45 protein-coding genes (1 of these 45 running past the window's edge) are annotated in these 57,671 nt (G+C 72.5%); 23 read left to right on the forward strand and 22 right to left on the reverse strand.

The window, feature by feature from the left end:
* Positions 1-144 precede the first annotated feature (144 nt).
* Together ACFV4F_RS07310 and ACFV4F_RS07315 are read right to left on the reverse strand one after the other, a co-directional pair.
* Positions 145-2,157 carry an alpha-L-fucosidase gene (locus ACFV4F_RS07310; RefSeq protein ID WP_380500737.1) on the reverse strand — a complete coding sequence of 671 codons (2,013 nt, stop codon included), beginning with the start codon at positions 2,155-2,157 and terminating at the stop codon, positions 145-147.
* Between the two features lie 399 nt (positions 2,158-2,556).
* Positions 2,557-3,147, reverse strand: a complete 591-nt coding sequence (locus ACFV4F_RS07315) for a TetR/AcrR family transcriptional regulator (RefSeq protein ID WP_380449040.1) — start codon at positions 3,145-3,147, stop codon at positions 2,557-2,559.
* 148 nt (positions 3,148-3,295) lie between these two features.
* Between ACFV4F_RS07315 and ACFV4F_RS07320 the strand changes: the two genes are divergently transcribed.
* Positions 3,296-3,832 carry an NAD(P)H-dependent oxidoreductase gene (locus tag ACFV4F_RS07320; protein ID WP_380500738.1) on the forward strand — a complete coding sequence of 179 codons (537 nt, stop codon included), beginning with the start codon at positions 3,296-3,298 and terminating at the stop codon, positions 3,830-3,832.
* A 54-nt stretch (positions 3,833-3,886) separates the two neighbouring features.
* Here the strand turns inward: ACFV4F_RS07320 and ACFV4F_RS07325 are convergent, their stop codons facing one another.
* The 9 genes from ACFV4F_RS07325 to ACFV4F_RS07365 all read right to left on the reverse strand — a co-directional run bounded on the left by ACFV4F_RS07325 (position 3,887) and on the right by ACFV4F_RS07365 (position 11,856).
* Positions 3,887-4,597, reverse strand: coding sequence for a FadR/GntR family transcriptional regulator (locus tag ACFV4F_RS07325; protein WP_380449036.1), 711 nt, complete (start codon positions 4,595-4,597; stop codon positions 3,887-3,889).
* A 96-nt stretch (positions 4,598-4,693) separates the two neighbouring features.
* The gene (locus tag ACFV4F_RS07330) at positions 4,694-5,005 is read right to left on the reverse strand and encodes an L-rhamnose mutarotase (protein WP_380446208.1); all 312 of its coding nucleotides are present in this window, start codon (positions 5,003-5,005) and stop codon (positions 4,694-4,696) included.
* Positions 5,002-5,682, reverse strand: coding sequence for a lactate utilization protein C (locus tag ACFV4F_RS07335; protein WP_380500739.1), 681 nt, complete (start codon positions 5,680-5,682; stop codon positions 5,002-5,004). The genes ACFV4F_RS07330 and ACFV4F_RS07335 overlap by 4 nt, the downstream gene beginning before the upstream one ends.
* A complete protein-coding gene (locus ACFV4F_RS07340) occupies positions 5,679-7,163 on the reverse strand; it encodes a lactate utilization protein B (RefSeq protein ID WP_380500740.1) in 1,485 nt (494 codons plus the stop codon). The genes ACFV4F_RS07335 and ACFV4F_RS07340 overlap by 4 nt, the downstream gene beginning before the upstream one ends.
* A complete protein-coding gene (locus ACFV4F_RS07345) occupies positions 7,160-7,900 on the reverse strand; it encodes a (Fe-S)-binding protein (protein ID WP_380500741.1) in 741 nt (246 codons plus the stop codon). The genes ACFV4F_RS07340 and ACFV4F_RS07345 overlap by 4 nt, the downstream gene beginning before the upstream one ends.
* The gene (locus tag ACFV4F_RS07350) at positions 7,900-8,898 is read right to left on the reverse strand and encodes an aldo/keto reductase (RefSeq protein ID WP_380500742.1); all 999 of its coding nucleotides are present in this window, start codon (positions 8,896-8,898) and stop codon (positions 7,900-7,902) included. Before ACFV4F_RS07350 ends, ACFV4F_RS07345 begins: the two co-directional genes overlap by 1 nt.
* The gene (locus tag ACFV4F_RS07355) at positions 8,895-9,659 is read right to left on the reverse strand and encodes an SDR family NAD(P)-dependent oxidoreductase (protein ID WP_380500743.1); all 765 of its coding nucleotides are present in this window, start codon (positions 9,657-9,659) and stop codon (positions 8,895-8,897) included. Before ACFV4F_RS07355 ends, ACFV4F_RS07350 begins: the two co-directional genes overlap by 4 nt.
* Positions 9,656-10,993 (reverse strand): L-fuconate dehydratase, encoded by a 1,338-nt coding sequence (locus ACFV4F_RS07360; protein ID WP_380446214.1) that lies wholly within the window; start codon positions 10,991-10,993, stop codon positions 9,656-9,658. The genes ACFV4F_RS07355 and ACFV4F_RS07360 overlap by 4 nt, the downstream gene beginning before the upstream one ends.
* An 11-nt stretch (positions 10,994-11,004) precedes the next feature.
* On the reverse strand, positions 11,005-11,856 hold the full coding sequence (locus ACFV4F_RS07365) for a fumarylacetoacetate hydrolase family protein (RefSeq protein WP_380500744.1): 852 nt from the start codon (positions 11,854-11,856) through the stop codon (positions 11,005-11,007).
* A gap of 346 nt (positions 11,857-12,202) precedes the next feature.
* Between ACFV4F_RS07365 and ACFV4F_RS07370 the strand changes: the two genes are divergently transcribed.
* From ACFV4F_RS07370 to ACFV4F_RS07380, 3 genes are all read left to right on the forward strand, one after another.
* Positions 12,203-13,255 (forward strand): sugar ABC transporter substrate-binding protein, encoded by a 1,053-nt coding sequence (locus ACFV4F_RS07370; protein WP_380500745.1) that lies wholly within the window; start codon positions 12,203-12,205, stop codon positions 13,253-13,255.
* 83 nt (positions 13,256-13,338) lie between these two features.
* Positions 13,339-14,898, forward strand: coding sequence for a sugar ABC transporter ATP-binding protein (locus ACFV4F_RS07375; protein ID WP_380446217.1), 1,560 nt, complete (start codon positions 13,339-13,341; stop codon positions 14,896-14,898).
* Positions 14,882-15,913, forward strand: coding sequence for an ABC transporter permease (locus tag ACFV4F_RS07380; RefSeq protein WP_380497091.1), 1,032 nt, complete (start codon positions 14,882-14,884; stop codon positions 15,911-15,913). The genes ACFV4F_RS07375 and ACFV4F_RS07380 overlap by 17 nt, the downstream gene beginning before the upstream one ends.
* Before the next feature lie 75 nt (positions 15,914-15,988).
* Here the strand turns inward: ACFV4F_RS07380 and ACFV4F_RS07385 are convergent, their stop codons facing one another.
* The 3 genes from ACFV4F_RS07385 to ACFV4F_RS07395 all read right to left on the reverse strand — a co-directional run bounded on the left by ACFV4F_RS07385 (position 15,989) and on the right by ACFV4F_RS07395 (position 20,786).
* Entirely contained in the window at positions 15,989-18,436 is a 2,448-nt protein-coding gene (locus ACFV4F_RS07385; RefSeq protein WP_380500746.1) for a SpoIIE family protein phosphatase, read from the reverse strand.
* Positions 18,437-18,548: 112 nt separating this feature from the next.
* The gene (locus ACFV4F_RS07390; protein ID WP_380500747.1) at positions 18,549-19,469 is read right to left on the reverse strand and encodes an NADP-dependent oxidoreductase; all 921 of its coding nucleotides are present in this window, start codon (positions 19,467-19,469) and stop codon (positions 18,549-18,551) included.
* A gap of 246 nt (positions 19,470-19,715) precedes the next feature.
* Positions 19,716-20,786, reverse strand: coding sequence for a LacI family DNA-binding transcriptional regulator (locus ACFV4F_RS07395; RefSeq protein WP_380500748.1), 1,071 nt, complete (start codon positions 20,784-20,786; stop codon positions 19,716-19,718).
* A gap of 193 nt (positions 20,787-20,979) precedes the next feature.
* On the opposite strand from ACFV4F_RS07395, the gene ACFV4F_RS07400 reads away from it, so the two are divergent.
* From ACFV4F_RS07400 to ACFV4F_RS07415, 4 genes are read left to right on the forward strand one after another with little or no spacing between them, the layout of a single operon-like run.
* Positions 20,980-22,272: an ABC transporter substrate-binding protein gene (locus ACFV4F_RS07400; RefSeq protein WP_380500749.1), complete on the forward strand. Its 1,293-nt coding sequence runs from the start codon at positions 20,980-20,982 to the stop codon at positions 22,270-22,272.
* The gene (locus tag ACFV4F_RS07405) at positions 22,269-23,165 is read left to right on the forward strand and encodes a carbohydrate ABC transporter permease (protein ID WP_380500750.1); all 897 of its coding nucleotides are present in this window, start codon (positions 22,269-22,271) and stop codon (positions 23,163-23,165) included. Before ACFV4F_RS07400 ends, ACFV4F_RS07405 begins: the two co-directional genes overlap by 4 nt.
* Positions 23,165-23,983, forward strand: a complete 819-nt coding sequence (locus ACFV4F_RS07410; protein WP_380500751.1) for a carbohydrate ABC transporter permease — start codon at positions 23,165-23,167, stop codon at positions 23,981-23,983. The genes ACFV4F_RS07405 and ACFV4F_RS07410 overlap by 1 nt, the downstream gene beginning before the upstream one ends.
* On the forward strand, positions 23,980-26,361 hold the full coding sequence (locus ACFV4F_RS07415) for a beta-glucosidase (RefSeq protein WP_380500752.1): 2,382 nt from the start codon (positions 23,980-23,982) through the stop codon (positions 26,359-26,361). The genes ACFV4F_RS07410 and ACFV4F_RS07415 overlap by 4 nt, the downstream gene beginning before the upstream one ends.
* Before the next feature lie 102 nt (positions 26,362-26,463).
* Here the strand turns inward: ACFV4F_RS07415 and ACFV4F_RS07420 are convergent, their stop codons facing one another.
* Positions 26,464-28,122, reverse strand: a complete 1,659-nt coding sequence (locus ACFV4F_RS07420; protein WP_380500753.1) for an allantoin permease — start codon at positions 28,120-28,122, stop codon at positions 26,464-26,466.
* A gap of 272 nt (positions 28,123-28,394) precedes the next feature.
* Between ACFV4F_RS07420 and ACFV4F_RS07425 the strand changes: the two genes are divergently transcribed.
* From ACFV4F_RS07425 to ACFV4F_RS07470, 10 genes are all read left to right on the forward strand, one after another.
* Positions 28,395-30,275 carry an ABC transporter ATP-binding protein gene (locus ACFV4F_RS07425; RefSeq protein ID WP_380500754.1) on the forward strand — a complete coding sequence of 627 codons (1,881 nt, stop codon included), beginning with the start codon at positions 28,395-28,397 and terminating at the stop codon, positions 30,273-30,275.
* Entirely contained in the window at positions 30,272-32,101 is a 1,830-nt protein-coding gene (locus ACFV4F_RS07430; RefSeq protein WP_380500755.1) for an ATP-binding cassette domain-containing protein, read from the forward strand. The genes ACFV4F_RS07425 and ACFV4F_RS07430 overlap by 4 nt, the downstream gene beginning before the upstream one ends.
* Before the next feature lie 180 nt (positions 32,102-32,281).
* Positions 32,282-33,013, forward strand: a complete 732-nt coding sequence (locus ACFV4F_RS07435) for a FadR/GntR family transcriptional regulator (protein ID WP_380500756.1) — start codon at positions 32,282-32,284, stop codon at positions 33,011-33,013.
* A gap of 34 nt (positions 33,014-33,047) precedes the next feature.
* On the forward strand, positions 33,048-33,926 hold the full coding sequence (locus ACFV4F_RS07440) for an amidohydrolase family protein (RefSeq protein WP_380500757.1): 879 nt from the start codon (positions 33,048-33,050) through the stop codon (positions 33,924-33,926).
* A complete protein-coding gene (gene larA / locus ACFV4F_RS07445; RefSeq protein ID WP_380500758.1) occupies positions 33,923-35,212 on the forward strand; it encodes a nickel-dependent lactate racemase in 1,290 nt (429 codons plus the stop codon). The genes ACFV4F_RS07440 and larA overlap by 4 nt, the downstream gene beginning before the upstream one ends.
* Positions 35,209-36,333: a glycerate kinase gene (locus tag ACFV4F_RS07450; protein ID WP_380500759.1), complete on the forward strand. Its 1,125-nt coding sequence runs from the start codon at positions 35,209-35,211 to the stop codon at positions 36,331-36,333. Before larA ends, ACFV4F_RS07450 begins: the two co-directional genes overlap by 4 nt.
* Before the next feature lie 29 nt (positions 36,334-36,362).
* Positions 36,363-37,043, forward strand: a complete 681-nt coding sequence (gene larB / locus ACFV4F_RS07455) for a nickel pincer cofactor biosynthesis protein LarB (RefSeq protein ID WP_380500760.1) — start codon at positions 36,363-36,365, stop codon at positions 37,041-37,043.
* Positions 37,040-38,266 (forward strand): nickel pincer cofactor biosynthesis protein LarC, encoded by a 1,227-nt coding sequence (gene larC, locus ACFV4F_RS07460; RefSeq protein WP_380500761.1) that lies wholly within the window; start codon positions 37,040-37,042, stop codon positions 38,264-38,266. The genes larB and larC overlap by 4 nt, the downstream gene beginning before the upstream one ends.
* Positions 38,263-39,126 (forward strand): ATP-dependent sacrificial sulfur transferase LarE, encoded by an 864-nt coding sequence (larE, locus tag ACFV4F_RS07465; protein WP_380500762.1) that lies wholly within the window; start codon positions 38,263-38,265, stop codon positions 39,124-39,126. Before larC ends, larE begins: the two co-directional genes overlap by 4 nt.
* Position 39,127: 1 nt before the next feature.
* Positions 39,128-41,752, forward strand: a complete 2,625-nt coding sequence (locus tag ACFV4F_RS07470; protein WP_380500763.1) for a glycoside hydrolase N-terminal domain-containing protein — start codon at positions 39,128-39,130, stop codon at positions 41,750-41,752.
* Here the strand turns inward: ACFV4F_RS07470 and ACFV4F_RS07475 are convergent.
* The 6 genes from ACFV4F_RS07475 to ACFV4F_RS07500 form a co-directional block, all read right to left on the reverse strand.
* Positions 41,749-42,234: a universal stress protein gene (locus ACFV4F_RS07475; RefSeq protein ID WP_380500764.1), complete on the reverse strand. Its 486-nt coding sequence runs from the start codon at positions 42,232-42,234 to the stop codon at positions 41,749-41,751. The two genes, ACFV4F_RS07470 and ACFV4F_RS07475, sit on opposite strands and share 4 nt — an antisense overlap.
* Positions 42,235-42,398: 164 nt before the next feature.
* The gene (locus ACFV4F_RS07480; RefSeq protein ID WP_380500765.1) at positions 42,399-44,324 is read right to left on the reverse strand and encodes a zinc ribbon domain-containing protein; all 1,926 of its coding nucleotides are present in this window, start codon (positions 44,322-44,324) and stop codon (positions 42,399-42,401) included.
* Positions 44,321-44,566 (reverse strand): hypothetical protein, encoded by a 246-nt coding sequence (locus ACFV4F_RS07485; RefSeq protein WP_380500766.1) that lies wholly within the window; start codon positions 44,564-44,566, stop codon positions 44,321-44,323. Before ACFV4F_RS07485 ends, ACFV4F_RS07480 begins: the two co-directional genes overlap by 4 nt.
* A gap of 136 nt (positions 44,567-44,702) precedes the next feature.
* Entirely contained in the window at positions 44,703-45,968 is a 1,266-nt protein-coding gene (locus ACFV4F_RS07490) for an SLC13 family permease (RefSeq protein ID WP_380500820.1), read from the reverse strand.
* A gap of 129 nt (positions 45,969-46,097) precedes the next feature.
* Positions 46,098-46,751 carry a hypothetical protein gene (locus ACFV4F_RS07495; RefSeq protein WP_380500767.1) on the reverse strand — a complete coding sequence of 218 codons (654 nt, stop codon included), beginning with the start codon at positions 46,749-46,751 and terminating at the stop codon, positions 46,098-46,100.
* Positions 46,752-46,831: 80 nt separating this feature from the next.
* Positions 46,832-47,800: an alpha/beta hydrolase family esterase gene (locus tag ACFV4F_RS07500; protein ID WP_380500768.1), complete on the reverse strand. Its 969-nt coding sequence runs from the start codon at positions 47,798-47,800 to the stop codon at positions 46,832-46,834.
* 468 nt (positions 47,801-48,268) lie between these two features.
* Between ACFV4F_RS07500 and ACFV4F_RS07505 the strand changes: the two genes are divergently transcribed.
* From ACFV4F_RS07505 to ACFV4F_RS07515, 3 genes are all read left to right on the forward strand, one after another.
* Positions 48,269-49,756 (forward strand): RICIN domain-containing protein, encoded by a 1,488-nt coding sequence (locus ACFV4F_RS07505; RefSeq protein WP_380500769.1) that lies wholly within the window; start codon positions 48,269-48,271, stop codon positions 49,754-49,756.
* Between the two features lie 90 nt (positions 49,757-49,846).
* Positions 49,847-52,192: an alpha-L-fucosidase gene (locus tag ACFV4F_RS07510; protein ID WP_380500770.1), complete on the forward strand. Its 2,346-nt coding sequence runs from the start codon at positions 49,847-49,849 to the stop codon at positions 52,190-52,192.
* Positions 52,193-52,324: 132 nt separating this feature from the next.
* Positions 52,325-54,268, forward strand: a complete 1,944-nt coding sequence (locus ACFV4F_RS07515) for a LamG-like jellyroll fold domain-containing protein (protein ID WP_380500771.1) — start codon at positions 52,325-52,327, stop codon at positions 54,266-54,268.
* Between the two features lie 40 nt (positions 54,269-54,308).
* On the opposite strand, the gene ACFV4F_RS07520 is transcribed toward ACFV4F_RS07515, so the two are convergent.
* Positions 54,309-55,199, reverse strand: a complete 891-nt coding sequence (locus tag ACFV4F_RS07520) for a LysR substrate-binding domain-containing protein (protein WP_380500772.1) — start codon at positions 55,197-55,199, stop codon at positions 54,309-54,311.
* A gap of 125 nt (positions 55,200-55,324) precedes the next feature.
* Between ACFV4F_RS07520 and ACFV4F_RS07525 the strand changes: the two genes are divergently transcribed.
* Complete coding sequence (locus ACFV4F_RS07525) at positions 55,325-56,395, forward strand: bile acid:sodium symporter family protein (RefSeq protein WP_380500773.1); 1,071 nt, start codon at positions 55,325-55,327, stop codon at positions 56,393-56,395.
* A gap of 1,256 nt (positions 56,396-57,651) precedes the next feature.
* Positions 57,652-57,671, forward strand: the start of a protein-coding gene (locus ACFV4F_RS07530; RefSeq protein ID WP_380500774.1) for a hypothetical protein. It continues 499 nt past the right edge of the window; the window shows 20 of its 519 coding nt (coding positions 1-20); it begins with the start codon at positions 57,652-57,654; its stop codon lies off the right edge, out of view.

Genomic DNA, 57,671 nt, shown 5'->3' on the forward strand with positions numbered 1-57,671 from the left:
GAGGGCAGCCGAGTCCTCCACCCGGGGGCCCTGCGGAGCGAGTCCCCCGTAATCGAGGGCGGGCGCCGCCCCACACAACCCTGGTCTGGGGCCGCGGCGCCCCCCCCCCCCCCCACACACGCGTTGGTCAAGCGGGGGAGGATCCTACAGGGACGGGTCCAGGAAGGCGCGGTCGTAGACCTCCAGCGAGCGGATCGACGCCCACGTGTTAGCGTTCACACCACCGGTGACGGTCACCCGGACGTAGCGGGTCCGGGCCGTGAACGTCGCGGTCTGCACCTGCACGGCGGAGGAGTTCCCGGTCAGGTCGGCGAGCGTCGACCAGGTGGACCCGTCGGCGGAACCGTCGATCCGGAACTGGTAGGCGTGCCCCGGCAGTTCCCAGGCGATCCGCGCGCCCGTGACCGGCCGCACCGAGCCGAGGTCGGCCTGCAGCCAGTGGCCGGTGTTCCCGTCGGCCGCGCACCAGCGGCTGGAGGTGTCCCCGTCGAACGCGTTGGCCGGAACGTTCCCGTGCGAGGTCTCCGAACCGTCGGCCGTGGCCGGGCAGCCGCGGGCGATGTCCGTCGGCACCACCGGGCGGTCGAGCACGATCGCCACGATCGTGTCGTCGGGGTAGCGGGTGCGGTCGATGCCCGTGATGGTGACGGCGTTCCCGCTCGCCGCGCCGAAGGACAGCGCGCTCTTGGAGACCACGTCGTAGACCGAGGTGACGTTCGCATCGCCCAGGGACGGCGTCGTGAAGCTGCTGCCGCCGTTGTACCCGGCCAGCAGGTGTGCGTAGACGGTCCGGTCGGCGAACGTGAAGCCGTACTGGCCGTCCACCGGGTTCCACGGGCCGCCGCGGGTGTTGTACACGGCCTCCCGGTTGGCGTTCATGAAGCCGCCGAGTTGGCGGATCACCGCGGCCTGCGTACTCGGGACCGTACCGGTCGCGTCCGGGCCGACGTTGACGAGCACGGACATGTCGCGGACGAAGGAGTTGACGAACAGGCCCAGCGCTTGGGAGAAGGGCATGGCGGAGTTGCCGCTGTACCCCCAGCTCCCGCCGACGCTGAACGTCTTCTGGACCAGGCGGCCGTACCGGATCGGACCGCTCGGCACGCCGGAGCCCTCGTCGAGGTCGTAGTCGCCCACCCATCCCGAGCGGGAGTTGGACACGGCGTTCGGCTGGTGCCGGCGCAGCACGCCGGTGAGGCCCAGCGGCCTGCCGGTGCCCGTCTCGGTGTCGCCGTACGCGGCGTCCACCTGCCAGCCGTTGCCGCCGTCCCGGTACTGACCGGGCTCCCAGAAGAACGACCCCGACGCGTCGGTGCCCTGCTGCGCCAGCCAGCCGCCGTCCCACCAGATGTCGTCGATCGCGCCGTAGTCGGTGACCAGCTCCTTCACGGACTGGTACACCTCGTTCTTCATGATCCGGGCGTTCTCGTGGTAGTCGAAACCCGCCGGGTCGGAGCCCTCGTAGTTCCACGGGTAGACGCTGTTCGGCAGTACGCAGTCGGAGGTGAGCGCGGGGCTCGGCGGCTTCGAGCCGCTCACGTCGTAGTAGCCGGGGTAGCGCCAGTCGATCGGCGAGTAGTAGAGCCCGACCCGCAGGCCCGCCGCGCGCACGGCGTTCACGTAGCCCTTGACGAAGTCCGTGCCGGCCGGGAAGGGGGCGGAGCCGGTGGTCCAGGCATTGGGGTGGCCGCTGGGCCACAGCGCGAACCCCTCGTGGTGACGGGTGGTCAGGACGACTTCGGCGGCGCCGAGGTCCTTGGCCAGCTGCGCCCAGGCGGCGGGGTCGTAGGACTGGGACTGGCTGGCGAACGAGCCGGCCCACTGCGCCCGGTAGGAGGTCGGCGCGGTCTTCGAGTAGAACATGTTCCACTCACCCTGGGCCGCTGCCGAGTAGACGCCCCAGTGGATGAACATGGACACCTTGTTGTCGCGCATCCACTGGATCTTGCTGTCCGGCTGCTGCCAGGCCCCTTGGTCGAGCTTCGGGACGCGCAGCGGGACGAGGGGCAGTGCGGCGCCTCCGGTCGCGGCGTCCGCGGTCACGGCGTCCCCGGTCGCGGCGGCCTGGGCCCGGCTGCCGACGGGTCCGATGACCGTGGCGGCGGTGGCAACTGCCAGGCCGGTGAGCATGCTTCTCCGGCTGATGGATCGTGGCATGGATGCTCCATATGTCCTGGAATGCTCGCAAAGGGAGTGGCCTGGCGAGTCAGGTACATGTATGGCGGCGCACGGAGTGGCGTGTCAAGACATCTGACGGCGATATGTCGGATGAATCAAGGCCGCTCCGCGTTCATGCCGGGAGCGGGTGAACGTTCTCAAGAAGGCGGGCAGTCTGCTCTGAATTGGGGAGAATCAGCAGGTCAACGTGATGATATGTGCCCCTGGCCGACTGGGCTTGCGGCACTGTTCCGCTTCTCCGTCGGCTCGGCCTTGCAGATGGGGTGGCCCGGAGGATGCTTAGTCATCGGATCAATCCGGTGCGGGCGGGTCGTAAGGGCCCACCCTCCCCGCCGGCGGCCTCAAGGGCGAGTGGTCACCCGCCGGCCCGGCACGTTCTCAGGCGGCGCCGTCCGGGGCGGGGCAGGCGCTGTGCACCAGGCGCCGGGCCAGGTCGGTGGTGCGGCGGGCGGGACCGTCGGGGCCGAGGACGGTGGCGGTGGCGTAGGCGCCGTTGAGGACCAGCAGGAGCTCGTCGGCGAGCTGCTCGGGGTCGGCGGCGCGGGCGTCGGCGGCCAGGTCGCGCAGCCAGTCGCGGAGCTGCACTTTGTGGGCCTTGGCGACCTGGTTGGCGGGGTGCTCGGGATCGGGGAACTCGGTGTTGGTGTTGAGCATCGGGCAGCCCCGGAAGCCGTCCCGCCCGGTGTGGCCGGTGACCGCGGCGAAGACCGCGACCAGCTTCTCGCGTGGCTCGGCCACTTGGTCGGCGGCCTCGCGCAGGCCGGCCAGCCAGCGCTCCGCCCGGTCCTCCACGTAAGCGGTGGCGAGGGCGTCCTTGGTGGGGAACTGGCGGTAGACGGTCGCGTTGCCGACGCCGCTCTCCTTGACCACCAGGTCCATGCCGACCGCGCGGATGCCGCGCTGGTAGTAGAGGTCGCCCGCCACGTCCAGGACGTGCCGCCGGTTCTCCTGTGCCGTCCTGCGGGCCATGGCTTCCTCCTGGGGGCTGGTGCTGGTGCTGCGATCCGATCCGGCCGTCCTCAGTCGCAACTTTGACAGACGGATCGTTCCGTCACAACATGGGTGACGGAACGATCCGTCACATTGACCGCCGCACCCACCGAGGGAGCACCAGGACATGAACCTCTCCGCCACGCCGCGCACCCTGGTCGTCGTCGCGCACCCCGACCCGGGCTCCTCCCGGATCACGGTCGGCCTGGCCGACGCGGTCCGGGACCTGGACCACGTCACCGTGCACGACCTGTCCGCCGCCTACCCCGACGGGCGGATCGACGTCGAGCGCGAACAGGCGCTGCTGCGCGCGCACGACCGGATCGTCTGGCAGTTCCCCTGGCACTGGTACTCGGTGCCGGCCGTGCTCAAGACCTGGATCGACCAGGTGCTGGCGTACGGGTTCGCCTACGGCACCGGCGGCACCGCGCTGCACGGCAAGACCCTCCGGCTGGTCACCTCCACCGGCGCACCCGAGGACGCCTACGCGCCCGAGGGCCGAAACCGCTTCACCATGGCGCAGCTGATGGCCCCGCTGGACGCCACGGCCCACCTGACGGGCATGCGGCTCGCCGAGCCCCTCGTGCTGTTCGGCGCCCGCCTGGTCTCCGACGTGGAACTCAAGGCCCACGCCGAGCAGTACCGCACCCTGCTCGCCGCCTGAGAACGTGCCGGGCGGGCGGGTGACCGCTCGTTCCTTCCGGCGCCGCCGGGCCGGTCACACCTCCTGGTCGGCCCAGAGGTGCGACTCCGCCTTGCCGAGGGTGTCGCGGAGCCACTGTTCGACCCCGGCGACGTGTGCGGTCGCCCAGGCGTGGGCGACCTCGGGCATGCGGCGGGCGATGGCGTCGAGGATGGCGCGGTGCTGCTGGCGGGTGCGGGCCACCGCGTCCTCCTCCGTCAGCCCGCGCCAGATCCGTGCGCGCGTGGTGGGGCCGGACAGGCCGTCGATCAGCGAGCAGAGCACGGTGTTGCCCGACCCGGCCGCGATCAGGTGGTGGAACTCCAGGTCGTTGGCGATGAGTTCGTCGAGCGACGCGTCCTCGGGCAGGCCCTCCAGCATGTCGCGCAGGGCGGCGATGTCCTCGTCGGACATGACCCGGGCGGCCATCGCGGTGGCGGCCGGCTCCAGGATGCGGCGGACCTCCAGGAACTCCAGGACCGTGTTGTCCTGGTGGAAGTCGACGACGAAGCCCAGCGCGTCCAGCAGGACTTCGGGCTCCAGGCTGGTCACGTACGTGCCGTCGCCCTGGCGCACGTCGAGCACCCGGATAAGCGAGAGGGCCTTGACCGCCTCCCGCAGGGAGTTGCGGGAGAGGCCGAGCCGGTCCGCGAGGTCCGCCTCCTTCGGCAGGCGCTCACCGGGGCGGAGCTCACCGCTCACGATCATGGCCTTGATCTTCTCGATCGCCTCGTCGGTGACTGGCACGACTACGCCCTCCTGGTCATCTGATCTTCGCAGCATACGGGTTCCGTCCGGGGCGGCCGCGGGGCCCGGAAGCACCGCGGCCGCCCCGGACGGTCGTCACAGCTCCCACACGACGGGGAGCCCGGCCGCGCCGCCCGCCTCGGAGTAGTCGTGGACGACGTCGAGGAGCTCGGCCATCCGCGCCTGCCAGGCGATGTTGACCGGGAGGTGCTCCAGCTCGGCGAGCAGCCGGGCGTAGTCCTCGCACTCCAGCAGGTGGAACAGCTCGGACCCGCTGCGCCAGATGGTCCAGGAGGTCACGCCGGCGGCCCTGATGGCGTCGGTGAGTTCGGCCGGTACCTCGCGGTGCGCGGCCTCGTACTCCTCGATCCGGTCCTCGCGGACGCGGGTGTGCAGGGCGATCCTCATGGCTGCTCCGAGTGCTCGGGGTGGGGCGGGCCGGTGGTGCCGGCGGGGTCGACGATGATCACGTCCAGGGTCCGGGGCCCGTGCACGCCCTCGACCCGGGTGAGTTCGATGTCGCTGGTCGCGGAGGGGCCGGAGACGAAGGTCAACGGCAGGCGCGGGTCCAGGCGCGCCAGCGCCGCGGGGACGTCGTCGACGATCTGCTCGGCGCGGACGACGCACAGGTGGTAGTCGGGGACGAGGGTGAGCGCGCGCCTGCCCTGGCCCGGCCCGGTGTCCAGGACGATGGTGCCGGTGACGGCGATCCCGACGGCCGCGAGGGTGACGGCGCCGTCCAGGGCGTCCAGGGCGGGGACGTCGAGGGGCTCCCGGTGCCATTCCCGGTTCCCGGGCGGCAGGAGCTCGTCGGGGAAGCCGTCGGGCACCGCCAGGCGCGTGGCTCCGCGCGCGGTGAGGGCGGCGGCGATGGCCCCCGGCAGGCCGGCCGGGTCGGTCCGGGTGACGGTGGCGCGGTAGTCGGCGACCCGCTCGGCGAACAGCGCCGTGAGGTCCTCGCCGGGGGCGGTGTGGCCGTGCCGGTAGTCACGGGGGACGGGGACGTCGTCCGGGCCTTCGTCGGCGGGGACGTCCGCGAGGGCGGCGCGGATCCGGGTGAGGACGGCCTCGCGGGTGCTCGTCACTTTCCCTCCCGGTTCTTGCGCCACCAGGCGCGGAACGACTCAGCGGGCGGCGCGGGGGTGTCGCGGTCGGCGGACCAGGCGCCCAGGGGGCCGGGGCCGGGCAGCTTGCCGATCCGTCCGTTCCGGGCGAGGGCCCGGCCGCCGAGCGAGGCCGCCTTCTGGGCGGCGGTCAGCAGCGCGGGGGAGTCGAGGACGGTGGCGGCCGCCTTCATCGCGAGTGCCTCCGCGCCGGGCAGGCGCCCGTTGCTCCGCTTGGCCCGGACCGCCGAGGCCCGCAGGTGGACCAGGAGCTTCGGAATGTCGATCTTCACCGGGCAGGCGTCGTAGCACGCCCCGCACAGGGTGGAGGCGAACGGCAGGCTGGCAGCGCTGCTTTGAGTGTCACTGCCGACGCCGACCAGCTGCGGGGTGAGGACGGCGCCGATCGGCCCCGGGTAGACCGAGCCGTAGGCGTGTCCGCCGGTGCGCTCGAAGACCGGGCAGACGTTGAGGCAGGCCGAGCAGCGGATGCAGGCCAGGGCCTGGCGGCCGACGGTGTCGGCGAGGGTGTCGGTGCGGCCGTTGTCGAGCAGCACGAGGTGGAACGCCGACGGGCCGTCGGACTCCGTGGTGCCGGACCAGGTGGAGGTGTACGGGTTCATCCGCTCGCCGGTGGAGGAGCGGGGCAGTAGCTGGAGGAACACCTCCAGGTCGGCCCAGGTGGGCACGACCTTCTCGATGCCCATGACGGTGATCAGGGTCTCGGGCAGGGTCAGGCACATCCGGCCGTTGCCCTCGGACTCGACCACGACGACGGTGCCGGTGTCGGCGACGGCGAAGTTGGCGCCGGAGACGGCGACCTTCGCACGGAGGAACTTCTCCCGCAGGTGCCGGCGGGCGGCCTCGGCGAGCTCGGCGGGCTCGTCGGTGAGCCCCTCGGGGGCCGGTTGCCCCCACTCGCCCATCCGCTCGGTGAACAGGTCGCGGACCTCGGTGCGGTTGCGGTGGATCGCCGGGACCAGGATGTGGGAGGGGCGGTCGTCGCCGAGCTGGACGATCAGTTCGGCGAGGTCCGTCTCGTAGGCGGTGATGCCGGCCTCGGCGAGCGCCTCGTTGAGCCCGATCTCCTGGGTGGCCATCGACTTGACCTTCACGACCTCGCGCTCGCCGGTGGCGCGCACCAGCTCGGTGACGATGCGGTTGGCGTCGGCGGCGTCGGCGGCCCAGTGCACCGTCCCGCCCGCCGCGGTGACCGACTCCTCCAGCCGGACGAGGTGGTGGTCGAGGTGGCGCAGGGTCCGCGTCTTGACGGCGTCGGCGGCGTCGCGCAGCGCCTCCCAGTCGTCCAGCTCCGAGGCGACGGCGAGCCGCTTGTCGCGGATGACGGTCGTCGCCCGCTTCAGGTTGGCCCGCAGCCGGGTGTTGCCGAGGGCCTCGCGGGCGGCGTCGGGGAAGGACGGCGAGCCCAGCCAGACCACTCCGCGGTCGCCGGGGGCGGTCACGTTCTCACTCCTTCGGTGGCGGCGAGGATCTCGGCCAGGTGCATGGTCCGCACCGCCGCGCCCTGCCGGGACAGGCCGCCGCCGATGTGCATCAGACAGGAGTTGTCGGCCGTGCACAGGACTTCGGCGCCCGTCCCGAGGACGTCCTCGACCTTGTCGGCGAGCATCGCGGCGGAGGTCGCGGAGTTCTTGACGGCGAAGGTGCCGCCGAAGCCGCAGCACGATTCGGCGGTCGGGAGCTCGACCAGGTCGAGGTCCTCGACCGCCCGCAGCAGCCGCTGTGGGCGGTCGCCGAGGCGCAGTCCGCGCAGCGAGTGGCAGGTGGGGTGGTAGGTGACACGGTGCGGGAAGCGGGCGCCGACGTCGGTGACGCCGAGGACGTCGGTCAGGAACTCGGTGAACTCGTGTACCCGGGGCGCCAGTTCGGCGACCTGCCGGCGCAGCCCCGGGGTTCCGTACTCCTCGGCGAGGACGGGGTGGTGGTCCCGGACCAGGCCGGCGCAGGAGGCGGACGGGGTGACGACGGCGTCGTACGCGCCGAAGGTGCGCGCGAACCGGGTCACCAGCGGCGCGCCCTCCGCCGGGTAGCCGGTGTTGACGTGCATCTGCCCGCAGCAGGTCTGTTCCATGGGGAACTCGACGGTGTGGCCGAGCCGTTCGAGGACGCTCACGACGGCCCGGCCGGTGCCGGGGAACATCGTGTCGTTGAAACACGTGATGAAGAGCGCGACGCGCATCAGCCGGTGCCCTCCGGGGTCGGTACGTCCGCGGGAAGCAGCCCGCGGTCCTTGAGTTCGGTCCAGAGCGCGGCGGGCACCGGGTGGCGCAGCATCGCGGCGGAGTCCCGGACCTCGGCAGCGCTGCGGGTGCCGACCAGGACGCCCGCCACGGCGGGGTGTCCGAACGGGAAGCGCAGTGCCGCTGCGCGCAGCGGCACGCCGTGCCGCTCGCAGACGGCCTTGAGGTCGAGCGCCCGGGTGAGGAGTTCCTCGGGCGCGGCGGCGTAGTCGAAGGTGGCGCCGGGGCGCGGGTCGGCGAGCAGGCCGGAGTTGAAGACGCCGCCGATGACGACGCCGACGCCGCGTTCGGCGGCGAGCGGCAGCAACTCGGTGAGCCCGCGCTGGTCGAGGAGGCTGTAGCGGCCGGCCAGGAGGACGGCGTCGAGGTCGGTCTCGCGGATGAAGCGGGCGAGGAGCTCGGCCTGGTTCATCCCGACCCCGATGGCGCCGACCATGCCCTCGTCGCGCAGCCGGGCCAGTTCGGGGTAGGCCTCGCCGAGCGCCTGCTCCGCGTGGTCGTCCGGGTCGTGGAGGTAGACGACGTCGATCCGGTCCAGGCCGAGCCGCTCCAGGCTGTCCTCGATCGACCGGCGGACGCCCACGGCGCTGAAGTCCCAGATCCGGCGGTGGGTGGCGGGGACGGCGAAGCCGTTGGCGAGGTCGTCGCCGGCCGGCTCCGGGGCCGGCCGCAGCAGGCGGCCGACCTTGGTGGACAGCGTGTACTCGTGCCGGGGGAACCCGGCCAGGGCCCGACCGAGCCGACGCTCGGACAGGCCCAGGCCGTAGTGCGGGGCGGTGTCGAAGTAGCGGACACCGGACTCCCAGGCGGCGGCGACGGCCGCTTCGGCGTCGGCGTCGGACACCGGTGTGAACAGGTTGCCGATACCCGCGGCGCCGAAGGCGAGTTCGCCCACCTCCACGGCGCTGCGGCCCAGCGGCCGGGTGCGCGGGGTCACGGCCGCGGCTCCGGCCGCAGGCGCAGGCCCGCCATGCCGCCGTCGACCTGCAGGGCCGTGCCGGTGACGCTGCCGGCGGCCGGGGAGGCCAGGTAGGCGACGGCGGCGGCGACCTCCTCGGCGGTGACCAGGCGGCCGTGCGGCTGGCGGCTGTCGAGTGCCGCGCGCTCGGCGGCCGGGTCGTCCGCGGAGTTCAGCAGCCGTCCGACCCACGGGGTGTCCACGGTGCCGGGGTTGACGCAGTTGACCCGGATGCCCTCGCGGACGTGGTCGGCGGCCATGGCCAGGGTGAGCGAGAGCACGGCGCCCTTGCTGGCCGAGTAGAGCGCGCGCTGGGGCAGGCCGGCGGTGGCGGCGATGGAGCAGGTGTTCACCACCGCGGCCCGGGTCGAGCGGCGCAGGTGCGGAAGGGCGGCCCGGGTGGTGCGCACGACGCCGAGCAGGTTGACATCGAGGACGCGGTGCCACTGCTCGTCGAGGTTGTCCTCCACGGTTCCGATCGCGCCGATGCCCGCGTTGTTGACCAGGATGTCGATCCCGCCGAGGGCCTCGGCCGCCGCCCGGACGCCGTCGCGCACGGAGGCGTCGTCGCTGACGTCGGCGGTGAAGCCCAGCAGCGGCTCCTTCACCCCCGACGGGTCGAGGTCGAGGACGGCCACGCGGGCGCCGCGCTCCGCGAGCAGGGACGCGGTGGCGAGGCCGATCCCGGAGGCGCCGCCGGTGACGAGCGCCGTCAGTCCGTCGAGTTCTGCGGTCGTCATGCGCTTGCCCCCTCCGTCTGCGTCAGTTCGGCGGCCCAGAACGTACCGCGCGGGTAGTGGTAGGTGTCCAGTGCGGACTGGTGCATGGCGGCGGAGAACCCGGGCGCGGTGGGCGCGCGGTAGTGGCCGTCGGTGATCACCACGGGGTCGAGGAAGTGCTCGTGGAGGTGGTCGACGAACTCGATGACGCGGTCCTCGGTGGTGCCGGTGAGCGCCACGTAGTCGAACATGGACAGGTGCTGGACGAGCTCGCACAGGCCCACGCCGCCGGCGTGCGGGCACACCGGGACGCCGAACTTCGCGGCCAGCAGGAGGATCGCGAGGTTCTCGTTGACGCCGCCGACCCGCGCGGAGTCCAGCTGGAGGACGTCGATCGCGTCGGCCTGGAGCAGCTGCTTGAACACGATGCGGTTCTGCACGTGCTCGCCGGTGGCGACCTTGACCGGGTGGACGCCGCGGCGGACGCTGGCGTGGCCGAGGACGTCGTCGGGGCTGGTGGGCTCCTCGATCCAGTACGGGTCGAACTCGGCGAGGGCGTTGGTCCACTCGATGGCCTCGCCGACGTTCCAGCGCTGGTTGGCGTCGATGGCCATCCGGATGTCGGGTCCGACGGCGGCGCGGGCGGCGCGGCAGCGGCGGATGTCGTCGGCGAGGTCGGCGCCGACCTTGAGCTTGATCTGGGTGAAGCCGTCGGCGATGGCCGCCTTGGCGAGGCGGGTGAGCTTCTCGTCGGAGTAGCCGAGCCAGCCGGGGGAGGTGGTGTAGGCGGGGTAGCCGCGCTCGAGGAGCCGGGCGGCGCGTTCGGCGGCGCCCTCCTTGCCCTTGGTCAGCAGCTCCAGGGCCTCGTCGGGGGTGATGGCGTCGGCGATGTAGCGGAAGTCGACCTGGGAGACGAGCCAGGCGGGGTCGGCGTCGGCGAGCAGCTGCCACAGCGGCTTGCCCTCCGCCTTGGCGGCGAGGTCCCAGACGGCGTTGACGACGGCGCCGATGGCCATGTGCATCACGCCCTTCTCGGGGCCGAGCCAGCGCAGCTGGCTGTCGCCGATCAGGTCGTGGTAGAGCGAGCCGGGGTCGGCGCAGAGCTCGGCGACCGGGCGCCCGAGGACGTGCGGGCGGAGCGCGTCGATGGCAGCCACCTGGACGTCGTTGCCGCGTCCGATGGTGAAGGTGAAGCCGTGGCCCTCGGGGCCGCCGTCGGAGGTCCGCAGGACGACATAGGCGGCGGAGTAGTCGGGGTCGGGGTTCATCGCGTCGGACCCGTCCAGCTCCCGCGAGGTGGGGAAGCGGATGTCGTAGGTGTCGACGGCGGTGATCCGCGCAGTGGTTGCGGACAAGGGGGTGCCTTTCACGCGTTGATGAACGTCTGGCGCTGGGTGCCGAGGCCGTCGATGGACAGCTCGACGGTGTCGCCCGCGCGCAGGTAGGGGGTGCCGGGCAGGCCGAGGGCCACGCCGGCGGGGGTGCCGGTGTTGATGACGTCGCCGGGGTTGAGCACCATGTACTGGCTGAGGTACCAGACCAGGTAGGCGACGTCGAAGATCATGTTCTTGGTGCTGCCGTCCTGGCGCTGCTCGCCGTTGACGCTCAGCCGCAGCGCGAGGTCCTGCGGGTCGCCGGCCTCGTCCGGGGTGACCAGCCAGGGGCCGAGCGGGTTGAAGGTCTCGCAGGACTTGCCGATGTCCCACTGGGCGGAGAACTCCAGCTGGAACTCCCGCTCGGAGACGTCGTTGCTGATCGCGTAGCCCGCGATGCACTGCGCCGCCTCGCCCGGGTCGGCGAGGTAGCGGGCCCGGCGGCCGATGACGACGGCGAGCTCGACCTCCCAGTCGGTCTTCACCGAGCCGCGCGGGATCAGGACCTCGTCGAAGGGTCCGACGACCGTGGACGGGTCCTTCATGAAGACCACCGGCCGCTCGGGGACGGCGGCGCCGGTCTCCTCGGCGTGGTCGCGGTAGTTGAGGCCGATGCAGACCACCTTGCCGGGGCGGGCGACGGGGGCCGCGATCCGCAGGTCGGACGCGTCCACGACGGGCAGCGAACCCTCGGCCAGTGCGGCGCGGACCCGGCCGATCCCGCCCGAGGCGAGGAAGGCCCCGTCGATGTCCCCGGTCAGGCCCGCGAGGGCGTAGACCGTTCCGTCCTCGTCGCGGACGGCCGGCGTCTCCGCTCCCGGCTCGCCGACTCGCAGCAGCTTCATGGTGGCTCCCATCAACACATCGGATGTATCCGTGGTGTCACGACCATACGAGGCTGCCTCGGGCATCGCAAGGATTCCTCCGATGTTTGCTCGCGGGCTGCCCGGACTCGCCCTCAACTGTGCAGGTGAAACCGCGTAATTGGGCCCTGGTTGAGGTGCGGGAGGGGGTGCGGATCACGGTTGGGAATCATCCGAGGTTTCCTCTTGTCAGTCGGATTTCCGGCTCGTAAAGTCCTCGTCACCAGCAGCCATCCGATGACTGCCGCCGGATGCCCGGACGCCTCGCGATCCGCCCCCACCCGCGCCGCGGCGGCGCCGGCCTTCCCAGCCAAGGAGACCCAGCACCATGAAGCCTCGCTCCTCCAGAATCGCGGCTACGGCCGCCGCCGTGGCCCTCCTGGCGGGGTTCGCCACGGCCTGCAACCGCGGCAGCGACTCGACCTCCTCCGCCTCCGGCGGCGGCAAGCCCGCGATCGGCATCGACCTGCCCCGCGCGGACTCCGACTTCTGGAACTCCTACGCGCAGTACATCAAGCAGGGCGCCTCCTCCCAGGGCCTGAACACCCTGCCGGTGAGCAACTCGCAGAACGACGTGACCAAGCTGGTCGCCAACGTCCAGGTCTTCCAGAACACCGGGGCCAAGGCCGTCGTCATGGCCCCGCAGGACACCGGGGCGATCGCCTCCACCCTGGACCAGCTCTCCGCCAAGAAGATCCCGGTCGTCAGCATCGACACCCGGCCCGACAAGGGCAACGTCTACATGGTCGTGCGCGCCGACAACAAGGCCTACGGCACCAAGGCCTGTGAATTCCTCGGCAAGCAGCTCGGCGGCAAGGGCAAGGTCGCCGAACTCCAGGGCGCGCTCAGCTCCATCAACGGCCGCGACCGCTCCGAGGCCTTCGCCGCCTGCATGAAGGAGAAGTTCCCCGACATCCAGGTGATCGAGCTCGCCACCGACTGGAAGGGCGACGTCGCCTCCGCGAAGCTCCAGTCCACGCTCGCCGCCAACGCCGACCTCGGCGGGATCTACATGCAGGCCGGCGGCGTCTTCCTGCAGCCGACCCTCGCCCTGCTCCAGCAGAAGGACCTGCTCAAGCCGGCGGGCCAGCCGGGCCACATCGCCATCGTCTCCAACGACGGCATCCCGCAGGAGTTCGACGCCATCCGCAAGGGCGACATCGACGCCACCGTCTCCCAGCCCGCCGACCTGTACGCCAAGTACGCGCTCTTCTACGCGCAGGCGGGTGCCGAGGGCAAGACCTTCCAGCCCGGCGCGACCGACCACGACTCCACCATCATCCAGCTGCCCAACGGCCTGGAGGACCAGCTCCCCGCGCCCCTGGTCACCAAGGACAACGTCGACGACAAGGCCCTGTGGGGCAACAACGTCAGCAAGTGACCAAGCCCCCGCGGGCAGGCGGAGCACGGCACCCAGGCCGATGGCCCGCCCGCCCGCGGGACCCACGGAGAGGACACCCCGCCATGGCGGATCCCAGCCCCGTCCGGGGCCCCGTCGTCGAGGCCGACGGGATCAGCAAGCGCTTCGGCGCCACCGTCGCCCTCAGCGACGCCCGCATCTCGGTCGCCCCCGGTGAATCGCACGCCCTGGTCGGGCGCAACGGCGCGGGCAAATCCACCCTCGTCTCGATCCTCACCGGGCTGCAGAACCCCGACACCGGCACCCTGCGGTACAACGGCGAACCCGCCCCCGCCCCGGGCGACACCGACGCCTGGCGCTCGCGCGTCGCCTGCGTCTACCAGCGCTCCACGATCATCCCCGCGCTGACCGTCGCGGAGAACCTCTTCTTGGACCGGCAGAGCACCGGCGCGCTGCGCCCGATCAGCTGGAAGCGACTGCGGCACCGGGCGAGCGAGTTGCTCGCCGAGTACGGCGTGGACGTCGACCCGACGGCCCGCGCCGAGGACCTCACCGTCGAGCAGCGCCAGTTCGTCGAGATCGCCCGCGCACTGTCCTTCGGCGCCCGGTTCATCATCCTGGACGAGCCCACCGCCAAGCTCGACGCCCGCGGCATCGAGAAGCTCTTCGCCAAACTGCGCGGACTCCAGGAGCAGGGCGTCGCGTTCCTGTTCATCTCGCACCACCTGCAAGAGGTCTACGAGCTCTGCAGCACCGTCACGGTCTACCGCGACGCCCGGCACATCGTCACCGCCCCGGTCGCCGGCCTCGACCAGCACGCCCTGGTGGAAGCGATGACCGGCGAGTCCTCCCGCGGCGTGGAGCCCAGCTGGTCGGTGACCGGCCGAGCGCTCCCGGACGACGCGCCGCCGCTGCTCGGCGTCACGGGCCTGAGCCTGGCCGGCCACTACGGGGACGTCGACCTGACCGCCCGGCCCGGCGAGGTGGTCGGCCTGGCCGGCGCCGCCGCCAGCGGCAACGTCCAGCTCGGCGAGACCCTCGCGGGACTGCACCGGCCGGTCGCCGGGACCGTCACCGTCGCCGGACGACCGGTGCGCACCGGAAAGGTCCCCGCCGCGCTCGCCGCCGGCATCGGGTTCGTCCCCGAGGACCGGCACATCCAGGGACTGATCCCGCAGCGCAGCGTCGCCGAGAACGCGACCCTCACCGTCACCGACCAGCTCGGCCCGTACGGCACCGTCCTGCCCTCGCGCACGCGCGGCTTCGCCCAGCGCATGATCGGCGACCTCGACATCAAGACCCCCGGCCCCGGCACCCCGGTGTCCGCGCTGTCCGGAGGCAACCAGCAGAAGGTCGTCATCGCCCGCGCGCTGGCCACCGAGCCGCACGTCCTGGTCGCCATCCGCCCGACCAACGGCGTCGACATCAAGTCCAAGGAATCCCTGCTCGGCACCATCCGCCAGGTCGCCGACGACGGGAGGACCGCCCTGATCGTCTCCGACGAACTCGACGACCTGCGCGTCTGCGACCGCGTCCTGGCCATGTTCCAGGGGCGCGTGGTAGCCGAGTTCGAATCCGGCTGGAGCGACGAAGAACTGGTCGCGGCCATGGAGGGCATGTCCGGCCCGACCGACACGAAGGAAAGCAATGTCTCCCACCACTGAGCTCCCCGAGCTCCCCGGCGCGGCGGCCGACGTCCCCGCGGGCCGCCGCCTCGACCTCGCCCGCTACCGCGATCTGTCGCTCGTCCCGGTCCTGTTCGTGCTGGGCGTCATCGGCTTCATCGTGTCGCCGGCGTTCCTCACCTCCGACAACCTCCTCGGCGTCGGCCAGCAGGCCACCGAACTGAGCCTGCTGGTCCTCGCCGAGGCGCTCATCCTGATCGCCGGGCGGATGGACCTCTCCCTGGAATCCACCATCGGCGTCGCCCCGGTGATCGCCGTCTGGCTCGTCCTGCCCGATCACGGCGCCCGCTTCAACGGCCTCGGGCTCTTCCCCACCTGGACCGCCATCCCCCTGTGCCTGCTGGTCGGCGCCCTCATCGGCGCGATCAACGGCTTCCTCATCCTGAAGCTGCGCCTCAACGGCTTCATCGTCACCCTCGGCGCGCTCACGCTGCTCCGCGGCCTCCAAGTCGCCATCTCCCAGGGCCAGTCCATCGTCAACGTGCCGGACTCCTTCCGCTACCTCGGCAGCGCGAGCTGGCTCGGCGTCCCGGCCGCGATCTGGATCTGCGCCCTGCTCTTCCTGATCGGCGGCAGCGCCCTCGCCTGGCTGCGGCACGGCCGTGCGCTGTACGCGATCGGCGGAAACGCCGAGGCCGCCCGGGCCGCGGGCATCCGCGTCGACCGGATCACCTGGGCCGTGCTGATCCTCGGCGGCCTGCTCGCCGCCTTCGCCGGCGTCCTCTACACCGGCCACTACGGCTCGATCTCCGCCGATCAGGGCAACGGCTGGATCTTCCAGGTCTTCGCCGCCACCGTCATAGGGGGCGTCAGCCTCAACGGCGGCCGCGGCACGCTCTTCGGCGCCCTCACCGGTGTCCTGACGCTCCAGCTCGTGGTCAACGTCATGACCCTGGCCGGTGTCCCGCCCCTGTGGAACCAGTTCCTCAACGGCGCGATCATCATCATCGCGCTGATCATCTCCCGCTACGCCTCCGGCGAGAAGCAGGAGTAGTCCGAGGGCCGTCACCCGACCGTGCCGGACCGTCCCGTCCGGCACGGCCGCGTCGTGGGCCGGCGGCGTCCGGGATCACGTCGGGCCGAGGCTCTGGGCGCACCAGATGGTCTTGCCGCTGGTGCTGTGCCGGGTGCCCCAGCCCTGGGTGAGCTGGGCGACGAGCATCAGGCCCCGGCCGCCCTCGTCGAAGGTGCGCGCCCGGCGCAGGTGCGGGGAGGTGTCACTGCCGTCGGAGACCTCGCAGATCAGCGAGGTGTTCCGGATCAGCCGCAGCCTGATGGGCGGTTGGCCGTACTTGATCGCGTTGGTGACGAGCTCGCTGACGACCAGTTCGGTGACGAACGCCGTCTCCTCCAGGCCCCAGACGGCCAGTTGGTCGGCGGCCAGCCGCCTGGCGTGCGCGACCTGCGCGAAGTCGGACTCGATGTCCCAGTCGGCGACGTGGTCGGGGTCCAGCGCGCGGGTGCGGGCGAGCAGCAGGGCCGCGTCGTCGGTGCGGTGCTCTGCCAGCATGGCCTTCATCGCCGTGTCGCAGAGCGCCTCCAGCGACGCGGCCGGCTCGCTGAGGACCCGGAGCAGATCGGCGGTCCCCTGCTCGGCGCCGCGCTCGCGGCTCTCCACCAGGCCGTCGGTGTAGAGGGCGAGCAGACTGCCTTCGGGCAGCTCGATCTCGATCGCCTCGAACGGCAGCCCGCCGACGCCGAGCGGGGGCCCCGGCTGCGCTTCGACGGCGGTGCCGGTGCCGTCCGGCGAGACGACCAGGGGCAGCGGATGGCCCGCGCTCGCCATCGCGCAGCGGCGGGAGACCGGGTCGTACACGGCGTACAGGCAGGTGGCGCCGGTCTCGCCGGTCGGCTCGTAGCCGCCGTCGGGGCGGGGGTCGTCGGGGAGGTGGAGGACCAGGTCGTCCAGGTGGGTGAGCAGCTCGTCGGGCGGCAGGTCCACGTCGGCCAGGGTGCGGACCGCCGTGCGCAGCCTTCCCATGCTGGCCGAGGCGTGCACGCCGTGGCCGACGACGTCGCCGACGACCAGGGCGACCCGGGCGCCGGACAGCGCGATGACGTCGAACCAGTCACCGCCCACGCCGGCGCCGGCTCCCGCGGGCAGGTAGCCGGAGGCCACGTCGATCGCTCCGTGGTACGGCAGCCGCTGGGGCAGCAGGCTGCGTTGCAGGGTCAGCGCGAGGGCGTGCTCGCGCGTGTACCGGCGGGCGTTGTCGATGGCGACGGCGGCCTTGGCGGCCAGTTCCTCGGCCAGGATCAGGTCGTCGGCGGTGAAGGCCTCGGGCCGGTCGCGGCGGGCGAAGGCGACGACGCCGAGCACGGCGCCGCGTGCCAGCAGCGGCACGGTGATCTTGCCGGTCAGCCCCTTCGCGGCGATGGACCGGTCGATCAGCGGGGTGCCCGGCGGCCAGTGGGCGGGATCGGCGGCGAGACCGGGGCCGAAGGCCCATTCGCCGCCCTGGTTGGGTTCGGCGGCGAGCTGCACCACGGACCTGCCGGCGGACATGCAGCGGGCGGCGACGGAACCGGGGGCGTAGCTGACCCGCGCGGACGGTCCGGGCGGCAGGTCGGGGTCCTCCTTCGCGCTGTGCCGGGCGGCGCGGCCGAGCGTGATGGTGCCGCCCGCGGCGACCGCGGCGGAGGCGGGCGGTTCCTCCCCGCGCAGCACCTCGTCGAAGAGGTCGACGGTGACGAGGTCGGCGAAGCCCGGCACCGGGGTCTCGGCCAGTTCCCGGGCGGTGCTGGTCACGTCCAGGGTCCGGCCGATGCCCCGGGTGGCCTCGTTGAGGATGAGTAGGCGCTGGCGGGCCCAGTACTCGGCGCTCATGTCGAAGCCCCAGTTGGCGACCGCGCGCACCGTGCCCCCGGCGTCCCGGACGGGCCAGATGCTGGTGGCCCAGGCGTTCGCGTAGGCGCTGCCCAGCGGTTTGAAGATCGTGATGAGCCGCGCGGGCACGCCCGTCCTGGCCACCTCGGAGAGCTTGTCGGTGTACGGGACGCCCTGCAGCTCGGGGAACAGCTCGCGGTACTCCTCACCGCGGATCTGCTCCTCCGTGTGCGCGATCACCCGGCACGCGGCGGCGTTCACCCACAGGAACCGCAGGTCGGGGTCGTAGACGCCGAGGGCGAAGGGGCACTGTTCGAAGGCCCGGTCGGCGATCACGGGGCGGCGCGCCCAGCGCTGCACGGTGACCACGCGGCCCACCGCCAGGCCGTCGGCGCCGCGCAGGGGGTGGGCCGTCACCACGGCGTCCACCGTGGAGCCGTCCCGGTGGCGTACGGCCATCAATCCCGTCGGGTCCGGGCCGTCACTCCCGGGGCTGTCATTCCCGGTGCTGCCATTCCCAGGGAAGCCCGGCGGGGGATCGACCAGGAAGTCCGCCACCGGGCGGCCGACGGTCTCCTCGGCCGTCCAGCCGAGTAGCAGGAGTGCGCCCTCGCTCCAGCCGCTCACCACGCCGTCCGGGTCGACCACGACAACGGCGGTGGGTGCGTCCTTCTCGCCAGTCGTCTCCACGCGCGCCTCCGTCCGGGCAGCCGTGCACGCCGGAAGGGGAATTCCGGCGCCAGGCTCCAGCCTAGGGCCGGCCCCCGCCACGCGCTCTCCCACCGGCAGGGACGGGGAGCGGTCACGGCACGACGACCAGCTTCCCGCGGGTGCGGCCGGTGCGGCTGGCGTCGAAGGCCTCACCCGTCCGGTCCAACGGGAAGGTCCGGGCGACCTCCACCGTCAGGGCGCCGCGGTCGACGGCCGCGGCCAGTTCGGCGAGCTTCGCGCCGTCCGGGCGGACCCAGATCCAGTGGCCGCCGTGCTGCGACACCCCCGGGTCGGCGATGGAGACGTGCCGCCCGCCGTCGGCGAGCACGGCGAGGGTCGTCTCCAGCTGGCCGCCGACGAAGTCCGCGACGGCCGAGACACCGCCGGGCGCCAGCGCGCGCACCCGCTCGGTCAGGCCGTCCCCGTACGTCACCGGTTCGGCGCCGAGCCCGCGGAGATACTCGTGGTTGCGCTCCGAGGCGGTGCCGATCACCCGGGCCCCGCGGTCGCGGCCGAGCTGCACCGCGAGGCTGCCCACGCCGCCGGCCGCGCCGTGCACCAGGAGCACGTCTCCGGGCCCGACCGCGAGCCCTTCCAGGCAGCGCAGCGCGGTGAGTCCGGCCAACGGGAGCCCGGCCGCCTGCGCCCAGTCGAGCCCGGCCGGCTTGCGCGCCACCGCGGGCGCGGCGACCGCGACGTACTCCGCGAAGGTGCCGGCCTGGACCACGTCCTTGCGGGCGTAGGCCATCACCTCGTCCCCGGGCGCGAACTCGGGTGTGTCGGGGCCGGTCCGGGTTACCACGCCGGCCACGTCCCAGCCGGGGACGACGGGGAAGACGGTGTCCATCATGCCGTCCAGGCCGCCCGCCATGACCTTCCAGTCGACCGGGTTGACGGAGGCCGCCCGGACCTCGATCAGGACCTGGCCGGGACCGACCTTGGGGTCGGGCACCTCGCCGTACCGCAGCCGCGAGTTGTCCGGGGCGTACGAGTCGTAGGTCACCGCGCGCATGAACGGACCTCCAGGGAACCGGTGTTGCAGCCGGGCGGGCAGGGCGCTGTGGGCCACGCTATGCCGGGGGCGGGCGGTCGGCATCCGGGGCGGGTGCCGAGCGCCGCCGAGGCCGACACGGGTGGCGTGCCGCTGCCGACTGCGGCCCGCCGTGGTTGCCGCCCCCCTGGGTGTGGTCGCCCGGACCGGAAAGGTTGCCGTCGTGGTCGATATCCTTTCGGAGGAGGTCGCCGTCGAAACTTTCCGTCAGCCCTCCGATCCTCGGCGTGGTCCGTCGGACCCGTCCGACGGACCGTCAACCGTTCGCGGCGGGGCGGTGCTGCTGCGCTCGACCAGGCTGGTGGCGAGGTCCACCCGCAGCGTGCCGGGCTGTACCCCGCGGGCCAGGTCGATGACCAGGCGTGTCGCCACCTCGGCCATCTCGGTCAGCGGCTGGCGCACGGTGGTCAGCGGCGGGCCCACCCAGCGGGCCAGCGGCAGGTCGTCGAAGCCGACCACGCTGAGGTCCTCCGGGATGCGCAGTCCCAGCTCGCGGGCGGCCTCGTACAGGCCGAGCGCCTGCAGGTCGTTGCCGGCGAACACGGCGGTCGGCCGGTCCGGCAGGCCGAGCAGCTCCAGGCCGAGCCGGCGGCCGGACTCGTGGTGGAAGTCGCCCTCGCGGACGAGCTCCGCGTCGTACGGGATGCCCGCCATGTCGAGCGCCGCCCGGTAGCCGTCGGCCCGGGCCCGGCTGCACATCATCCGGGCGGGGCCGCCGATCAGCCCGATCCGGCGGTGGCCGAGGTCGAGCAGGTGCCGGGTGGCGGCCAGGCCGCCGTCCCAGTTGGTGGTGCCGACGGCGGGCACCTGCTGGCCCGGGTCGCCGGCCGGGTCCATGACCACGAACGGGATGTCCCGGCGGGCCAGTTGCTCCCGCAGCGCGCGGTCCAGGTCGGACAGCACCAGCACCACGCCGGTCGGGCGGCGGGCGAGCACCGCGTCCACCCACGACTGGCCGGGACCGTGCCGCTCGGCGGCCTCGGAGAGCACGATGCTCAGGCCCTCCTCGCGCACCGCGTTCTCGACGCCGCGGATCACCTCCACCGCCCAGGCGCTCTCCAGCTCGTGGAAGACCAGCTCCAGCAGCGGGGCCGCCTGGCGGTTGCCGCGTCGCCGCCGGTAGCCGTGCCGCTGCAGCAGCTCCTCCACCCGCTCCCGGGTGGCCGGGGCGACATCGGCGCGCCCGTTCAGGACTTTCGAAACTGTCGGCGCGGAGACCCCGGCCTCCTGCGCGATCTCGGCGAGCGTGGCCGCTCTGGTCACGAGTTCCTCCTGCACTGCCCCTGCCGGGCGAACTCCGTTGTCGGTGGCGGTACGGCCCGGCCGCGGCCGTGTCGTACCGCACGGATGCTAGCCCGCCGACCGGCCGATGCCGATCCCGTCGGCGCTCTTGACTGTCGGTCAGGTCGGTCCTAGGTTTCCCACAGCATTTCGGCAACTCACTCGAAACATTCGAACCAGAGGGCAGGATATGCGATCGAGAATCGCCGCGATCACCGCGGCCACCGCACTCGTGCTGGGCACGTCCGCCGCCTGCGGTTCGGGCGGCACCTCCTCCGACGCCGGCGCCGGGACGATCCACGTGCTGGTCTACGGCGACGCCGCCAACAAGGTCGAGAAGCAGATCGTCGACACGTTCAACAAGACCTCCGGGGTCAAGGCGGTGCTCGACACCGTCCCCGGCGCGGACTACCAGCAGAAGCTCCAGACCGTCATCACCACCCCGCGGGCCCCGGACGTCTTCTTCAACTGGGGCGGCGGCTCCATCCAGCCGTTCGTCAAGGCCGGCCTGTTGCTCCCGCTGGACGACTTCATCGCCAAGGACCCGGGCCTGAAGGACAACTTCCTGCCCTCGGTGTTCAACTCGGCGGTGGTGGACGGCAAACCGTACGGCGTGCCGATGCGCGGCACCCAGCCGGTGCTGCTGTTCCACAACAAGAAGGTGCTCGCGGACGCCGGGCTCACGCCGCCGAAGACGTGGGACGACCTCGTCGCCGCCGCCAGGACCCTGAAGGCCAGGGGCATCACCCCGATCGCGCTCGGCGGCGGCGACCAGTGGCCCACCCTGATGTGGTTCGAGTACCTCTACGACCGGATCGCCGGCCCCGGCCTGTTCCAGCGGGCGCTGGGCGGCGACCGGGAGGCCTGGGCGAGCGAGGACAGCCGCAAGGCGCTGGCCACCCTCAAGCAGTTGGTCGACGCGGGAGCCTTCGGGAGCAACTCCGACTCCGTGAAGTTCACCGACGGCGGCTCCCCGGCCCTGGTCGCCAAGGGCAAGGCCGCCTTCGAGCTGATGGGCTCCTGGTACTACTCCACGCAGCAGGACGCCAACCCGGACTTCGCGAAGTCCGGCCTCGGCTACACCGGCTTCCCGGCCGTGAGCGGCGGCAAGGGCGACCAGGCCGACGTCGTCGGCAACACCAACAACTTCTACTCCGTACTGAAGAAGACCAAGCACCCGGAGGCCGCCGCGGCCTTCCTCAAGCTCATGTACTCCGACGAGTTCGTGAAGGCGCAACTGGCCATCGGCAACCTGCCGACCACCACCGGCACCGCCGGCTTCCTCGACCTCTCGGCCAGCCCCGCCTACTCCAAGGACCAGTACGAGCTGGTCAAGGCCGCCCCCTCGTTCCAGCTCTCCTGGGACCAGGCCTACCCGCCGAGCGCCATGACCCCGATGCACACCGCCGTCCAGCAGTTCTTCGACGGCAGGACCGACGCCGACGGCTTCATCAAGGCCATGCAGGCCTTGCCGGCCTCATGACGCGCGGTGCCGGCGCCGGCCCGGGGACGACCCGCCCGGGGCTCGTCTGGGCGGTGCCCGCGGCCGTGTTCTTCCTGTTGTTCGCGCTCACACCGATGGTGCTCGTCGCCGTGCTCTCCTTCACCAGCTGGGACGGCATCGGCGAGCCGCACTTCAACGGCCTGGACAACTGGCGCACCCTGCTCCACGACCCCGTGATGCTCCAGTCCGTCTGGACCACCCTGCTGCTCACCGCCCTCGGCGTGGTCACCCAGACACCGGTCAGCCTCCTTCTCGGCGTCTGGGCCGCCGGGCACCAGCGCAACCGGGCCGTGCTCTCGGCGGTCTACTTCGTGCCGCTGCTGCTCTCGGCGACCGCCGTCTCGGTGGTGTGGCGGGCCGTCCTCGACCCCAACTTCGGCGTGCCCGCCCAGCTCACGTGGCTGTTCGGCGACGGCAACCTGCTCGGCAGCAGGAGCGGCGCGATCGGGGTGCTGACCTTCGTCGGCGTGTGGCAGTTCACCCCGCTGCACGCGCTGATCTACCAGGGCGGCGCCCGGGCCGTCCCGCAGGTGCTCTACCAGGCCGCGGCCGTCGACGGGGCCGGCACCGTACGGCAGTTCTTCCACATCACCCTGCCGCAGCTGCGCAACACCGTCATCACCTCGGTGATCCTGATGGTGGTCGGCGGCCTGACCACCTTCGACACGGTGCTGATCCTCACCCAGGGCGGTCCGGGCACGGACACCACCGTCACCGCCTACTACATGTACCAGAAGGCGTTCAAGGGCTTCGACTTCGGCACGGGGTCGGCCATCGCGCTGGTCCTCGTGGTGGTCGCCACCCTGATCTCGCTCGCGGTGGTCAGGCTCTCCGGCTACGACCGGATGCGCGGCACGACGGAGGGCCTGTGATGCGCCGGCGCCCCAACCTCCTGGCCGGGTTCGGCTCCCTGGTGTGGCTGGTGCTGGTCGGCCTGCCGCTGTACGTGCTGCTGATCGCCACCTTCCGCACCCGCTCCGACTACTCCACCGAGGGCCCGCTGAGCCCGCCCGCGCAGTGGACGCTGCGGAACTACCTGGCCGACCTCTCGGGCGGCTTCGGCAGGGACCTCCTCAACACCCTGACCGTCACCGCGGGCGTGGTCGCCATCGTGCTGCTGGTCGTCCCGCCCCTGGCCTACGCCATCGTGCGCGCCCGCGGCCGGGCCACCGGCTGGGTGTTCCGGATGTTCCTGCTGGGCCTGGCGATCCCCGCCCAGGCGGTGATCGTGCCGATGTTCTACGTGATCGGCAAGACCGGCCTGTACGACCACCTGATCGGAGTCATCCTCCCGACGGCCGCCTTCTGCCTGCCCGTCTGCACCCTGGTGCTGACCGGCGCCATGCGCGACATCGGCCCCGAGCTGTACGAGGCGATGGCGATGGACGGCGCGTCCCCGGCGCGGGTGTTCCGGCAGCTGGTGCTCCCGCTGTCCAAGGGCGGGCTCGCCTCGATCGTGGTCTTCGCCGCCCTCCAGGCCTGGAACGGCTTCCTCTTCCCGCTGATCCTCACCCAGTCCGACTCCACCAAGGTCATCACCCTCGGCCTCTACGAGTTCCAGACCGAACACGGCGTCGACGTGCCCGGACTGCTGAGCGCCGTGGTGCTGTCCATGCTCCCCGTCTTCATCGTCTACCTGTTCGCCCGGCGCGCCCTGGTCCAGGGCCTCACGGGCTTGGGAGGGAAATGAACGGCCTCGGCAACTCCCCGAGCACGGCTCCCTGGCAGGACCCCGCACTGACGCCGGAGGCCAGGGCGGACGCCCTGATCGCGGTGATGACCCTGCGGGAGAAGACCGCCCAACTGGTCGGCGTCTGGGTGGGCGCCGACAGCGAGGGCGGAGAAGTCGCCCCGCACCAGCACGAGATGGAGCAGCCGCCCGACCTCGACGCCCTCCTGCCGCACGGGCTCGGCCAGTTGACCCGCCCGTTCGGCACCACCCCGGTCGACCCGGCGCTCGGCGCGCTCTCGCTGCTGCGCACTCAGCAGCGGATCGCCGCCGCCAACCGCTTCGGCATCCCGGCGCTGGCCCACGAGGAGTGCCTGGCCGGCTTCGCCGCCTGGGGCGCCACCGCCTACCCCGTCCCCCTGTCCTGGGGCGCTACCTTCAACCCGGAGCTCGTCAAGGCGATGGCCGCGGCCATCGGGCGCGACCTGCGGGCCGTCGGCGTGCACCAGGGCCTCGCCCCGGTGCTCGACGTCGTCCGCGACGCCCGGTGGGGGCGGGTCGAGGAGACGATCGGCGAGGACCCGTACCTGGTCGCCACCGTCGCCACCGCCTACGTCCAGGGCCTGGAGTCGGCCGGCGTCGTCGCCACCCTCAAGCACTTCGCCGGGTACTCGGCCTCCCGCGCCGGACGCAACCTCGCCCCCGTCTCGATGGGCCCGCGCGAGCGCGCCGACGTCATCCTGCCGCCCTTCGAGATGGCCGTCCGGGAAGGCCGTCCGCGCTCGGTCATGCACGCCTACACCGACACCGACGGCGTCCCCTCCGCCGCCGACGAAGCCCTGCTCACCGGACTGCTCCGGCACACCTGGGGATTCACCGGCACGGTCGTCGCCGACTACTTCGGCATCGCCTTCCTCAAGACGCTGCACGGCGTCGCCGAGGACTGGTCCGACGCCGCCGCCCTGGCCCTGGCCGGCGGGGTCGACGTCGAGCTGCCGACCGTGAAGACCTTCGGGCAGCCGCTGCTCGACGCGGTCGCGGTGGGCAGCGTCCCGGAGGACGTGATCGACCGGGCACTGCGCCGCGTCCTCGCCCAGAAGGCCGAACTGGGCCTGCTGGACGCGGACTGGAGCCCCGTGCCCGCCGCCCTCGCCGACGCGGACCCGAGCGAGCCGGAGGCGCTGCGCGGCACGGTGGACCTGGACCCGCCCGCCAACCGCGCGCTCGCCGCCGAAGTCGCCGAGCAGGCCGTGGTGCTGCTGCGCAACGACGGCCTGCTGCCGCTGCGCGGCCCCGCCCGGATCGCGCTGATCGGCCCCAACGCCGACGAACCCACCGCGGTGCTCGGCTGCTACTCCTTCCCCGTGCACGTCGGCGGACAGCACCCGAAGACCCCGCCCGGCATCGAACTCCCCACCTTGCGAGCGTCGTTGACGGAGGAGTTCGCTGACAGCGAGGTGCGGACGGTGCGCGGCGTGACGGTCGACGGCGAGGACACCGCCGGCATCGCCGAGGCCGTACGGGCCGCCCGGTGGGCCGACGTGGTGGTGCTCGCCCTCGGCGACCGGGCCGGGCTGTTCGGGCGCGGCACCAGCGGCGAGGGATGCGACGCCGCCTCGCTCGAACTGCCGGGCAGGCAAAGGGACCTGCTGGAGGCGGTGCTGGACTCCGGGACGCCCGTGGTGGTCACCCTGCTGGCCGGGCGGCCGTACGCGCTGGGCCGCGCGGTCACCGGAGCGGCAGGCATCGTCCAGTGCTTCTTCCCCGGCGAGGCCGGGACCCGGGCGCTCGCCGGCGTGCTCAGCGGGCGGGTCAACCCGTCCGGGCGCCTGCCCGTCTCCGTCCCCGCTCACCCCGCCGTCCAGCCCGCCACCTACCTGGCCGCCCGGCTGGCCCAGGCCGACGACGTCTCCAGCATCGATCCGACCCCCGCCTACGGCTTCGGACACGGGCTCGGCTACAGCGAGTTCGCGTGGTCCGGCCTGGACGTGCAGGTGGCGGAGACCGGCACCGACGGCGAATTCCGGCTCGGCTTCGAGCTCCGCAACACCGGCGCGCGGGCGGGTGCGGAGGTGGTGCAGCTCTATCTCCACGACCCGGTGGCAAGCGTGGTGCAGCCCGTGCAGCGGCTGGTCGGCTACCGGAGGATCCGGCTCGAAGCCGGAGCCGGCTGCCGGGTGGAGCTGACCCTGCCCGCCGACCTGGCGTCCTTCACCGGCCGCGACGGCAGGCGGATCGTCGAACCCGGCGCGTTGGAACTGCGGATCTCCGCCTCCAGCACCGACCACCGCCTGACCGTCCCGCTGCGGCTCACCGGCCCGCCGCGCCCCCTCGACCACACCCGCCGACTGCACCCGACCGTCGCCGTCCACGACCTCCCACAAGCCGCCACCCCGTAACGGAGGAGGCCCCTCGAACCCCGACGGGCCGTGGCTCATTCGACCGCAGCCACGGGCGCGGGTGCTCTCCGCTCAGGGTGGGCGGTCGCCGCTGTCCTCGGGTCAGCCGGCGATCGGCTGTGCGGGCAGCACGTGGTCGCCGCCCTTGTCGGTGCTCAGGCACAGCGAGCAGACGGCCGCTCCGTGGGTGGCGCAGGCGGCCAGGTCGGGGCGCTCGTAGGGCTGGTGGCAGACGTGGCAGTCGAGGGTGACGGCGCTGGGATTGCCCGCAGCGTCGAGCAGGGGCTCGTCGATTCCGTCGCCGGTGCGGCGCAGGTAGTACCTGCCCTTGGTGACGATCGCCATCAGCGGGGTGAGGGCGAAGGCGATGACGGCGGCGGCCACGGGCGAGTACGGCTGGAGGGTGTCGCCGAGGGCGTGGAAGTACATGGCGATCGACAGGCCCGAGGCGGCGACGAAGGCCACCGTGCCGACCGGGTTGACGGCGTACAGCATCCCGCGCCGGAACTCGGGCTGGAGCGGGGAGAGCTTCAGCAGGTACTTGTTGACGCCGATGTCGGTGGCGACGGTGACGACCCAGGCGATCGCGCAGTTCGAGTAGAAGCCCAGGATGCTGTTGAGGAAGCTGAACATGTCGGCTTCCATCAGGGCGAGCGCGAAGCCGAGGTTGACCAGGACGAAGACCATGCGGCCGGGGTAGTGCCTGGTGACGCGGGTGAAGGAGTTCGTCCAGGCCAGCGAGCCGGAGTAGGCGTTGGTGACGTTGATCTTGATCTGGCTGATCACGACGAGGGCCACCGCGAGCGGGATGACCAGCCAGGACGGCATCATCGCGTCGAAGGCGCCCTTGAACTGCCGGATCGGCTCCGGGGCGGCGGTGGCACCGACCCCGGCGATGATGTAGACGGCGAGGAAGACGCCGATGGCCTGCTTCAGGGCGCCGAGGACCACCCAGCCGGGACCGGCCATGATCACGGCGGTCCACCAACCGCGCTTGTTGGCCCCGGTCTTGGGCGGCATGAAGCGCAGGTAGTCGATCTGCTCGCCGATCTGCGCGATCAGGGACAGGCAGACACCGGCGCCGAGCAGGACGGAGGCGGGGTTGACGCCCCCCTCGCCGTCGGTGCCGGCGTAGGAGAGGAAACGGTCGACGGTACCGGGGTCGTCGGCGATCAGGTAGACCAGCGGGGCGATCATCAGCACCAGCCAGACCGGCGTCGTCCACACCTGGAGCTTGCTGAGCGCCTTCATGCCGAAGATCACCAGGGGGATCACCATCAGCGTGGAGACCGCGTAGCCCAGCCACAGCGGCAGCCCGAGGCCGAGCTTGAGGCCCTGGGCCATGATCGAGCCTTCGAGGGCGAAGAAGATGAAGGTGAAGCTCGCGAAGATGACGCTGGTCAGCACCGAGCCGTAGTAGCCGAAGCCGGAGCCGCGGGTGATCAGGTCGAGGTCGATGTTGTAGCGGGCTCCGTAGTAGGCGAGCGGGAAGCCGGTGACGAAGATGACCACTGCGGCCACCGCGATCGCGACGAGCGCGTTGCCGGTGCCGTGGGCCAGGCCGATGCCGGCGCCGATGGAGAAGTCGGCCATATAGGCGATGCCGCCGAGCGCGGTGGTCGCCACGACCATAGGGGTCCAGCGGCGGTAGCTGCGGGGTGCGAAGCGGAGGGTGTAGTCCTCCAGGGTCTCCTTCGTCGCCTGGCTCTTCTCGGCGTCGGGTGGTGTGGTCGTCGTCGGACGCGACTCGGTGGTGGTCATGGCCCGCCTTTCCGGGGTGCGGTGTGAGCGGACACGCTAGGAACCGCTTGTTTCCCCACGGGCCCGCGCGGTGTGAACGGCGCGTAACCGGATGCTCACCCGCGACACTGCGCCGTGGCCCGCCGACCGCTTCGAACTCTCCCAAGGTCACCCGGTCGCCGTAATCGCCTTCGGTTCATCGGTTATTCGACGATGCTTCGATAAATTCAACGGAATTCCGGTAGCTCATATACGAATTGACACACGGTCAGGATTCCTGCCAGATTTGGCGAATGTTCGAGTCGAAGCGCTTCGACGGTGCCATTCGTTCGAGGGCGTCCCGCATCGCCCTGCTCCTGCGTCCACTGCGTGACGCGCGGCCGCCGCTCCTGGCCGCACTGGTCGGGCTCCTCGTCGTCCAGGCGGCCCTCCCGGCCGCCACCGCCCTGGCCACCGCGGTCCTGGTGGCCAGGGTGCAGGGCCATCCGGGTGCGGACCTCTTCGACGCCGCCCTCGTCCCGCTCGCGGTCTTCGGTGCCGTCCTGCTGCTCGGGCACGTGATCGAGGCGCTGACCGCGCCGCTGGGGCAGCTCGCCGCCCTCCGCATCGACGGGGCCCACCGGGCCAGGGTCCTGCGGCTCACCACGGCGAGCCCCACGATCGAGGCGCTGGAAACGCCCGAGGTGCAGCAGCTGATCCGCCGCGCCCGCGCCCAGCCGGCCAACTGGACCGAGCGCACCCCCGCCGACGGCGCGCTGGGGCGCCTGCGCCGCCTCGCCTCGCTCCTCGGCCTGGCCGGCGCCTGCGCGGTGCTGGCGCAGTACGTGTGGTGGGCGGTGCCCGCCCTGCTGGTGCCCGGCGCGGTCAACCAGTACCTGCGCAACCGTCAGGCGGACGTCTTCACGACGGTGTGGCGCAAGGGAATCCCGCACGGCATGCGCGCCGAGGCCTGGCAGGACGCGCTCACCGCCGTCGGCCCCAGCATGGAGGTACGGGTCTTCGGCTTCGGCGACTGGATGGTCGAGCGCATCCAGCGGCACGTGCGGGCGATGTTCGACCCCGTCTGGGAGCTCTCCCGCCGACTGCTGCGCAACGAGTGGAGCCAGTTCGTGCTGGTCGGCGTTCCCCTGGTCGTCGTGTACCTCGCGGTGACCCGGGACGCGGCCCGCGGCGCGGTCGGCATCTCGGCCCTCACCGCGGTGCTGACCGCCTCCTGGTCGCTCGTGCAGTCGCTGGGCTACAGCGAGGACGTCCGCAACATCCGCGCCGCGACGGAGGGCATGCTGGCCTACCGCGAGCTGCGCGAGGCCCTTGGCCCGCAGGCCGTCGGTGCGGACGCCCTCCCCGTGCCCCGTACCGAGCGGCGCACCGCGCCACCACTGGTCACCTTCGAGGACGTGTCCTTCGCGTACCCGGGCACCGGGCGCACCGTGCTCGACGGCCTGGACCTGGAGATCAGGCCCGGCGAACTGCTGGCCGTGGTCGGGCTCAACGGCGCGGGCAAGTCGACCATGATCAAGCTGCTGTCCGGCCTCTACCGGCCCACCCGGGGCCGGATCACGGCCGACGGGATCGACATCGCCGAGCTGGGCGCCGCCGGCTGGCGCGAGCACGTCTCGGTCGTCTTCCAGGACTTCGTCAAGTACCAGCTGTCGGCCGCCGACAACGTCGCGCTCGGCCACGCCACCGTGCCCGTCGACCGGGTCGCCCTGGACGCCGCCGCGAAGGACTCCGGCTTCGACGCGGTGCTGGAACGGCTCCCCGACGGCTGGGACACCCCGCTCGCCCGCACTCGGACCGGCGGGGTCGACCTCTCCGGAGGCCAGTGGCAGCAAGCCGTCCTGGCACGCGCCCTGTACGCCGTGCACACCGGCGCCGACCTTCTGGTCCTCGACGAACCCACCGCGCACCTCGACGTCCGCACCGAGTTCGACGTCTTCCACCGCCTCGCCGAGCACCGTGGCGGCGCCAGTGTGGTGCTGATCTCCCACCGGCTGTCCACCGTCCGGCAGGCCGACCGGATCGTGCTCCTCGACGGCGGCCGGATCACCGAGTCCGGCACCCACGACGAACTCATGGCCCTCGGCGGCCGGTACGCCGGTCTCTTCACCATCCAGGCCGAGCGGTTCCGCCTCGGCTACGACGACCGCACGGACGAAAGCGAGCCCTCATGACCCTGGACCCGCAGGCCGAGTTCCGGGCGACCGCGCGCGACTACGCGGGGCTGGCCCGCGAACTGTTCGCCCTCTCCCACCGCCGCTCGCCGGGGCTGACGATCGCCGTCCTGCTCACCCAGGCGCTCTCCCTGGTGACGGTCGCCGCCACCGCGCTGACCCTGCGCGCGGCCATCAACGGCGCGATCGACCACGACACCGGCACCGCCGTCGCCGGGGCGGTCGGAGCCGCCGTCGTCTACGCCGCCACCGCCGCGCTCACCGACCTGGGCTACAACGTCAAGGGCCAGTTGGTGGACCGGGTGGCCGTGCTGGACCTGCCGGCCTCGATCCACCGGGACATCGCGCTGCTGGACGGACTGGAGCACGTCGAGCGCAGCGACTTCCTGGACCGGGTGACGATCGTCCTCGGCGCTCCCTGGGCCATCGTCAACGGCTTCTGGTCGGCGGTCACCGCCGTCTTCGGCGTGCTCCAACTCGGCGTTTCCCTGGTGCTGCTGGGCACGGTGAGCCCCTGGCTGCTGCTCCTGGTCCTGTTCGCCGCCGCCCCGCTCTGGTTCGACCGCCGGGGCCGGCGCCGCGTCAGCCGGGCCGAGACCGAGACGGCGGAGGCGGTCCGGCTCCAGAAGCACCTGTTCGACACCGCGTCGGAGGCGGCGGCCGCCAAGGAGATCCGGGTCGCGGGGGCCGGCGGCGAGCTGGCCCGCCGTCAGGCCGCCCTCTGGGAGGAGGCCGCCGGCCACCGGTTCCGGGCGCAACTCCACGCCGCCGCCTGGCGGGTGGGCGGCTGGACGCTCTTCACGGCCGCCTTCGTGGCCGCCCTGGCCGTCGTCATCCACCGCACCGCCCGCGGACACGGCTCACCCGGCGACGTCGTCCTCGCCATCACCGTCGCCTCCACCCTGAGGGGCTCGGTCGAGGCCGCCGTCGGCCGCACGACCGACTCCGTGGCCGCCCAGCGCTTCGTCGACCCCTACCTGTGGCTGCGCCGCTTCGTCGCCGACCGGCGCACGCACGGCTCCGGCGACCTCGCGACCCCGCCCCGGCTCACCGAGGGCATCGTCCTCGACCGGGTCAGCTACCGGTACCCCGGGACCGACCGGTTCGCCCTGGAGGACGTGAGCCTCACCATCCCGGCCGGGACGGTCGTCGCCGTCGTCGGCGAGTACGGCTCCGGCAAGACCACCCTGGTCAAGCTGCTCAACCGGTTCTACCGGCCGGACTCGGGCCGCATCACGGTCGACGGGGTGGACCTCGCCTCGTACGACGGCGCGGGCTGGCACGCCCGCACCAGCGCGGCGTTCCAGGACTTCGGCCGCTACCGCACCGTGTTCTCCGAGACCGTCGGCCTGGGCGACCTCCCGCACCTGGACGACCACAAGCGCGTCGCCGAGGCGCTTCACGAGGCGGAGGCCGCCGCCTTCGTCAGCCGGCTGCCCCAGGGCGTGAACACCCTGCTCGGCCGGGCCCTCGGCGGCGTGGACCTCTCCGAGGGGCAGTGGCAGAAGACCGCCCTGGCGCGGGCGACCATGCGCCGCGAGCCGCTGCTGTTCGTCCTGGACGAGCCCACGGCCTCCCTGGACGCCCCCAGCGAACAGGAGATCTTCCAGCGTCAGATGGCCCGGGCCCGGGAGCTCGCCGCACGCACCGGGGCGATCACGGTCATCGTCTCGCACCGGTTCTCGACCGTCACCGGCGCGGACCTCATCCTGGTACTCGACCGGGGACGCCTCGAAGAGATCGGCTCGCACCAGGAACTCCTGGCCCGGCAGGGGCGCTACGCCGAGCTCTACGGCATCCAGGCAACGGCCTACGCCGAATTGTGAGCTACCACGAGCGGCTCCTCCTTCGAGTCGATACATGGGATGTATCTCGGGTGAATGGCCATCCGAGATGGTCAGGGGAAGGGCCGACGGGCGGCATAGTGCCAGGCAGTATGCCGAGTTCAACGAAGGGAAGGCGTTGGATCTCTTCCGAGACATGGGATCACCTGATACGTTGACGCCGTGTCCCTGACTGACAAAGCCATCGCCCGCATCCGTCGGATGATCCAGGAGGGCGAGCTGGCCCCGGGTTCGAAGCTACCCCCGGAGCAGCAGCTCGCGGCCGAGCTCGGCCTGTCCCGGAACCTGATGCGCGAGGCGGTCAAGTCGCTTATCGTCGCCCGGGTCCTGGAGATCAGGCGCGGCGACGGCACCTACGTGACCAGCCTGGCGCCCGGTCTGCTGCTGGAAGGGCTCGGCGGCGCGGTGGAGCTGCTCCAGGGGGACACCGTCCTCGAACTCACCGAGGTGCGCAGGCTCTTCGAGCCCGTCGCCACCGCGCTGGCCGCCACCCGCATCACCGACGAGGACCTCGCCGAGGTGGAGCGTCACCTGGCGGCCATGCGGGACGCACGGGGCGACGTCGAGCTGCTGACCCGGCACGACGCCGCCTTCCACCGGGCGGTGATCCGGGCCACCGGGAACGAGACCCTGGCCACCCTGCTGGAGCACATCTCCGGGCGCACGCTGCGGGCCCGGGTCTGGCGCGGGCTGGCCGACGCCGACGCGGCCGGGCGGACCATCGCCGAGCACGAGGCGATCCTCGACGCCCTCGTCGCCCGCGACCCGAACCTCGCCCAGGCCGCCGCCCTGATGCACGTCAACACCACCGAACGCTGGCTGCGCGAGCACCTGGCCGAGGGGGAGGAGATCCCGGCGGCGACGAGACCGCAGCCGGACCCCCTCCGCACCTGACCGACCGTCAACCACCGACCGAGGAGCGATGCGCGTGAGAGTCGACGCGCACCACCACATATGGGAGTCGGGCCGGCGCCTGCACTCCTGGCTCGACGCGCCGGAGCTGGCCTCCATCCGGCGCGACTTCGGGCCGGCCGACCTGGCCCCCCGGGCCCGGGCGACCGGCATCGACCGCACCGTGCTGGTGCAGGTCCTGCCGGACGCCGCGGAGACCCGGGAGTTCCTCGCCCTGGCCGCCGCCGAACCGCTGATCGCGGGCGTCGTCGGCTGGGCCGACCTCACCGCGCCCGGGATCGCCGACACCCTCGCCGAACTGCGGCGAGGGCCGGGCGGCGACCGGCTCGTCGGCATCCGGCACCTGGTCCAGGGCGAACCCGACCCGGCCTGGCTCGCCCGCCCCGACGTCCGGCGCGGACTGCGCGCGGTCGGCGACGCCGGGCTCTGCTACGACCTGCTCGTCCGGGCCCACCAACTGCCCGCCGCCATCGACACGGTGCGCGCCCTGCCGGAGCAGCCGTTCGTCCTCGACCACCTCGCCAAACCGCCGATCGCGCGCGGAGACCTGGAACCCTGGGCCGGCCGCCTGCGCGAACTGGCGCGTGAACCCAACGTCTCCTGCAAGCTCTCCGGCCTGGTGACGGAGGCCGACCCGGCCGGCTGGACCGTCGCCGACCTGCGTCCCTACGCGGAGACCGCCCTCGACGCCTTCGGACCCGAGCGGGTCATGTTCGGCTCGGACTGGCCGGTCTGCCTGGTGGCCGCCTCCTACGAACAAGTCGTCCACACCGCCGACGAGTTGACGGAAGGCCTGGAAGCGCAAGAGCGTGCGCAGGTCTTCGGCGGCACGGCGGCCCGGATCTACGGGCTGGACGGACCGGCGCGGCCCGGCGACGGGGAGCCGCCGGCATGAAGGTCCGACTCGCCTACGGTGAGACCGGGCTCGACATCGACGTCGACCCGGCCGTCACCACCGTCGTGGAGCCGCTGCACCACCCCGGCGCCGCCGACGAGACGGCCGCGCTCCGCGCCGCGCTGCGCCGACCGGTCACCGGCCCGCCGCTGCGCGAGCGGGTCAGGCCCGGCCAGACGGTCGCCATCTCCGCCTGCGACGGCACCAGGCCCCAGCCGCGCCACCTGATGATCCCGGCCGTCCTGGCCGAACTCGACGGGATCGTCCGGCCCGAGGACGTGGTGATCCTGGTGGCCACCGGCACCCACCGCGGCAACGACCCGCACGAGCTGCGGCGGATGTTCGGCGACGAGGTGGCCGACCGGATCCGGATCGTCAACCACGACGCCCGCGACGACGCGGCGCTCGCATGGATGGGCCGCTGGGGCGACGACGTCCCGGTCCGGCTGAACCGCGAGTGGGTGGAGGCCGACGTCCGGATCACCACCGGTTTCGTCGAGCCGCACTTCTTCGCCGGCTTCTCCGGCGGCCCCAAACTGGTCGCCCCGGGCCTCGCGGGCCTGGAGACCGTGCTGGTCCTGCACGACGCCAAGCGCATCGGCGACCCCCGCGCGACCTGGGGCGTCACCCACGGCAACCCCGTCCACGACGACGTCCGCGCCATCGCGGCGGGCACCGGCGTCGACTTCGCGCTCGACGTCGTCCTCAACCGCGACCACCGCATCGTCGAGGCCTTCGGCGGCGACCTGCTGCCCATGCACGCCGCGGCCACCGCCGCCGCCCGCCGCATCGCGATGCGCCCGGTCGACCACCTCTTCGACGTCGTGGTCACCACCAACGCGGGACACCCGCTCGACCAGAACCTGTACCAGTCCGTCAAGGGCATGTCGGCCGCCCACACGGTGGTCAGGCCCGGCGGCCTCATCGTCTGCGCGGCCGAGTGCCGCGACGGCTTCCCCGACCACGGCTCCTACCGGGAGGTGCTCGCCTCGGCCCCCTCCCCGCAGGCCCTGCTCGCGGACATCGGGTCCAGGCCGCGGACCGTGCCCGACCAGTGGCAGGTGCAGGTCCAGGCCCGGATCCAGTCCTCCTGCCGGGTGGTGATGCACACCTCCCACCTCAGCGACGCCGACCTCGCGACCGCCCACCTGGAACAGACCGCCGACATCTCCGCGACGGTCGCCGAGGCACTCGCCGCCGCCGGCGCGGGCGCCCGCGCGTGCGTCCTGCCGGAAGGGCCCATGACGATCCCGTACCTGCGCAGCGGCGGAGCGTCGGCGCCATGACGCGAGGACAGGTCCTGCTGTGCCTGGACAAGTTCCGCGGCTCGGCCACCGCCGTGCAGGCGTGCCGCTGGCTCGCCGAGGGGATCCGGCAGGCGGCACCGGAGCTGAGCGTCCGCGAGGCACCGGTCGCCGACGGGGGCGAGGGGACGGCGGAGGCGTTCCTCGCGGCCGGCTTCGACGCGGTGCCGGTCCGGGTGAGCGGCCCGACGGGCGAGCCGGTCGACGCCCACCTGGCCGTCCGCGGCGACCGGGCGGTCGTCGAACTGGCCCAGGCCTCCGGCCTGCACCTGCTGCCCGAGGACGGGCACGCTCCGCTGACCGCGTCCACCTACGGCACGGGCGAACTGCTGCGCGCCGCACTGGACCTGGGCTGCCGGGAGATCGTCCTCGCCGTGGGCGGCAGCGCCACCACCGATGGCGGCGCAGGTCTGCTCCAGGCCCTGGGCGCGCGCGTCGTCGACGCCCGCGGCGCCGAACTCCCGCCCGGCGGCGCGGCCCTGGCCCACGCGCACCGGGTCGACCTCTCCGGCCTGGACCCCCGACTCCGCGGCGTCCGGCTCGTCCTGGCCTCCGACGTCGACAACCCGCTGCTCGGCGCCGACGGCGCGGCCGCCGTCTTCGCCCCGCAGAAGGGGGCCGACCCGGGCCAGGTCGCGGTACTCGAAGCCGGGCTCGCCCGCTTCGCACGGCTCGTCGCGGCGCGACTGGGAACGGACCCGTCCGACCGGCCGGGAGCCGGGGCGGCCGGCGGCGCCGGGTTCGCGGCGCTGGTCCTCGGCGCGAGCCGGCGCCCGGGCGTCGACGTGCTGCTGTCCGAGCTCGGCCTGGACGCCGCGCTGGCCTCGGCGAGCCTCGTCGTGGTGGGCGAGGGCTGCCTCGACGCGCAGAGCCTGCGCGGCAAGGCGCCGATCGGCGTGGCCGACCGGGCCCGCCGGGCCGGCGTCCCGGTCACCGCCGTCGCCGGACGCGTGGAGGTGTCGCCCGCCGAGCTCGCCGCCCACGGCATCACATCGGCCCACTCCCTCGCCGACTGGGCCGGCAGCCCCGCGACCGCGATGGCCGAGACGCGACGCCTGCTCCGGGAAACCGGCGCCGAGCTCGCCCGCCGGCACTCTTCCTGACCACAGCACCCCCCGAGGAGCAGAGCCGCATGCACCCCACCCGCGTCCACGACCTCGGCTTCGCCCAGGTGGACATCGGCCGCGAACAGCGCCAGGGACTGCCCGAGGTCGTCTACGGGCCCGGCAAGACGCCCGGCCAGATCCGCGCGATCGTCGCCGAACTGCTGCGCGACAACTCCGGCCCGGTCCTCGTCACCCGGGTGGACCCCGGGACCGCCGGGGAGGTCCTCGACCACCTGCCCGCGGGTTCGTACGACGCCACGGCCGGCCTGCTGGTCTGGCGCCCGGCCGGGACGAACGGCTTCGCGCTGACCGTCGTCTCCGCCGGGACCTCCGACTGGCCGGTGGCCGCGGAGGCCGCCGCCGTGGCCGAAGCCGTCGGACTGGCCGTCACCACCGTGCAGGACGTGGGCGTCGCGGGCCTCCAGCGCGTGCTCCGCGTCCAGGAGCAGCTGCGGGCGAGCGACGCGGTCGTCGTGGTGGCCGGCATGGAGGGCGCCCTCGCGAGCGTCGTGGGCGGCCTCGTCGGCTGCCCGGTGATCGCCGTGCCCGTCTCCACGGGCTACGGCGCGTCCCTCGCCGGTGTCACGGCCCTGCTGGCCATGAACGCCTCCTGCGCCGCCGGCATCACCGTGGTCAACATCGACTCGGGCTTCGGCGCGGCGATGGCCGCGCACCGGCTCGCCTGGGCGGGGAGCAGGCGCGCGTGATCTGCTGGATCAACCCGTTCACCGGCCTCGCCGGCGACATGCTCCTCGGCGCCCTGCTCGACGCCGGGGCACCGCTGGAGCAGGTGCGGGCCTCGATCGCCGCCACCGGCCTCACGGGCTGGGAGCTCCACGCCGAACGGGTCACCGTGCACGGGCTCACCGCCACCAGCGCCCGGGTGCGGGTGACGGACACCGCCACCGAGCGGCGCGCCGCCGAACTGCTGGAGCTGGCCGCCGCCGCGCGGCCCGAGCCGGTGGCCGCGCTCGCCACCGCGGCGCTCACCGCGATCGCCCGCGCCGAGGGCCGCCTGCACGGCACCGATCCCGGCGAGGTCCACCTGCACGAACTCGGCGGCCACGACGCCCTCGTGGACCTCGTCGGCGTCGCCGCGGCCCTCCACGCCCTGGGCGTGACGGAGGTGGTCTGCGCGCCGCTCCCGCTCGGCGTCGGCAGCGTCCACGCGGCGCACGGACTGCTGCCCTGCCCGGCCCCCGCCACGCTGGAACTGCTGTCCGGCGCGGTGGTGACCGGCACCGACCTGCGCGGGGAGACCGTCACACCGACCGGGGCCGCCCTGCTCCGCGCCGCCGGCGCCCGCTACGGCCCGCCGCCCACGATGACGCCGGTGGCGACCGGCTACGGCGCCGGCACCCGCGTCCTCGCCGACCGGCCGAACGTCGTCGCCGTCACGCTGGGCCGCCCGCTGCCCCCGTCCGGCGCGGAACCGGCAGGCGCGGTCGGGGCGGGCGGCGCCGCCGAGGCGGTCGAGACCGTGGTGACCCTGGAGACCAACCTCGACGACGTCACGGGCGAGACCCTCGCCCACACCATCGCGCGGGCCCTGGCCGAGGGCGCGCTCGACGCGTGGACGACGACGGCCGTGATGAAGAAGGGCCGCCCGGCGCACGTGCTCCACGTCCTCGCCCGGCCCGAGACCGCCGCGCACCTCCGGGAGCTGGTGCTCGCCGAGACGGGAACGCTCGGTGTCCGCCAGACCGTCCAGACCCGCGTCGCGGCCCCCCGGCGGACCGGCACCGTCGAGGTCGACGGCATGCCCGTCCGGGTCAAACAGGGCCCGTACGGGGCCAAGGCGGAGTACGACGACGCCGCGGCCGCCGCGCGGCGAACCGGCCTCCCGCTGCGCACCGTCGCCGACCGGGCGCGGCGGCTGGCCGAGCAGGACCACCCGGATCGATGGACGCAGGAGGACGGAACGCCGTGACCAGTGAATCCAGGGGCGGTGACGCCGTCGAGGAGAAGGCCGCCGCGCTGCTGTCGGCGGTGCGCGAAGCGGGGCCCGTCGCCGTCGCGTACTCCGGCGGCGTCGACTCCGCCCTCGTCCTCGCGGCCGCCGCCCGCGCGCTGGGGCGGGGCGGCGTGCTCGCCGTGACGGCCGTTTCGGAGAGCCTCGCCTCCGGCGAGCTCGCCGCGGCCCGAGCGCTGGCCGACACCCTCGGCGTGACACACCTGTCTCCCCGCACCGAGGAGCTGAACCGCCCCGGCTACCGCGCCAACGGGCAGGACCGCTGCTACTTCTGCAAGTCCGAGGTGCTCGACGTCATCGCCGCCGTCGCCCGCGAACACGGCTTCGACCAGGTCGCCACCGGCACCAACGCCGACGACGCGGCCGACCCCTTCCGGCCCGGCATCCGAGCCGGGCGGGAGCGCGGGATCCGCACGCCCCTGCTGGACGCCGGCCTCGGCAAGGCGGACGTACGCGCCGTCAGCCGCCTGTGGTCCCTCCCGACCTGGGACAAGCCGGCCACCCCCTGCCTGGCCAGCCGCATCCGCTACGGCATCCCCGTCACCGGCCACCGCCTGGCCCGCGTCGACCGCGCCGAACGGGCGGTGCGCGAGGCGCTCGCCGACGCCGGACTGCGCTCCGGGCAACTGCGCGTGCGCGACCTCGGCGACACCGTCCGGGTCGAACTCGACGCCGAAGTGGTCCCCGCCGCAGCGCGGTTGACCTCCCTGGCCGACGTGCTGGCCGCCGCCGGCTTCGGTGCGGCGCCGGTCGTGATCGACGGCTTCGCCTCCGGCCGGCTCAACCACGAGCGGCCGCCCGTCACCGAGGAGTCCTGAGATGCCCACCGGCCCGTCCGGACACCGGCCGCCGCAGAGCCGTCGCTACCGTCCCCTGAACACCTTCTTCCGGCCCGTCCACCCGGACGACGGACCCCGCCCCGCCCACGACCGGAAGGACGCCGCGCCGATGGACCCCGCGCCGATGGACCCCGCGCTGATGGACCCCGCGCTGATGGACACCGTGCCCACGGACACGCAGCACCCCGTCACGGATCCGCTCTGGTACCGGCGCCCCGCCGACGGCCTCCTGGAGGCGCTGCCGCTCGGCAACGGCCGCCTCGGCGCCATGACTTACGGAGGCGTGCGCACCGAGCGGATCGAGCTCAACGCGGACACCCTGTGGTCCGGCGGCCCCGGCCCCCGCGACCGGGCCGGCGCCGCCGACCACCTGCCCGCCCTGCGGGAGGCGGTGCGCGACCGCGACCACGCCGGCGCCCACGCGATCGCCACCGCCCACTTCCAGGGTCCCGACACCGAGGCCTACCAGCCGCTGGGCACCCTCCTGCTGACCTTCCCGTCGCTCGGCGAGGACGGCGAGGACGGCGAGGACGGCGAGGACGACGCGGCCGACTACCGGCGAGCCCTGGACCTCGACGAGGCCGTGCACACCGTGTCGTTCACGGCAGGAGGAGTCCGGTACCGGCGGGAGAGCTTCGTCTCCGCCCCGGCGGGCGTCCTGGCCGTCCGCCTCAGCGCGGACGCCCCCGGCGCCCTGACCTTCCGTACGAGCCTGACGACGCCCCACCCGGCCACGGCCACCTCCGCCGATGCGGTGGCCCTGTCGGTCCACGGGCGAGCCCCGGCGAGCGTCGCGAGCTGGCTCGGCCGCACGGACACCGTCTACCGGGACGACGAGGGCACCGGATTCGCCGCCGAGATACGCGTGCGGACGGTGAACGGAACCGCCCGCACCGCGGACGGCGGGATCGAGGTCACCGGTGCCGACGAGGCCGTGCTCCTGATCTCCGTCGGCACCGGGTACCACGACTGGCGGCAGCGGCCCGACGGCCCCGAGGCGGCACTCGCCGAGGCCCGCAAGTGGCTCGACGACGCCGGGGGACAGGACTTCCACACGCTGCGCGCCGCCCACGTGGCCGACCATCGGCGGCTCTTCGCCGCGGCCTCCCTCCGGCTCCCCGGCGCGGGGCCGGCGGCGGAGCTGCCGACCGACGAGCGCCTCGCCGCCGCCAACGCGGGCACCGCCGACCCGGGCCTCGCCGCCCAGCTGTTCGCCTACGGCCGCTACCTGCTCATCGCCTCCTCCCGGCCCGGGACCCAGCCCGCCAACCTCCAGGGCATCTGGAACACCTTCGTCACGCCGCCGTGGAACTGCGACTGGACGTCGAACATCAACCTCCAGATGAACTACTGGCCCGCCGAGACGACGGGTCTGTCCGAGTGCCACGAGCCGCTGTTCGACCTCGTCACGGACCTCGCCGAGTCCGGGCGCTCCACCGCGCGGGCGTACTACGACGCGCCGGGCTGGTGCTGCCACCACAACGTCGACATCTGGCGCGCCACCAACCCCGTGCTGGGGGAGCCGATGTGGTTCCACTGGCCCATGGCCGGGCCGTGGCTGGCCGCCCACCTGTGGGACCACCACCTCTTCCACGGGGACCGCGCCTTCCTCGCCGACCGCGCCTACCCCGTCATGCGGGAGGCCGCGCGCTTCCTCACCCACCTCCTCGTCGAGGACGTGGACGGCACGCTGGTGACCAGCCCGTCCACGTCGCCCGAGCACAGCTTCCGGCTCGCCGACGGCACCCTGGCCGCCGTCTCCGCCGGCTCCACGATGGACCACTGGCTCGCCGCCGAACTGCTCGACAACACCGTCGCCGCCGCCCGCGAACTCGGCGTCGACCACGACCTGGCGGAAGAACTGGCCCGGACCCGCGCCCGCCTGCGGCCCCCGTCCATCGCCGCCGACGGCCGCCTCCTGGAATGGCGGGACGACCTCCCCGACGAGGACCCGGGGCACCGTCACCTCTCCCACCTGTACGGCCTCTACCCGGGCAGTGCCGTCGACCCGCTCGCCGACGCCTCCCTGGTGGACGCGACGCGCCGCGCCCTGGACCGCCGGCTGGAACACGGCGGAGGCGGCACCGGCTGGAGCCTCGCCTGGGTGGCCGCGCTGGCCGCCCGCCTCGGCGACGGCCCCCTGGCCGGCCACGCCGTCGACCGCCTGCTCGCGACCTCCGTCGCGGCCAACCTCTTCGACCTGCACCCGCCGCAGCTGTTCCAGATCGACGGCAACTTCGGCATCACCGCCGCCATCGCCGAGACGCTCCTGCAGAGCCACAACGGCATCGTGCGGCTGCTGCCCGCCCTGCCGCCGTCCTGGCCGGACGGCGACGTCCACGGCCTGCGCGCGCGGGGCGGCATCACGGCCGGCCTGAGCTGGCGCCGGGGCGCGCTGACCGGCGCCGAGCTGCACGCCGTCCGGGACGCGACGGTCGACCTGTACCTGCCCGAGCGGACGGGCCGTCCGGTGGCGGCCGATCAGGAGGGTCGCGACGCCGCACTCGTCCCGGTTCCCGGAGACCCCCGGCGCTTCCGGCTCCACCTTCCGGCCGGCAGCCGCTGCCGGCTCGCCTTCCCCGGCCCGGCGGGCAGCCAGGGTTAGTGGTGGGGCGGGGGAGGGAGGGTGTCGGCGCCCGGGGCCGGCTCCGGCCAGACCAGCAGGACGGGACAGGGGGCGTGGTCGACGACGAAGCGGGTGGCCGGCCCGAGGCTGTGGGGTCCGAGGCGCGTGCGGTCACCGTCCCGGGCGAGGACGAGCAGCTCGGCCCCCTCCGCCGCGGCGACGACCTCGCGCTCGGTGCGGCCGCTGCGCTCCACCGGGGTGCAGGGCCGCCCCAGCCGCTCGGCCGCCGCGTCGAGGAGGTGCCGCCCCGAGGCGGCTGCCAGACCCTCCAGCCGGGTGCCGGGATCACGCTCGGGGTGCCCGCGCCCGAGCAGCCCGGCGAAGGCGCCGTGCGCGGCGCCGGGCACCTCCCGGCCGCTGACGTGGAGCAGGACGATCCCGGCGTCCCGCGGCGCGTGCGTCCGGGCGGCGTCGACGCAGGCGGGCCAGGTGCCGTCGGTGATCCAGACGACGACGGTCACGGTGTCAGCGTCTCAGATCAGCTGAGTGATCGTGTGATCCAGCGGTTGCGGGATCGGTTGGATCGTTTCCCATCGTGGAGGGGTGGCGTGGGCGTGCAGGTGGAAACCCGCGCCTTGTGCCGCCCCTCGCGGCTTGTGCCGGGTGGTGGGTGTGCTGATCGTGGTCACGTCCTGGTGCCGGTGGGCTGCGCGGGGCAGCCGGGTCCGGTCCGTTGGTGCGTGTCCCTCCGGACGCTGGCCGGGCCCGCCGGGAGGGCGGGGCGGGGTCGGCACCACACCACGCCGGGGCGTGGGGCGGGGGGTGGCGCTTGGTGCTTGTGTGGGGGGCGTCTCCCCACTTTCGGTGCGCTCACAGGGCGTTCCGCCCGGCCCGGGGAGGGAACCTCACGTCGCCTGGGCGTGAGGCGGTTGGTTCGCGGCCGGGTGGGACCGGTCTTCGACCGGTCCGTCCGGCTGGTCCTGGGGGTGGCCGTGATGACGGCCTTGGTCTCCATCGCATCCACGACGGCGCGGATCGTCATGGCGCCGGTGGCACGGTCGGTGACGGTCCTGGACTGGTGGGCGAGGCCGCGCGCGGCGATCCGCTGCCAGGCACCCTGGTCGCGGTCACCCTGCCATCGGCATTGCGGGTTGGGGCAGATCGCCCACTTCCAGCCGGAAGTGGTGGGCCGGTCAGGGGCTTTGCGGTGCCGCAGCGGGGTGAGGCAGTGCGGGCAGTGCCTGGAGGTGTTGCGTGGTGGCACGGTGACGACGGCGATCCCGGTTTCGGCCGCGAGGTGGCGGATGCGGTCGGCGATCTTGCCGCGTACGGTCTGGGAGAGGCGGGTGTTGTGGGTGCGGCCCATGCCGCCTGCTTCCATCGACCGCAGGTCTTCCACATAGATCACCCCCGCCCCGGCGGCGATGGCCTGGTCCACGGTCCAGCGGGCGGCTGACCAGGCCAGGGCGTCGTTGAGACTGGAGCGGCGTGCCGAGACGCGCCGGATCTCCTGCGTCAAAACGGCTGTCTTCCACTCCAATGCGGGGTCGGCGAACCGGGCGTACTGCTCGCTCTTGGTGTGCAGCCGCTCGGAGATCCGCCGCAATCGGTCCTGCTTGGCCAGGACACCGGCGGCCCGGAACTGCGCGCCCGCTCCGAGAGCGGTGATCGTCCCATCGGCGTGAAGCCGGGCCGCGCCCGCGCTGAGCAGGGTGTTCAGGCCCCAGTCCACACCGAGCGCCACCGTATGGCCGGTCCGCCGGGTCCTGGGTACGGGGCGGCTGTAAGCGAGATCAGCCCGGACCTTCCCACCGACAAGACGCAAGGTGGGCAGGTGAAGTACGGCGTTCGCCGGGACCGTGGGCGGCAGCGTGATCGGGCACGCCACCCACGACCAGTCCCTGTACGCCTGCGGGTCCGGCCGCGTGGGGAGCTGCAACCGCAGCAGCGCCTTCGTCGGCTCGGCCGGGGAGCGTTCGATGGCGGCCTGCTGGCCGTCGCACGCCGCGAGCAGCAGCATCCGCGCCACGCGGGGTGTCGGCTCCAGATCGAATACATCGGTCGGAAGACGTCCGTTCTTCCGCTCAAAGGCGGTGATCTGGCGTGTTCGGGAACGGATCACGCCGGATGGCAGGAACTCCCCACCCGGTATCGCAACTCGGACCTGCCCCCACTCCTCGTCGGTGCGCTTCTCCGGATCGACCGGCCAGGTGACCAGGATCCCGGCGACCACATCAGCGCGCCACTTCACCGAGCGCAGGGCCCGCCCCGCCTGCTCCTGGGCCATGCGCACGATCCGGTCGTTGACCTTCGCCGGCGAGGTCACAGTCCATCCGAGACGGCGCAGCGCCATCCAGGCGTTCGACGGGAGCACGCGGCCGCCGGCGTCCTGTCCGGAAGCCAAGGTGCCCACGTCCGGAGTGTTCCAGTGCCCGGCAATCAACTTGCCGGCCATGCCGGACACCAGGTCCAGGCACCAGCCGATCCGCTCCGCCAGCGTGGGAAGCGGGATGATCTCGCCGGTCTTCTCCTCTACGCCCAGGCGGATCACGGTGCGGGCGCACGCGGTGCGCGAGGTCTCGCCCTCGGCGAGCGGCAGCTTCCGGCTCACCCGGCGTCCTGCGGCTGCGGGCACGGCCCGGACTCCGCCGGCAGCCTGCGCCGTGCATCAGCCGACCGCATCCCGTACAACCGGTCCGCGAACGCAGAGACCAGAGAGACGAAGTCCTCCAGGAGCTCCTGCCGTCCGCCGGTCTTCTTCGGGTGCAGCACCTCCAAAGTGGCGCCGTGGCCGGCGAACAGGCGCTTGAGCCAGCCGACACCGAACCGGGCCGGCCTGTCCTCATGCGTCACCCGAACCGCCGTCACCGGGCTCTTCCCCGAATCCGCCACAACCGAAGCATCACCAGGTGAACACCCAAGCGGTCCGCGGCCTTCGGCTGCCGGAGACATTCCACACGGTCACCATAGGATTACTGAGGATGATCAATCAAATCCGTGCGCCTCCGATGGTCTGCAACGACCCCCACAGTGCCACCACGGCCAGCAGCAGCGCAGCGGGTACGACGAGCAGCCCGAGCCGGGTGAACTCGCCCAGGCCGATGTCGGTGTCGTGCTCGCGGACGATGCGCCGCCACAGCAGCGTGGCGAGGGACCCGGCGTAGGTGAGGTTGGGGCCGATGTTCACCCCGAGCAGCACGGCCAGCACCGCGCCGGGCCCTGCCGGGGCCGCCAGCGGCAACAGGACGAGGGTGGCGGGCAGGTTGTTGATGACGTTCGCCAGGACCGCCGCCAGCGCCGCCGTGCCGAGCAGCGCGGGCAGCGCGGTGCCCTGCGGGACGAGGTGCCCGAGCGCGGAGGCGAGCCCGTTGTCGACCACGGCCCGCACCACGACGCCGAGCGCCAGCACGAAGGCCAGGAACGGCACCGCGGCCGAGCGCACGACCGCGACCGGGGTGGTGCGCCGCCGGACCAGCGCGCGGACGGCGAGCACGAGGGCACCGGCCAGGGCCGCCCACGCCGGGTCGAGCCCGAGCACGGAGGTGAGGATGAACCCGCCCAGCGTGCCGATGACGGTGGCGAGGGCGAACAGCGGCATCTCCGGCGGCGCGAGGTCGGCCGGGGCCGGGGCGCCCGCGTCCAGGTCGGCGGCGAAGAACCGGCGCAGCACCGCGTACTCGACGGCGATGGCCGCCAGCCACGGCAGCGTCATCAGGGCGGCGAAGCGGGTGAAGCTCAGCCCGCTGGCGGCGAAGGCCAGCAGGTTGGTCAGGTTGGAGACCGGCAGCAGGAGCGAGGCTGTGTTCGACAGGTGCGTGCAGGCGTAGACGTGCGGCTTGGGCCGGGCGCCGAGCCGCGCCGCGGTGGCGAACACCACCGGGGTGAGCAGCACCACGGTGGCATCCAGGCTGAGCACGGCCGTGATCACCGAGGCGACCACGAACACCTGCGCCAGCAGCCGGCGCGGCCGCCCGGCGGCGGTGCGGGCCATCCAGGCCCCGCAGGCGTGGAACAGGCCCTCGTCGTCGCAGAGCTGGGCCAGCACGAGCACGGCCGCCAGGAAGCCGACCACCGGCCCGAGCCGCTGCACCTCGGCCAGGGCGTCCGACGGCGAGATCGCGCCGACGGCGACCACCAGCCCCGCCGCCGGCACGGCGACCACCGCCTCCGGCCACCCCCAGGGCCGCACCACCGCGCAGACCAGGACCAGGATCAGCAGGCCGACGGACAACGCCTCGGCGAACGACGTACTCAGGGTCTTGCTCCCATTCGGGCGGTGGTGACGATCGACGGCCCCATCGAATCAGACACCTCGGGACCGCTGCGCACCAGCTCGGACCCCGTGTCGACCGGGACCGCACCGGCAGAGTCGTCGAGTCGACCGTCAACTGTCGACTCGCGCCGGGTGACCGCGGACGGCGTCCAGGGTGGTCGCGATGAGGAGCGACTGCGCGACCGGGACGAGGCGGGCCGCGGTGTCGCCCTGCACGGCGGAGTCGACGGACTCGACCATGAGGCGGTAGGGATCCTGGGCCGGGTAGTCGCGGCGGCCTCCGCCGGTGGTGGTGAGCGTGCTGGGGGCGGAGCCGGCGCAGAACGCCGGTGGGGTGAGGGTGATCGAGCCGCCCGTGCCGGTGGTGGTGAACGTCTCGGCCGTGCGGCCGACGAGTGAGCAGTCGACCTCGGCCATTCCCCGGCCGGGGGACTCCAGCAGGAACCGGGTGACGGAGTCGGCGGAGCCGGGGCCCCAGCGCTCCTGTTCGGCCCGCAGGACCGTCGGCGCGCGCCAGCCGAACGCGGTGAGCGCGGCGGAGACGGCGTAGTAGCCGACGTCGTAGAGGGCCCCTCCGCCGAGGGCGGCGTCGAGGCGGTAGTTGCCGGGGGCGGGGGCGAGACCGTCGAACCGGGCGGTGACGGTGTGGACGGTGCCGATCGCGCCGCGGGCGATCAGGTCTTCGAGGTCCCGGGTGCGCGGGTGCCAGCGGTTCCAGGCGGCCTCGACGAGCAGCCGTCCGGCGGCGCGGGCCGTCGCGGTCATGGCGGAGACGTCGGCGGCGCATCCCGCCCGATCGGCGACCGGGCGGGATCTCCTTGATCTGGAGGGGAGCCGGAGAGCGACTACCCGAGGGCCCGCTGGTGCTTGCCGCCGCCGTCCAGTCCCATGAAGTGGATGGCGTAGGCGGCCATCTGCCTGCCCTGGATGGGCAGTTGGTGCCCGGCGCTGGTGATGCTGTACGTCTCGACCTGGGTGATGCCGGAGCCGTTGGCGTACCGGGCCCGGTTCCAGTCGGCGGCCGGGGTGTCGGTCGACGACGGGCTCTGCCTCACCCCGAGGACGTTCGTCCACTGCTTGGTCTCTTCACCGAGATCGTTGTGGTTCAGGATGGGGTCGGCGGTGCCGTGCCACAGCTGCACGCGGGGGCGCGGCCCGGTGTAGCCGGGATCGGCACCGCGCACCAGGTCGCCCCACCGCTGCGCGGTCATGGAGACCCGGCCCCCGGCGCAAGGGCCGTTCCAACCGCGCACGGTGCCCGTGTAGAAGCAGTGGTAGGGCACGCCCATGAACGCCGAGCCGGCCTTGAACACGTCCGGGTAGTCCGCGAGCATGACGTTGGTCATCATCCCTCCCGACGACTCGCCGGTGACGTACACGGCGTTGCGGTTCCCGCCGTAGCGCTGCTCGGCGTACGTGATCATCGACATCAGCCCGACCGGGTCACTGCCGCCGTTGCGCGTCAGCGCCTGGTCGGACGAGACGTCCCAGCAACTGCCGCCGGGGCTGGTCGAGGGGTAGATGACGATGAACCCGTACCGGTCGGCCAGCGCGGCGAAATCGGTGCTGGAGTACAGGTAGGGGCCCGAGCCCTGGCAGCCGTGCAGTGCCAGCAGGATCGGCGGGTTGGCCTTGGCGCTGTTCGGGACGTACAGGTACATCTGCAGGTCGGTCGGGTTGGTGCCGAAGCCCGTGATCCGGGTCAACGAGGCGGCGCCGGCCCGGGGCTCGTTGGACACGTTCACACCGAGTGCGGCGCCGACCGCCAGGAGCACGGCGAGCAGGCGGGTCGTCAGGTACCGGGAACGCAGCATGGAACCTCTTCCTCCGCAGTTGGTTGACAGCGGTGGGCGGTGAGCAGGTCACGCATGTGATCGCTCACATTGGTGCTCGCGCTCACGGCGTCGCCCTTGCTCTTGTTTCCGGAGTGTTTCGGACTGTTGACGCTGCATCAGGGACTGCGACCTCGTCAAGGAGTGGCTGGGCTTCTCCCTGGCTTCCAGGCGATACAGGCCGATCGGTGCGATCCCGCTGGTGAAAGTTTCACGGTGACGCCGGTGCGGACGGTCTTCGGGGCCGGGTGCGGGTGGAGCGGCCCGGATCGAGTCAGGGATCGCCTGACATCCCATGTCTGTTGCCATGAGGTCAGATGAATCACGCCACTGTTGGGCGGCTGCTCGGCAAAAGCCGTCGAAACTCTGGACAAGCACCCGATCTTTGGGTCTTAATCCATCCCATGTCATGGACGTTTCCGACGCATGTCCTTTTGGAGAGGTGACCCCTTGTCCCGCAGTCCTTCAGGCGACACCCGGCCGGTCGGCCGGTGGCGGACCGCACTCGCCGGACTTCTCGCCCTGCTCGGCGCCTTCGCGGCGGTGCTGCTGCCCGCCGCACAGGCCCAGGCGGCCTCGGCCCCGGTGCAGTTCACCCTGGGCGGCGCCCGCACCGACCAGAACGGCAACGCGCTGCAGCTGCACGGACTGGGCATCCTCAAGGTGGGGAGCACCTGGTACGGCTTCGGCGAGGACAAGACCGGTGAGACGTCGGCGAACACCTCGTTCCAGGACATCCCCTGCTACACCTCCGGCGACCTCGGCACCTGGACCTACCAGGGCGTGGCACTGGCCAAGCAGAGCAGTGGAGATCTGGGGCCGAACCGGGTCGTCGAGCGGCCGAAGGTCATCTACAACGCGTCGACCAGCACGTACGTGATGTACGTTCACATCGACAGCGGCGACTACTCCGAGGCCAAGGCCGGTGTTGCCACCAGCAGCACCCCGTGCGGCCCGTACGTCTACCGGGGCAGCTTCCGGCCGCTGGGCAACGTCAGCCGTGACCTGGGCCTGTTCCAGGAGTCCGACGGCACGGGCTACCTGCTGACCGAGGACCGCAACAACGGCGGCCTGCGGATCGACAAGCTCTCCGCCGACTACCTCTCGGTCGACAGCCCGGTCGAGCTCCTGGGCGGCGGCAGCATCGAGTCCCCGGCCATGGTGAAGGTGGGCGGCATCTACTACCTGCTGGGGTCGCACCTGTCGGGCTGGTACCTCAACGACAACGTCTACGCCACCGCGACGTCCCCGAGCGGACCGTGGTCGGCCTGGAAGGATCTGGCCGCCCCCGGCACCAATACCTACGGGAGCCAGACGGCCAACATCATCACCGTTCAGGGCACTTCGGGTACCACGTACATCTACGCGGGGGACCGCTGGGACACCGGTGACCTGGGTGGCTCCAAGCTGATCTGGCTCCCGCTGACCATCAGGGGGACGACGCTGAACCTCGGCCAGTACCCCACCTGGTCCCTCGACACGTCCGCAGGCACCTGGTCGGCCGGCAGCGGCCTCCCCTCCGCCGGTACCTACACCCTGGCCAACGCGGCCAGTTCGATGCTGCTGGACGTGTCCGGCGCCTCCACCTCCGCCGGAGGCGGGGTCATCCAATGGCCGTCGACCGGCGGTGCCAACCAGAAATGGACGCTCACCAGGGTCGCGGACAACGTCTACACCCTGACGAGCGCCAACAGCGGACTGTGCCTGGACGTCCCCGGCTACTCGACCGCCACCGGCGTGCAGTTGCAGCAGTGGACCTGCAACGGCGGCACCAACCAGCAGTGGGCGCTGGACCTCGCCGGCGGCAAGTACGTGCTGGTCGGCATCGGCAGCGGCCTGACCATCGGCACCGGCGGCTCGACCACGCAGGGCGGGGCCGTGGACCAGGAGCCGGGCGGCAGTTCGAGCGCCGCCAGCGAGAGCTGGACCCTTTCCTGACGGGCGGCTGACGGCAGCGGGCCCGGCCGGCAGCCGGGCCCGTCCGGGGCCTCCAACATCACCGTTCAAATGCGAACTGGAGGAACAACAGTGCCGGATCCCATCTCGCGCAGGTCGCTCCTCGTCGGCATGGCGGCCATGACGGTTGCCGCGACGGTGGGCCCGGTCGCCGTGACGGCGCCCGCGTACGCCGCGACGGCGGCCGACCCGCTGCCGCTGCCTCCCCTGCGGATCCCGCAGACCGACCTGGGCCTCGAACAGCAGCCGGACGCCAAGATCCAGTGGCTGATGGACGCCAAGCTGGGGATGTTCATCCACTGGGGCGTGTACGCGGGCCCGGCCAAGGGCGAGTGGTACATGCACAGCGCCGCGGTCACCCCGGCGAACTACCGCAAGTACGTCACCGACGCGACGAGCGAGCAGTTCACCGCCGATGCCTACGACCCGGTGGCGTGGGCCCGACTGGCCAAGGACTTCGGGGCGAGGTACACGACGCTCACGACCCGCCACCACGACGGCTTCGCCCTGTGGCCGCTGAACCACCCCAACGGCTGGAACTCCGGGCAGGCGCCGCTCAGCCGTGACTTCGTGAAGGACTACGTCGCGGCGGTGCGGGCGGCCGGCCTGAGGGTGGGCCTCTACTACTCGCCGATCGACTGGCGCTACCCCGGCTACTACGATGTGAGCGGTACCAACTGCGCAGCGAACCCTTGGGGTTACACCACCGATCCCGCGCACAAGGAGAACGCGCGGATCATGAAGACCGAGGTGTACGAGTCGGTCAAGGAACTCGTCACCCGGTACGGCGTGATCGACGACCTGTGGTGGGACGGCGGCTGGATCGCCGAGCAGGGCACCGACGCGGCCGGCGCCTTCTTCTGGGAACCCGGCCGGTTCCGCGACACCGCCAACCAGTGGCCGGTGGACGCCGCCTACGGCGAGACGGACGCCGACGGCAGGCCGCTGGGACTGATGGGCATGGTCCGCAAGCACCAGCCCGACATCGTCGCGACCTCGCGCTCCGGCTGGAAGGGCGACTACGACAGCGACGAGGGCCCGGGGGTCCCGACCGGGGCGATCCGCACGGGCAGGCTCGTCGAGAAGGTCTTCAGCGTCATCGGCACGTGGGGCTACTCCAACTCCTCCGTCATGGGCTACGGCACCGCGATGGACATCCTGGTCAACTGCTGGGTGCGGAACATGACCGTGATGGTCAACGTCGGCCCGGACCGGCACGGCACCGTCTCCGACGCCCAGGCCGCCCTGCTGCGGCAGATCGGCACCTTCATGACGGCCTGCGGCCGGTCCGTCTACGGCACCCGCGGCGGGCCGTGGAACCCGGTCGACGGCCAGTACGGCTACACGTACAAGGACGACACCTTCTACGTCCACGTGCTCCCCGGCTACAGCGGAACCACCTTCACCACCTCGCCGATCGGCGACGCGCAGGTCACCCGCGTGTTCGACGTGCGCTCCGGCGGCAAGCTCGCCTACACCGTCAGCGCCGACGGCCGGGTCGCCGTCGCCGGCATCGATCGCACCACCCACCCCCAGGACAGCGTCGTCGGCGTTGTCCTCGACCGCAGCGTGCAGCCCGCCGACATCGCCGTCGCCGTCGGCGCGACGGCGACCGCCGACAGCGAGGAGGGCTCCAAGGGCAACACCGCGGCCAAGGCCGTCGACGGCGCCACCTCCACCCGCTGGTGCGCGAACGACGGCGGCACCGGCCACTGGCTGAAGGTCGACCTGGGCTCGACCCGTTCCCTGACCGGCACCCGGATCGCCTGGGAGCTGGACCGGACCAACTACCGGTACACGATCGAGGGTTCCACCGACGATGCAGGATGGACCACGCTGGCCGACCTCACCGCGACGACCGGCACCAGCCAGGTCCAGGTCGCCCAGTTCCGCACCCGCGCACGGTACGTGCGCGTCACTGTCACCGGGCTGCCGGACGGCGTCTGGGCGTCCATCCGCACCCTGGAGCTCTACGACCGGCCCTTCGGCGCGGACCTGGGCACGTTCACACTGGTCAACCGCCGCAGCGGCAAGGTGCTGGACGTCAGTGACGCCTCCACCGCCGACGGCGCCGGCCTCGTCCAACGGCCCTGGACCGGCGGCGCCGACCAGCAGTGGAAGCTCCTGCCCAATGCGGACGGGTCCTACCGGCTGTCCAACGCCAAGAGCGGCAAGGTGCTCGACAGCCCCGGCAACTCCGTCCAGGGCGCGAGCCTCGACCAGTGGACCGGCGACGGTGGCGACAACCAGTCGTGGCAACTCGTCCCCTCCGCGACCGGCGGCTACTACCGGCTCGTCAACGTCCGCAACGGGTGGTGCGCCGACGTCAAGGACGCCTCCACCGCCGACGGCGCCCAGGTCATCCAGTGGACCATCACCGGAGGTGACAGCCAGGACTGGCAGATCGTCGCCGTTTGACGGGGGTCGCTGTCGTGATCGCGGCATTCGGCCGCTGTTCAGCGCGGCGTGGCCACGTGGATGACCTGCGACAAGGTTCGGTCCCTAACGTCCGGTGAACCGTCCGGGGCCACACCACTCCTTGGAGCGATCATGCACGATTCCCATCCGTCCGACGCGTGCGCCTGTCCCCGGACCGCGGAACTCGACGGGGGCGGGGCAGCGGCGGCGAGCCGGCGGCGGTTCCTGCGCGGGGCCGGGCTGCTGGGGGCCGGGGTCGGCTCGGCGGGGCTCGGGCTGTTCGGCGTCGCCGCCCCCGCCGAGGCCGACGTCAAGCCCCGTACCCGCCCCGAGGGTTGGGAGCCCGACCCGGACAGCCGGCAGTTCACCTTCGTCGTCATGCCGGACACGCAGTACCTGTTCGACGAGGACCGGATCCACCCCGCCCCGCTGGAGGCGTCGTTCCGCTACGTCCTCGACGGCGGGACGAACCGCGAGGGTGGCGGGGACGACAACATCGTCTTCCTCGCCCACCTCGGCGACGTGACCGAGCACGGGCTGCCGGCCGAGTACGCCGCCGTGACGAAGTCCTTCGCGCTGCTCGACGACGCCGGCGTCGCCTACGGCGTGCTCGCGGGCAATCACGACGTCCGGTCCTCGACCGACGACCAGCGCGGCAGGACCCCGTACCTGGACACGTTTACCGCGGCGAGGGCCGCCCGCACGCCCGGCTACCGGGCATCCAGCCCCGACGGGTACAACACGTGCCACGTCTTCAGGGCGGCCGGCCGCGAGTGGATGGTCCTCTCCCTGGACTGGCGCCTGTCGGACGCGGGCTTCGCCTGGGCGAACAGGATGATCGCCGAGAATCCGAAGCTGCCGGTCATCCTCACCACCCACGAGATGGCCTACGCGGACGGCAGCGGCAAGGCGAACCTGTCCGACTACGGGAAACGCCTGTGGGAGAAGCTCGTCAGCGGCAATGACCAGGTGTTCCTCACCGTGAACGGGCACTACTGGCCGCCCGGCCGCACCGTCCTGCGGAACAAGGCCGGGAACGATGTGCACGTTCACATCACCAACTACCAGGACCGCTACTACGGCGGCGCCGCGATGATCCGCACCTACCGCTTCGACCTCGACCGGAACACGATCGACGTGTCGACGTTCTCGCCCTGGATCCAGGAGACGGCCGCGGAGGAGCGCAACGCCCTGGCCGCCCGGGAGGCCGAACTGACCTCCGACGTCGACCGGTTCTCGATCCCGATCGACTTCGAACGCCGCTTCGCCGGCTTCGCCCCCGTCCCGCCGCGCCCGGCTCGCCCCGCGGGCGAGCTGCTCGTCCGCGACACCCTCGCCTACTGGCGCTTCGACGGCGGGGGCAAGGCCGGCACCGGCGTCCTGCAGACCGTCCGGGACCTGACCGGCCAGGGCAACGACCTGGTCCGCCAGGCCACTCCGGGCGCGCCCGACACCGCACTCACGTGGTCGTCCGACCACCACCCGGACCAGCCCGGGCACGGCAGCCTGCTGTTCGATAGCCGCAACAAGCCGCCGGTCGGCGCGTACCTCCAGACCGTGCCCACCGCGCCGGTCAACCGCGAGACGTTCGAGCACGGTTACACGATCGAGGCCTTCTTCAAGCTGCCCGCGGACTGGGACCCGGGGGCGAACGCGTGGTCGGGGATCCTGAGCCGCTGGGGCATGAGCGGCGAGGCGGGCAAGAGCGGCGACGCGACCGACCCGCAGGAGCCGGTCGTCACGCTCAGCCTGTCCGAGGCGCCCGCGCTGCAGTGGTGCGTCTACCCGCTCAACCAGACCGGCGCGTCGACCTGTTGGGGCCACCAGCTGCCGCTGGACCACTGGTGGCACGTCGCGGTCGTCAACGACGGCCGGCTCAACCGGATGTACGTGGACGGCTGCGAGGTGGCCCGAAACCCGTCGACCCCGGCGGTGGGGCTGACCACCCTCGGGCGGCCGTGGATACTCGGCGGGTACGAGTACGCGGGCGTACTCGACAAGATTTTCCACGGCTGGATCGGCGACGTGCGGATAGTGAAGCGTGCGCTGTCGACGGGGGAGTTCATGATCTCGTGACGCCGAGGCCGCGCGGGCCGGCCGCTTCGGCCCTGCCAGGTCAGGGCTGCGCCCGCTCCGGGGCGCGTTGCAGCCGGAACGCGTCCGCGAGTACGGCCTGGGCCAGGACGCGGGCCGGGCCGCGAGCCGTGGTGCGTCCCGTGGTGAGGGCGAAGTCCGTCGTGCCCAGGTCCGGCAGGCCCGGCAGGCCCGGCTGGTCGGGCAGCGGCCGCAGGCCCGACGGGATCAGGCTCCGGGCGTGCGGCACCACCCCGAGACCGGCCAGCGCGGCGGCCCGGACCCCGGACAGGCTGGTGCTCGTGCAGGCGATCCGCCAGGGCCGGCCGTCGCGTTCGCAGGCCTCCAGGGCGCGTGCCCGGGTGAAGCTCGGCGGCGGGTAGACGATGAGCGGCAGCGGCTCCGCCGGGTGCTCCAGCCGGAAGTCCTCCGCCGCGACCCACACCAGCCGGTCCTGCCAGATCAGTTGGCCCTGGGCGTCGCCGCCCGGCGGGCGCTTGCCGAGCACCAGGTCGAGCCGGCCGTCGGCCAGCTGCTCGTAGAGCACGGCGCTGAGCCCGACGGTGAGTTCGAGGTCGACCTGGGGGTTGCGCCGCCGGAAGCCCCGCAGGATCTGCGGCAGTTCGGTGTCGACGAAGTCCTCCGACGCACCGAATCGCACCCGCCCGCGCACCTGCGTCCGCGCGAAGTAGCCGAGCGCCTGCTCGTGCGCCTCCAGGATCGTCCGGGCGAACCCGAGCATCGCCTCGCCTTCGCCGGTGAGCTGCACCGAGTGGGTGTCGCGCAGGAAGAGGCGCCGGCCGGCGGTCTCCTCCAGCCTCCGCACGTGCTGGCTGACCGTCGACTGCCGCAGCCCCAGCCGTTGGGCGGCCCGGGTGAAGCCGCCGGTCTGTGCCACCGCGAGGAAGGACCTCAACTGCACCGGATCGAACATCCAGCCACTCTATCGGCTGATATTACGAACCATGATGACAGTGAGTGCAGCCAGCGGGATTCACAATCACCCGAACGAGCGAAAGGCTGAGACCGTCCCACCCGAAACCACCCGCGCGGAGAACCATGCCCCGCCCGAACACCCCAACCCGCTCCCGCCGCTTTCCCACCCGGCCAGTGCTACGCCGCTGCGCCCGCCTCCGCGTCGACCCGTTCATCGCCTTCCTACTCGGCACCGTGCTGCTCGCCGCCGTACTGCCGGCCCGTGGCGGCGCCGCACCGGTCGTCTCGGACGCCGCCACTGGCGGGGTCGCCGTGCTGTTCTTCCTCTACGGTGCTCGGCTCTCCGCCCGTGAGGCCTGGAACGGACTCAAGCAGTGGCGACTGCACAGCACCGTGCTCGCGGTGACCTTCGTTCTCTTCCCCCTGCTCGGGATGGCCGCCCATCTGCTGGTGCCGACCGTCCTGTCACCGCAGCTCTACCAGGGCCTGCTGTTCCTGACCCTGCTGCCCTCCACCGTGCAGTCCTCGATCGCCTTCACCTCCATCGCCCGCGGCAACACCGCCGCCGCGGTCTGCAGCGCGACCTTCTCCAGCCTCTTCGGCATCCTCCTGACCCCACTGCTCGCCGCCGTGCTACTGCACACCAAGGGCGGCATCTCGCCGGGCACCGTGCTGGAGATCGCCGAACAACTCCTCCTGCCCTTCGCCGCCGGCCAGTTGCTGCGCCGCTGGATCGCCGCCTGGACGGCCCGCCACCGCGCCGTCCTCGCCCTGGTCGACCGCGGCTCGATCCTGCTGGTCGTCTACAGCGCCTTCGGCGCCGCCGTCGTCGGCGGGATGTGGGACACGCTCTCGCTGCCCCGGCTGGCCGCCCTGCTGGTGGCCGAGTCGCTGTTGCTGGCGCTGGTTCTGACCGTCACCCTGCTGGCCGGCCGCCGGCTCGGATTCGACCGGGGCGATCTGATCGCCATCGTCTTCTGCGGCTCCAAGAAGAGCCTGGCCAGCGGCGTCCCCATGGCCGCCGTTCTCTTCCCCGGCCCGGCCGCCGGCCTGATGGTGCTGCCACTGATGCTCTTCCACCAGCTGCAGCTGATGGTCTGCGCCGTCCTCGCCCGCCGCTGGGGCGCGGAGGCCCAGGCCGCCGAGGCTGCGGCACGGGCGAAGCCCGCACCGGTGCTCGACCGCTCGGTGTGACCTCGCCACGCTGAAGCCAGCTGACGTCGCTGAAGGTCCCGTTGATAACCGTAAGGCATATGAGTGTCAATGTATTTGCTTCACATGACAGAAGTCTTGGCGCGGGTGTCCAGTACCTGGCTGCGATGGGTTCGCCCTTGGCGTCGGGGAGTCCCACGGAACGCCACAATGACAACCGACTGGTCGGTGATTGTCGGGTGCTGGAGTTCCTGCGCGATGTCTCGATCGTGGCCTGCGAGCGGATCGCGCGGCTCGCTCACCAGGGAGCGGACTGGCTTCGGCGTCATCAGGGGCCGTTGCCGAGCGCGGAGGCCTTGCTTGCTGTCGGTGGGGCGGCCGGCGCCTACAGTGCCTCGGTTCGGCGGCAAGCGCTTCCCGGCGCCGAGGCCCTGCTTGTCAGCGCGATCGCCTCGCCTGCTGTCGTGGAGGTTCCGATGCTTCGGAAGATGGGGCAGGCCTTGGATCGGCCGGGGCCTGGTTCGGTACGCGCCCGGAAGGTCTCGGCGAGCGCGGCCAAGGCCCGATCCTCGTGGGGGCTGTCGAAGCAGCCGACGACCACGTCCGGTGACCAGCCCGAGCATCTGCGCCGCTCGGGGCCGACACCGGCGTCAGGCCGAAGTCGGCAGTCGCGGTGAGACGAGCAGGTTCTGGTCGCCGGAGAACCCGCTGCTGCCGCCCAGTCATGCAGTGTCGGGGATCGTCAGTGAAAGGAGTCGTCGATCATTGAGGCGGCGACCGCGAGCGCGCTGTTCAGCTTGACGGTGAAGGGTGCCGGGAGGTCGCCTGAGGCGAGTGCTCAGCTGGCGAGAGCGTGTTCGAGTTCGGTTGTCCTTACGGGGTCGAGGTGATGGCGAACAGCTGGATGGGCGAGGAGGTCGCGCAGTGCGTAGCCGTCGCGGACTTCGCTTGTCCGCTGGGCCAAGTGGTCGATGAGGGGTCGGGCGGTGGGGGTTGTTGGGCCTGCGGCGTCGATGGCGGTGAGGGTGAGCCGTGTGGTGAATGCGGCCAGGCCGTCGCCGAGTTCCAGCGCCAGGCAGTGCTACGGATCGTGCCAGCCGCGGACGGGGAGCGCGGCCGCGGACCGACGGATGGTCAGCCGGCGAGTCTGAACCGCCCGACGTGTACGGAGCGTTGTCAGGTTCGGAGCCGCCGAGCGGGGGCTCCATCCCATCGGCGGGACGGGGGACCGGTACCGCGCGCCGCCACGACACCAGGCCCGGGAGCGCTCAGAGCGGTCCGGGGCGAGGAGGAACACCATGATGACCATCCGAAGGAC

Origin of the sequence: Kitasatospora sp. NPDC059722, from assembly GCF_042733235.1 — a bacterium.
Taxonomy (GTDB): Bacteria; Actinomycetota; Actinomycetes; order Streptomycetales; family Streptomycetaceae; genus Kitasatospora.

What these genes read in the sequence shown, in the direction of transcription:
- ACFV4F_RS07310 (WP_380500737.1), bottom strand. Translation starts at nt 2,157, where the DNA reads ATGCCACGATCCATCAGCCGGAGAAGCATGCTCACCGGCCTGGCAGTT.
- ACFV4F_RS07315 (WP_380449040.1), bottom strand. Translation starts at nt 3,147, where the DNA reads ATGGCCCGCAGGACGGCACAGGAGAACCGGCGGCACGTCCTGGACGTG.
- ACFV4F_RS07320 (WP_380500738.1), top strand. Translation starts at nt 3,296, where the DNA reads ATGAACCTCTCCGCCACGCCGCGCACCCTGGTCGTCGTCGCGCACCCC.
- ACFV4F_RS07330 (WP_380446208.1), bottom strand. Translation starts at nt 5,005, where the DNA reads ATGAGGATCGCCCTGCACACCCGCGTCCGCGAGGACCGGATCGAGGAG.
- ACFV4F_RS07345 (WP_380500741.1), bottom strand. Translation starts at nt 7,900, where the DNA reads ATGCGCGTCGCGCTCTTCATCACGTGTTTCAACGACACGATGTTCCCC.
- ACFV4F_RS07355 (WP_380500743.1), bottom strand. Translation starts at nt 9,659, where the DNA reads ATGACGACCGCAGAACTCGACGGACTGACGGCGCTCGTCACCGGCGGC.
- ACFV4F_RS07365 (WP_380500744.1), bottom strand. Translation starts at nt 11,856, where the DNA reads ATGAAGCTGCTGCGAGTCGGCGAGCCGGGAGCGGAGACGCCGGCCGTC.
- ACFV4F_RS07370 (WP_380500745.1), top strand. Translation starts at nt 12,203, where the DNA reads ATGAAGCCTCGCTCCTCCAGAATCGCGGCTACGGCCGCCGCCGTGGCC.
- ACFV4F_RS07375 (WP_380446217.1), top strand. Translation starts at nt 13,339, where the DNA reads ATGGCGGATCCCAGCCCCGTCCGGGGCCCCGTCGTCGAGGCCGACGGG.
- ACFV4F_RS07380 (WP_380497091.1), top strand. Translation starts at nt 14,882, where the DNA reads ATGTCTCCCACCACTGAGCTCCCCGAGCTCCCCGGCGCGGCGGCCGAC.
- ACFV4F_RS07390 (WP_380500747.1), bottom strand. Translation starts at nt 19,469, where the DNA reads ATGCGCGCGGTGACCTACGACTCGTACGCCCCGGACAACTCGCGGCTG.
- ACFV4F_RS07400 (WP_380500749.1), top strand. Translation starts at nt 20,980, where the DNA reads ATGCGATCGAGAATCGCCGCGATCACCGCGGCCACCGCACTCGTGCTG.
- ACFV4F_RS07405 (WP_380500750.1), top strand. Translation starts at nt 22,269, where the DNA reads ATGACGCGCGGTGCCGGCGCCGGCCCGGGGACGACCCGCCCGGGGCTC.
- ACFV4F_RS07410 (WP_380500751.1), top strand. Translation starts at nt 23,165, where the DNA reads ATGCGCCGGCGCCCCAACCTCCTGGCCGGGTTCGGCTCCCTGGTGTGG.
- ACFV4F_RS07415 (WP_380500752.1), top strand. Translation starts at nt 23,980, where the DNA reads ATGAACGGCCTCGGCAACTCCCCGAGCACGGCTCCCTGGCAGGACCCC.
- ACFV4F_RS07420 (WP_380500753.1), bottom strand. Translation starts at nt 28,122, where the DNA reads ATGACCACCACCGAGTCGCGTCCGACGACGACCACACCACCCGACGCC.
- ACFV4F_RS07425 (WP_380500754.1), top strand. Translation starts at nt 28,395, where the DNA reads ATGTTCGAGTCGAAGCGCTTCGACGGTGCCATTCGTTCGAGGGCGTCC.
- ACFV4F_RS07430 (WP_380500755.1), top strand. Translation starts at nt 30,272, where the DNA reads ATGACCCTGGACCCGCAGGCCGAGTTCCGGGCGACCGCGCGCGACTAC.
- larA (WP_380500758.1), top strand. Translation starts at nt 33,923, where the DNA reads ATGAAGGTCCGACTCGCCTACGGTGAGACCGGGCTCGACATCGACGTC.
- ACFV4F_RS07450 (WP_380500759.1), top strand. Translation starts at nt 35,209, where the DNA reads ATGACGCGAGGACAGGTCCTGCTGTGCCTGGACAAGTTCCGCGGCTCG.
- larB (WP_380500760.1), top strand. Translation starts at nt 36,363, where the DNA reads ATGCACCCCACCCGCGTCCACGACCTCGGCTTCGCCCAGGTGGACATC.
- ACFV4F_RS07470 (WP_380500763.1), top strand. Translation starts at nt 39,128, where the DNA reads ATGCCCACCGGCCCGTCCGGACACCGGCCGCCGCAGAGCCGTCGCTAC.
- ACFV4F_RS07495 (WP_380500767.1), bottom strand. Translation starts at nt 46,751, where the DNA reads ATGACCGCGACGGCCCGCGCCGCCGGACGGCTGCTCGTCGAGGCCGCC.
- ACFV4F_RS07500 (WP_380500768.1), bottom strand. Translation starts at nt 47,800, where the DNA reads ATGCTGCGTTCCCGGTACCTGACGACCCGCCTGCTCGCCGTGCTCCTG.
- ACFV4F_RS07515 (WP_380500771.1), top strand. Translation starts at nt 52,325, where the DNA reads ATGCACGATTCCCATCCGTCCGACGCGTGCGCCTGTCCCCGGACCGCG.
- ACFV4F_RS07520 (WP_380500772.1), bottom strand. Translation starts at nt 55,199, where the DNA reads ATGTTCGATCCGGTGCAGTTGAGGTCCTTCCTCGCGGTGGCACAGACC.
- ACFV4F_RS07525 (WP_380500773.1), top strand. Translation starts at nt 55,325, where the DNA reads ATGCCCCGCCCGAACACCCCAACCCGCTCCCGCCGCTTTCCCACCCGG.